We start from the raw sequence: 45,619 nt of genomic DNA, 5'->3' as shown, positions 1-45,619 counted from the left end.
CGTGCCGGTGCCGGTGCCGGTGTCCACGCGCATGCCCGTGCCCGTGCCCGTGGCCGTGCCCGGCCCCGTACCGGTGCCCATGTCCGTGCGCATGCCCGTGCCCGTGGCCGTGCCCGACCCCATGTCCGTGCGCATGCCCGTGCCCGAACTCGTGCCGGTTCCGGTCCCGGTGCGGTCCGACGTGTCCCCCGTCCCGCCCGTGTGCGGCACCGCACGGGTCGACGCCGCCGTTTGCCGGTGCGGCGTGGCCGGTTCCGGCGCAGGGCGTCCGATCGTGCCCAGTGCCAGCGTCGGCCAGCCGTGCAGCGTCGTGTCCGCCTCGGCCTCGGCGGCCCGCAGCGCCTGCTCGACGACCTCGGCCGTCGGGCGGTCGGCCGGTTCCTTGGCGAGCAGCGCCTCGATCAGCGGGCTCAGCGACCCGGCGTTGCGCGGCGCCTCGAGCGGGTCCATGGCGATCGCGTACGCCGTCTCGACAGCGGTGTCCTTCCGGAACGGGGGCCGTCCCTCGACCGCTTGATAGAGCGTCGCACCCAGCGCCCACAGGTCGGAGGCGGGCCCCGGGCGGCCACTCCTGACCCGCTCGGGCGCCAAGTAGTCGATGGAGCCCACCAGTTCACCCGTCTTGGTGAGCGTGGAGGTACCGCTGGCCACCGCGATGCCGAAGTCGGTGAGCACGACCCGGCCTTCCGCACCGAGCAGCACATTGCCCGGCTTGACGTCACGGTGCAGCACACCGGCGGAGTGTGCGGCACGCAGCGCGGCCACCATGCCGCGCCCGATACGGGCCGCCTCGCGCGGCGAGATCGAACTCTCCGTCCGCGCGGCTTCCTTGATGAGGTCGCCGAGCGTCGTCGAGGGGACGTACTCCATCACGATGCACGGCATCCCGGCGTCGTCCACGACGTCGTGCACCCCCACCACATTGGGGTGGTTGATGCGCGCCGCGGCCTGCGCCTCACGGGTGGTGCGCTCATAGCGCCTCGCCAGTTCGTCCGCATCGAGATGCGGCGCCACATGCAAACGCTTGACCGCGACCTGACGACCGAGGACCTCGTCCCGGGCCCGCCAGACGGTGCCCATGCCGCCCTGGCCTATCCGCTCAACCAGGCGATACCGCCCGACGACCAGTCGCCCCTCGTCCACCGCCGCCGCCTCCGTCACCGCACGCCCCTCCGGAAACCCGTACGTATTACAGGGCGCAACGATAGTCGCCCGCGCGAGTGGACAGACCTCTGGCCACCATTCGTCGGCCCGCGCGTTCCGGCCGGAGCCGAAGAGCCGGGGGTATATGAGACGGCACGAGGGGTTTCGGGACCCCCCTGGGGCATCTCAGGGCCGCCCTCGGCGGATCTCAGGGATCTGCCAGGGTTCTTACGGATGCCGGGACGCGTTCGCCCTTGTCACCATGGGTCCATGAACGATGCAGCCCACGTCGAGGAGTCGGCGCCCTCCGTCCCCTCCGGCCACACCCCGCCGCCCGCCCCGCTGCGCCGCAGCCGGCGGCACAGGGTCATCGGCGGGGTGTGCGGCGGGCTGGGCCGGCAGTGGGATCTCGACCCGGTGATCTTCCGGATCGTGCTCGCCGTGCTCTCCGTCGGCGGTGTCGGTCTCATCGCCTACGGCTTCGCCTGGCTGCTCATCCCGCTCGACGGCGAGGACGAGAACGAGGGCCGCAGGCTGCTCTCCGGCCGCGTCGAAGGCCCCGCGCTGACGGCCCTGCTCTTCGCGCTCGTCGGCTGCGGACTCTTCCTGACGACCCTCGCCAAGGGCAGCATGATGTCGTTCGCCATCATGCTGACGCTGGCGGCGGCCGGTTCCGCTCACTGGTCACGGCGGCGCCGGGAGGCAGCGGTCAAGGACCCTGGGTCGGTGGACGCCGCGACCGCCCAGGCCGTCGCCGACGCCCCGCCCGAGACCAAAGCACCCCCGGTGCCGGCCGGCCCCTCATGGTGGCGCAACCAGCGCTCCGGGGAGGGCGGTCCGGGCTATCTGTGGGGGCCCGACAACACCCCGCTCCCCCTCGACATCACCTACCGCTCCGAGCACGGCGCGGGCACGACGGCCGCCGCCCGGCCTCACCCCTGGCCCGGGGCGGGCGGCCCGCCCGGCCCGCCCCCGCCCTCACGCGGCGCACCTCCCGCCCCGCGCCGAAGTCGCCGCAGCGGCCGCCCGATCGGCGGGTGGACGTTCCTGCTCGCGCTGCTCGCCGGCGGCGCCACCGCCCTCGCCGTCTCCCGCCATGACGGCTTCGCGCCGTCCCTTCAGGCGGGGCTGGCGGGTGCACTGGTCGTCTTCGGCCTGGGGCTCGTGCTCAGCGCCTGGTTCGGGCGGACGGGCGGCGGGACGGTCTTCATGGTGGTGCTGACGGCCCTGCTGCTGGCGGCGGCGACGGCCCTGCCCGACAACATCACCACCGACTGGCAGAAGCACACCTGGGCTCCCACCAGCCTCGGCGCCGTCCGGCCGCATTACGAAATCGGGTCGGGGGAGGGGACGTTGGACCTCGGTGAGCTGCCCCTCAAGGGCGGCCGTACGGTCCACACCGGCGCCGAAGTGGGCTTCGGCCGCCTCCAGGTGACGCTGCCGCAGGGCGTCACCACCCGCCTCCATATCTCGCTCGGCCTCGGCGACATCCAGCTCCCCGGTGAATCGCCGCACGATGTCAACGTCTCGGCGGGTGGCAGGCAGCGGACCATCACCCTGCCCGCCGACGGCCTCAAGAAGGGCCAGAAGCCCCGCGGAACGCTGGACCTGGACCTCACCCTCGGAGCGGGTCAGGTCGCCATCGAGCGCTCGACGCCGGCCTCCGCCCCGTCGGATCCCAGCGTGTCGACTCCTACCCCGTCCGCCCCTGCCCCCTCGACCCCCACCCCGTCGCCGCCCGGAACCCCGGCCACCCCGACCCCTGAGGGAGCCCCCGAGTGAAGCGCCACCACTTCGAACCGGCCCGTCTGGTCTCGGGCCTCACCGCCCTCACCGTCGGCACGGGCTACGGCCTCGATGCCCTCGGCGTCTGGCAGGCCCCCGGCCTCCGGCTCTTCCTCGCCCTCCCCGCCGGCCTGTTGCTCTCCGGCGTCACCGCCGCCGCCTGGGCCACAACCCGCCGCCACCACACACCGCCCGCCGACGCGCCACCCCCGACGCATCCCTGACCGGCCCCGGCCGCACCCCGCGGCAGAAGAACCGACCAGCCACACACCCGGGGCAAGCCACCCGCAAGCCGCCCCGATCCGCTCCGAATCGCTCCGAACCGCCGCAAGCCGCCCCGAACCGAACGGCCGCGAGCCACACCAAGCCGCCCCGAACCGCCCCGAACCGAACGGCCGCCTGCCACACCAAGCCGCTCCGAACCGCCCCGATCCGCCCCGAGCCACCCGGAGCCGCCTGGGGGGGATCGGCCGCCACGGTCCACCGCGGCACCCCTCACCCACGACAGCACAAAGCCCGCAACGGCGGAGCCCGGCGCACTCGGCCACGGCCTCCGCCCCACGGCCTCCGCGCCCACGGCCTCCGCCCCGCGCTCTGCGGGCGCCCGGCCGGGCGCCCGCCGAACCCGCGCTTCTGAGGCGTGCCGTGATGTGTCCCGCCGGCCGCCCCGTTTGCGGGCGCGTCCAGGGCCGGTCAGGGCAGGGCCGGTCAAGGCCGGGCAGGGCCGGGCAAGGAGCCGGTCAGGACCGGTCAGGACCGGGCAGGACTGGTCTTCGACGCCCTAGCCGAACAGCTGCGTCCCGTGCCGCTTGCGGCGGTGTGCCAGGGCGGCATCCAGGGAGTACCTCGGGGTGCCGGCCAGGACGAGCGGGACCCAGGCCATCAGATAGGCGAGGTCATTGCCGTAGTAGTACGGCGTGGTCGCCCAGCTCACGGTGATCCACAGCATCAGCGAGATCAGCGCACCGCCCAGGGCCGCCAGCCGCCCCAGCAGGCCCACGAGTGTCCCGAGGCCCACCGCCAGTTCACCGGCCGCGATGGCATAGCCAAAGCCCGTCGGACTCTGCTGTGCGAGGTCCACGAGCTGGGGCAACGCCGCCGCGTCATGGACCTGCCGCAGCATCTCACCGAGCGACCCCGGACCACTGGCCGCCAGGAACGCCGGATTCGTCAGCTTGTCGATGCCCGCGTAGAGGAAGGTGGCCCCCAGAAAGAGCCGCAACGGGAGCAGTGCGTGGCGCGCCAGCTTCCCCCGCAACCCGGCGCCGGAGCCCTCAACGGCCACCCCTCCCAATTCGGCACCGATCGTGCGATTCGCGTGAACCATGACGTCCGCCTCTCCGTTGCCTCCGGGCGCAGACGATTGTGCCCCCGCCCGCGCCTCCTGAGGAGATACGTATGGACGTGCGGGAGAGGTTCAACGGAGCGACGCGCTTCGGGCGGCTGTGGCACACATAATCGTCACGCAATGGCGGCCGACGGCGCCGCGCCCCCCACAGCCCCCTTCAGCCCGCCCGCCACGGCCCTCGGCCCTCGGCCCACGGCCCAGGAGCTTGCGGCCCTCACCCCAGGCCCTCACCCCAGGGCCTCACGGCCCTCAGTCCAGGACGTCGATCGGGTAGCCGTTCGTCTCCACACCCGCCGCCGTGATCACCCGGACCGTCACCCGGCCCGGCTCGGCATCGACCGGCACGGGGACGGTCAGCACCCCGTCCGTCGGATTGGCGAAGCCCCCGGCCACCGGAACCAACGGGACGGGCACATGGACATCGCCGATCCGCACCACGGTCCGGGCCAGCCGGTCGGGCGTCCCCGCGCCCGGCGGGACAAAACCGGCACCGCGGATCTCGATGTCATCGCCGGTACGGACCGGCGCGGCAAGGTCGCCCAGCTCACGGGAGCGCACGACCGAGAGGATCACCGGGCGCCCGCCCGCCACCGCCTTCCCCCACAGATAAGCCGCTCCGCAGAGCGCGAGGAGGACCACCAACGCCCAGGGCAGCTGTGGCATGTGTTCCGGCCGCTCGGCCAGCCGCACCAGGGCGCACCCCAGCACGGCCACGTTCACCAGGACGTACTGCACATCCAGGAGACTCCCCCGCCCCGCGTCGTCCGTCAGCAGGTCGGCGGCCCGTGGCCGCTCCGCGGGAATCTTCTGCAGCCGCCCCGACCGCACCCGCGCGGCGACCAGCCCGTGCGTCAGCACGGCCACCCCGCACCCGACGGCGAGCATCGCCAACAGGGCGCCGGACCGTTCGAGTTCCAGGCCCTGGAGCAGACGGCTCCGCTCGTCCGGACCGGCGGTCGTCACCAGCTGCACGGCCGTCATCAGCACCGCGTACAGCACCGCGGACGCCCAGCCCGCCGCCACCGTCCGTGAGGTGGACAGCCGTCCGTCCTCGCCGATCAGCGGCGCCAGTGCCCCGCCGTGCGCGCGGTGCCACCAGGCCGCCGCCGTCAGCCCCAGCGCCAGGACGAGGGCCGCGACCAGCCCCGCCGTGCGGGCCGCCGTCCAGCCCGCGCCGAGGGCGGTCAGCGCCTGCCCGAGCAGCAGGGCGACCACCGCGCCCCAGACGACGAGCAGGGTGCGCCACCGTACGGACGTCAGCCAGGCGACCCCCTCGGCGGCGCCGCTCTTGGCCACCTCCCGTGCGGACAGCGTCAGTTCGTCGGAGACCCACTGCCGGGCCGCACCGGCGGAGCGGGCCAGCCCGGCCGGTACCCCGTGCCCGGCGGCGAAGTCCTCACGCAGCGCGAGGAACGCAGCGACCGCCTGCCGGTGCCCCGCACGGGCGCCGTGCGGGCACCGTCCGCATCGGCACTCGCCGCCGGTGGCGCGCTCCGCGCCGTCCCCCGGCTCGCCCGTTCCGGCCATCCTGCCCACCGCCTCAACCGACACGTCCGTTACCGCCCCGCCACCACTCGCCGCCAACTTGTCTTACACAAAGGCGAATTGTGCCCCAGATAGCCGGGGCGGACATCAAACGTCCAGCTGGTGGCGGGTGGCGGGCGCATCGGCGCGTTGACGTACCACAAGCGGGGGTCCCGTCCGTCGCACGCGCCCCGGTATATCCGTACCGGTGTACGCGGACATCCGCACATCCGACCGACAGCCGACCACTCAGCCCCGGGCCTTCCCCTATTCGGGCGAACCGGGGCACGGCGACGGCTGAGCGGTCCGTGCGCTGCGCAAGCTCTCGCCGTGTGCCAAATAGACGGACCTTACGGATCGCACAACCGCGATGACCTGGACAGACATCAGGAGGGCGCGAACGGACCGAACGAGCCGGGCGGACCGGGCAGTCCGAACGGACCGAACGGACCGAACGAGCCGCACGGACCGGGCAAGCCGAACGAACCGAACGGACCGAACGGACCGAAAACGCCGAACGGGCGGGAACCGGATGGCCGGCGGGGACCGGATGGCCGGCGGGCCCCGGCCGGACCGCAACGACCCACCGGACCCCTCCCCCTTCCCCCCCGACTCCGCACGCACCGGCACCTGGCCGCCCGGCCCCCGCGCCCCCTCGGTGGTTTCCGGCGTCCGGTGGCCGGGCTGCTGGCCGCCGGCGCGCTCCTCCTGCTGACCGGGGCCGCCGCGCTGCTCGCCACCGCGCCGTCGGCGACCGCCCACGACCGGCACCACCTCCCGGCCGCCGGCGACAACTGCGCCTACGCCGGGACCGCGCCGCCCGTGGACGTACCGACCGGCTTCCCCATGCCCCGCGGCTGGCATTTCCCCTGTACGGCGACCAAGCCCCCACCGCCTCCCACCCATGCGCCGGCGCCCCGCCCACGGAGCCCGAAGCCCGCACCACCACCACCGCCCGCCCCCAAGACCCGGCCGACACCACCGCCACCACCGCCACCCCCCGCCCCCCGCGCCCGCCCCGCGACGCCGCCAATCAAGCCCGCGCCCGAGCCCACACCCACACCCAAGCCCAAACCCAAGCCGCTTGTCCGCCGCCCGGTGTCACCTCCACCCGCCCTGCCCCACAGCTATGCGCCGGTGTCCCGCAAACCACGCGCCGGGCGCTCCGTGGTGACCACGACCTTGCTGATCACCACCCCGGCCGTGCTGGCCGGCGCCGCCCTCCGTCCCCGTTCGAGCTCCTCGTCCGGTTCCGCCGGGCGCCGTTCCTCGTAGGAGGTCTCCATGTCGCAATGGCTGGTACTGACCCTCGCCATGGTCGCTTCCTGTGGCGTCGTCCTGACCATCACCGTCCTCAAGGAACGCCGGGTCAGCGAGGGGTACGACCCGACCGAAACACCCGATGTGATCGAGTATCTGACGATGATGGTGGGGGTGGTCTACGCGATCGTGCTGGGCCTGGCCATCGCCGGTGTGTGGGAGGCCAGAAGCGCGGCCGAGGACACCGTACGGACCGAGGCACAGGCGCTGCACGAGGTCAGCGCGCGGGCACGGGCCTACCCCGCGCCGGTGCGGGACCGGATCCGCACGGACGTCGGCACCTATGTGTCGTACGTGGTGCACACGGAGTGGCCCGTGATGGCCGAGAAGGGAAAACTGACCGGGCAAGGCACCGAACTGCTGGCGAAGGTGCGGGCGGACGTCACCGACTACCACCCGCGCAACGACTACGAAGGGCAGTCCTACCAGCCGCTCGTCGACCAGGTCGCGGTGGCCGACGGGGCCCGCACCGCCCGTGCGGACGCGGCCGATTCGACGCTGCCGGGCGTGGTGTGGTTCGGGCTGATCGCCGGTGGTGCCATTTCGATCGGCGTGATGTTCACCCTGCAGATCCGGCGTTCGGGGCGGGAGTTGCTGATGGCCGGACTGTTCAGCGCGCTGATCGCGTTCCTGCTGTTCCTCGTCTGGGACTTCGACGCACCGTTCAGCCGCGGCATTGCCGCCACCGCCGCACCGTTCCTCGATCTGTTCCCGCATCCGTGAGACGGAGCGGGGCCCGGCGGAACGACAACCGTCCCGCCGGGCCCCGCCGGTACACCGGGAACCGGCTGCCCGAAGAAATACAGTTACCCGAAGAGATCCGGCTCGCTGCGCGCGATCTGCTGGTACAGCGGCTGGTAGTTGATCCAGGCCACCAGGTCGTTGCCCAGCTGTTCGCGGGTGCGGACCGCATGGTGGTGGTCGATCAGGACCGGCTTGCCGGCGGCCTTCGCGGTCAGCTGGACCTGGCAGGACCGCTCCATCGTGACGAACCACCACGCCGCCGCGTCCACCGAGTCGCCGACCGTCAACAGGCCGTGGTTTCGCAGGATCACGGCCTTGTGCGGCCCGAGGGCCGCCGCGATCCGCCGGCCTTCCTCCTCGTCCACCACCACACCTGTGTAGTCGTCGAAGAGCGCATGGTCCTCGTAGAACGCACAGACGTCCTGGGTGATCGGGTCCAGCAACTCCCCCAGCGAGGACAGCGCCCGGCCGTACGTGGAGTGGCTGTGGGCCGCCGCGACGACGTCGGGACGGGCCCGGTGGACCTGGGCATGAATGGCGAACGCCGCCTGGTTGACGTGGTGGCGGCCCTCGACGACCTTCCCCTCCGCGTTCACCAAGAGCAGGTCGCTGACCGTGATGTGCCGGAACGACATCCCGAAGGGATTGACCCAGAAGCAGTGGGGGAACTCCGGGTCGCGCGCGGTGATATGGCCCGCGACGCCCTCCTCGAAGCCCAGGCGCCCGAAGAGACGCAGGGCCGCGACCAGGCGTTCCTTGCGGTGGCACCGTGCATCCTCGACGGTCTGGTGCGTCGGCGGCATCGCGAACTGCAGCTGGTCGGTGGGTATCGGGGTCGGCTCGGGCATCGCGGCTCTCCTCCTGGCACGTACGGCACTTGATGCTCGATGCGGAAGCTACCTTCCACTACCGCAGGTAGCCAGGGGCACGACCGGCACGAATGCCCCGACCTGCACGATGAGGCCTCCAGGAGCGGCAGCAGAAGGGGCACCATGAGGGCCCCACGCGGCCGCCCGGACGGCCCGTCGCTGCTGGGTCCGGGCGACCCTCAACACCAGCACCAGCACCAGCACCAACGACAACGACAACGCCGCCGCCCGGCGGACCGGGCGGCGGCGTCATCAGGCGTCGGTGGAATCACCCCGGCCCGGCGGGCCGGATCACTCCGCCCCGGCCGGTGGGATCACTCCCACTCGATGGTGCCCGGCGGCTTGCTGGTGACATCGAGGACGACGCGGTTGACGTCGGCGACCTCGTTGGTGATGCGGGTGGAGATCCGCGCCAGCACGTCGTACGGCATCCGCGTCCAGTCCGCGGTCATCGCGTCCTCGGAGGAGACCGGGCGCAGCACGATCGGGTGGCCGTACGTCCGGCCGTCGCCCTGGACGCCGACCGAGCGGACATCGGCGAGCAGGACCACCGGGCACTGCCAGATCTCGCGGTCCAGACCGGCCGCGGTCAGCTCCTCGCGGGCGATGGCGTCGGCCTCGCGCAGCAGGTCCAGCCGCTCCTTGGTGACCTCGCCGACGATCCGGATGCCCAGGCCGGGGCCGGGGAACGGCTGGCGGTGGACGATCTCGTCCGGCAGGCCCAGCTCGGATCCGACCATCCGGACCTCGTCCTTGAACAGCTGCCGCAGCGGCTCGACGAGCTTGAACTCGATGTCGTCGGGGAGCCCGCCCACATTGTGGTGCGACTTGATGTTGGCGGTGCCCGTGCCGCCGCCGGACTCGACGATGTCCGGGTAGAGCGTGCCCTGGACCAGGAAGGCGACTTCCTCGCCCTCGGCGCCGGCCTCGGCAACCAGCTCGGCCTGGGCCTGCTCGAAGACGCGGATGAACTCGCGCCCGATGATCTTCCGCTTCTGCTCGGGGTCGCTGACCCCGGCCAGCGCGTTCAGGAAGCGCTCCTCGGCGTCGACGACCTTCAGCTGGACGCCGGTGGCGGCCACGAAGTCCTTCTCGACCTGCTCGGACTCGCCCTTGCGCATCAGGCCGTGGTCGACGTAGACGCAGGTCAGCTGGTCACCGATGGCCTTCTGGACGAGGGCGGCGGCCACCGCGGAGTCCACGCCGCCGGACAGCCCGCAAATCGCGCGCTTGGTGCCGACCTGGGCGCGGATCGCGGCGACCTGCTCCTCGACCACGCTGGTGGTGGTCCAGTTCGGCTCGATACCCGCACCGCGGTAGAGGAAGTGCTCCAGGACCTGCTGGCCGTGCGTGGAGTGCATGACCTCGGGGTGGTACTGGACGCCGTAGAGCTTCTTCTCGTCGTTCTCGAAGGCGGCGACCGGCACGACGTCCGTGGACGCGGTGACCGTGAAGCCCTCGGGAGCGGCGGAACAGGCGTCGCCGTGCGACATCCACACCGACTGCTCGGCGGGGGTGCCCTCGAAGAGGGTGGAGCCGGGGCGGGAGACGGTCAGAGGGGTACGGCCGTACTCACGGGCGCCGGTGTTGTCGACGGTGCCACCGAGGGTGATGGCCATGAGCTGGAATCCGTAGCACATGCCGAAGACCGGGATACCGGCCTCGAACAGTGAGCGGTCCAGGCTGGGGGCGTCTTCGGCGTAGACCGACGAGGGGCCGCCGGAGAGGATGATCGCCTTGGGGTTCTTGGCGAGCATCTCCGCCACCGGCATGGTGGACGGCACGATCTCGCTGTAGACCCGGGCCTCACGGACCCGTCGGGCGATGAGCTGGGCGTACTGTGCGCCGAAGTCGACTACGAGGACGACGTCCGGGGCAGCGGCAGGGGGCGCTGATGGCACTTCGGCGGCCTTCCGGCGGTGTGGAGCAGGGGTTGGACTTTCGATTCTAACGGGCTCATACTTGGCCCCATGTCCAAGCAGCTGACCTTCGTCTTTACCTATGGCACCGGCCCGACCGGCTGCCATGGTCGTGCTGCTTGATCCACTGACAAGCAACTTCCCAGGCGCCCCGGGCCGAAAAGGTCCGGGGCGCCTGCGTCTGTCAGGACCGGTCATCGGCTCCGGGGCCACTCACCCCAGGAGATACGGACATGAGCACCGAGACCACCACCGCCCCCGCCCCCTCGGCCGCCCCCGGCACCGGCGCCCGTACCCCCGAGGCGGCCGGGATCATCACGGACGCCCGGCAGCGGATCGACGATCTCGACGGCCGGATCATCGGCCTCGTACAGGAACGGATGGCCGTCTCGGCCGTCATCCAGCGCGAGCGCCTCACCTCCGGCGGGCGGAGGGTGAACCTCTCCCGCGAGATGGAGATCCTCGCCCACTACCGCGACCAGCTCGGCAAGCCGGGCACCGCGCTGGCGATGACCCTGCTGGAGCTGTCCCGCGGCCAGATCTGAGGCGGCAGGAGGCGGGGAGCCCGTCGGGCGGCGGTAGTGCGTCAGGCGGCAGCACGTCGGGCGGGCAGCACGTCGGGCAGGCCCGGGGCCACCGGGTGGCTGGATCTGGACGGTATGTGGTCGGTTTTGGGGCGGCTGGGGCGCGCGGCAAAGGCGCACGCGCCCCGGCGCAGCTGCCGGATCTGCGTTCGGTTGCCGACTCACCCGTACGGCGCGTGACCGGCCGCTGCGAGGCTTCGTTGTTCCCGGTGCCACGCCAGCCAGGCGCGGCCTGCAGGACTACGCGTAGACGCCGCCCCACGGGCGGAAACCCGGAGCGATGAGACGCCGGCCGCCAGCCGCGGTCCGCGTCGTGGGACCTCGTTCCGGTGCCGTGGCCGGTCAGCAGGGGACAGCAGCCCGGTCACATCCGATGGGGTGGTCGGTCCTGGGGACGCCCGGGACCGACCGCATCCGGTCGAAACGGTTGCGCCAGGTGAGGCGTATCCAGGACGATGCCTGACGAACGACCTACCGCATCCGGTACGGACTTCTGCACTGCCATGGGTCCGGCCCTCGCGGCATCCGCACCCTCACGCAGCACCCCAAAAGCCAGCGGCGCTCCCCCCCCCCAGCGCCGCCCGTCGGTGCCGGCGCTGCCCTGACGCCGGCACCGAAAGCAAAGGGCCCCGTGGCCGTCCGCACCCCCCTCGCGGACGGTATCCGGGGCCCTTCGCTGTGCAGGGAGTGCGCCCGGCACACGGCTGCCTCCGAACCTTCCCTGTGTGCGGCCTTTGCGGAGCCCGTGAGGCTGGTGTGACGGATGTGGCTGGCATCACGGCAGCATTTCCAGTTGAGTGGACACCCTTTTTTGGCCATGGCGGGTCATGTACCCGCAATCTTCCCCGGCACCGGCCGGCCCCGTAGGCCCCGTAGGCCCCGGCCGGCCTCCTAGGTGAGGGACTTCTTCGGCGGGACCGGCGGTACCGGCGGGACGGCCAGGAACGGCAGGTTCAGCGCGCCGAATGCCGTGCGGGGGACAGCGGGGCGGACCGGCTCGACGGGCGCCAGCCGCTGGTAGGCGCGGCCCTGGGCGGGGCGCGGGTCCGGCTCACCCTTGTTGGGCCACAGCGACATCGCGCGCTCGGCCTGTGCGGTGATGGTCAGGGACGGGTTGACGCCGAGGTTGGCGGAGACCGCGGCGCCGTCCACGACCGAGATCCCCGGGTAGCCGTGGAGGCGGTGGTACGGGTCGATGACACCGTGGTCGGCGTCCTCACCGATCGGGCAGCCGCCCAGGAAGTGCGCGGTCAGCGGTGTCCCCATCAGCTCGCCGACATTGCTGCCCGCGAAGCCGTTGATCTCCTGGGCGAGCAGGGTGGCGGCCGCGGTCGCCTCGGGGATCTGCTCGGGGTTCGGCGCGCCATGGCCCTGGCGGGCGGTGAGCAGGCCCTTCCCGATGCCGTCCGGCTTGCGGTAGGTCGTCAGGGAGTTGTCCAGCGACTGCATCACCAGGCCGATGATGGTGCGCTCGGACCAGCGGCGGTTGGAGAGCGAGCGCAGCAGCAGCACCGGGTGCCGTACGCACTTCGCGGCCCACCGGGCGGCGCGCGAGCCGCGGCCGGCCAGCGGCACCTGGAGGATGGACAGGGCGCCCATCGCGTTCGAGCCCTTGCCGTAACGGACCGGCTCGATATGGGTGTTGGCGTTGGGGTGGATGGACGAGGTGATCGCGACCCCGCGGGTGAAGTCGGCCTTGGTGCCGTGCCGTTTGCGGTAGCGGCGGTTGTCGGTCAGCGCGCCCACCAGCGCCTCGGAGTTCGTCCGGGTCAGCTCGCCGAGCCGGGCGGACAGGCCGGGGAGCAGCCCGCTGTCCTTCATCTTGTGCAGCAGGGTCTGGGTGCCGTACGTCCCGGCCGCGATGACGACCCGGCGGGCGGTGAAGGTACGGCCCCGGCCCCGGCGTTTGTCGTCGGTGGGCAGGGTGGCGACGGCGAAACCGCCGCGGGAGTCCTCGGTGACGGTGACGACCGAGGTCATGGGGTGGATGACAGCGCCGGCCTGCTCGGCGAGGTGGAGATAGTTCTCGTTGAGGGTGTTCTTGGCGCCGTGCCGGCACCCGGTCATGCACTCCCCGCACTCCGTGCACGCCTTACGGGCCGGGCCCTTGCCGCCGAAGTACGGATCGGGAACTTCCGTGCCCGGCGCGGTCTTCGACGTCCCGGTCTCCTCCCCGCTGACGGCGTCCCGGCCGTCCCCGAAGAAGACGCCCACCGGCGCGAGGTGGAAGGAGTCGCCGACGCCCATCTTCCCGGCGGCCTCCTTGAGGTGCACGTCGGAGGGCGTCATCGTCGGGTTGAGGCGCACCCCCAGCATGCGCCGGGCCTGGTCGTAGTACGGCGCCAGCTCCGCCTGCCAGTCGGTGATATGTCCCCACTGCTGGTCCTCGAAGAACTGTTTCGGGGGGACGTAGAGGGTGTTGGCGTAGTTGAGCGAACCCCCGCCGACTCCGGCGCCGGCGAGCACCATGACGTTGCCGAGCAGATGGACCCGCTGGATGCCGTAGCAGCCGAGCGCCGGGGCCCACAGATAGTTGCGGGTGTCCCAGGAGTTCTTCGGCAGTGTCTGACGGGTGAAGCGGCGGCCGGCTTCGAGGACGCCGACGCGGTAGCCCTTCTCGGTCAGCCGGAGCGCGGAGACCGAGCCGCCGAAGCCGGAGCCGACGACGAGCACGTCGTAGTCGTACCCGTCGGCGTGGGCGTCATGGGCGTCATGGGCGTCATGGGTGTCGTGGACGCCGTGAGTGTCGTGGACGCCGTGAGTGTCCTGGGCGTCATGGATGCCATGGGCGTCCCGGGCGTCCCGGCCGCCGCCGTTCGCGTCCTGATTCCGGGCAGAGTTCTCCTGGGGCACTGGCTCTCCCTGCTGAGGTGTTAGCGGAGTCGGAGCGCCTTCATCGCGCGCAGGCTGCGGGTCATGAACTGTGCGTACTTCTCGTCGGTCATCCCGAAGGACGGCGCGAGCGGCATCAGCCGCTGGTGGGCGACGGTCTGTGCCTCGGTGTACTTGAGGATGCCCTCGGAGCCGTGCCGGCGGCCCAGACCCGAGTCGCCCATGCCGCCCATCGGCGCCTGGACGCTGCCGTAGCCGGCCGCATAGGACTCGTTGACGTTGACCGTGCCCGTGCGCAGCCGGGCGGCGACCGCGCGGCCGCGGCGGCCGTCCTTGGTCCAGACGCTGGAATTCAGGCCGTACGGTGTGGCGTTGGCGAGCGCCACCGCCTCGTCCTCGTCGCTGAACCGGTAGATCGAGACGACCGGGCCGAAGGTCTCCTCACCGCAGACCGCCATGGGGGCCTGGACGCCGTCGAGGATGGTCGGCTCGTAGAACAGCGGGCCGATGTCGGGACGCGGGCGGCCGCCGGCGACCAGCTCGGCGCCCTTGGCGACGGCCTCCTCGACATGGCGGGTGACGGTCTCCAGCTGGCGTTCACCGACCAGTGAGCCCATGTCGGCGCCGTAGGCGAGGGCGTTGCCCAGCCGCATCGCCTTCGTACGGGCGGCGAAACGCTGGAGGAAGTCGTCGGCGATCGACTCGTGGACGTACAGCCGCTCGATGGAGATGCACAGCTGGCCGGCCGAGGAGAAGCAGCCGCGGACGGCGCCGGAAGCGGCCTTCTCCACATCGGCGTCCTGGAGCACCAGCATGGCGTTCTTGCCGCCGAGTTCGAGGGAGACGCCGACCAGCCGGGCGGCGGCACCCTGGGCGACCTCGCGGCCCGTACGGGTCGAGCCGGTGAAGGAGACGTAGTCGGCGTGCTCGACGACGGCGGGGCCGACGACCGGGCCCTCGCCGAGCACGACCTGCCAGACGTCCTCCGGCAACCCGGCCTCGATGAGCTGCTCACGGGCCCACAGCGCGGTCAGCGCGGTCTCCGTGTCGGGCTTCATGACGACGGCGTTGCCCGCGACGAAGGCCGGCAGGGCGTCGCCCACGGACAGCTCGAAGGGGTAGTTCCAGGGGGCGATCTGCCCGACGACGCCACGGGGCCGGCGGAGTTCGGTGACCTTGGTGAGGGTCGGTACGACGCCGGTGCGCGCCTTGGGCTTGAGGTAGGCATGGGCCTTGCGGCCGTAGTGGCGGGCGGTGAGGGTGACCGCCTGCACCTCCTCATGGGCGTGCAGCCGCGCCTTGCCGGTCTCCAGCTGGATCAGGTCGAGCACCTCGGCCTGGCGGCGCAGCACCAGGTCGTGGAAGCGGAGGAGGACCGCGGCGCGCTGCTTGACGGGGACCTTGGCCCAGCGTTCCTGGGCGGCGCGGGCCCGCTCGAAGGCGGTGGCCACGTCCTCGGGGGTGGACTCGGGAAGATCGGCCAGCTTCTCCCCGGTGAACGGGGTGTGGTTGGCGGTACGGCCTCCCCCACTCCCGGCTGCGCTCGAACGGGAGGTCCCCCCGGCGACCACGCAACGGGTGAGCCGGGCGACGACCTCGGGGGTGACCACGTCCGCTGCGGTACGGACGCCCGCCGGGACCGGAGCGACCGGGTTGCCGTCGGTGGGCGCCGCGGGGGCCTCGGCGGGAGCGGGGGCTGCGGGGGCCTCGGCGGGGGCCTCGTCGGCGGCGGAGGCGACTGTTCCGGTGTCCTGCGAGTCCGTCATGTCGGCGAGCGTATTCCTCCCCGGACGCTTTGTGTACCCGGGAGTAACGAGTTTTCACGCCGTACGCACAACCGTGCCAGTGTTCGCTGGCCGCAAGGGCGCTGGTCTGGGGCGACCGGGAGGCCCGGGGTCACGCCCCGGTCAGCCGGAAGGCGTCGAGCGCGGCGCCGAGGTGGCGTGCGGCCTCGGTGCGGGAGCCGGCCGGCGAGGAGATCCATACGTCGATCATCGTGCCGCCCTCGTCCCAGCTGAGGTCGCAGATGTACCGGGGGCCGCCGTCCCGCGCACCGCCGGTCTGCGCACCACCGGTCTGCGCACCACCGGTCTGCGCACCGCCGCCCTGCGTGCCACCGTCCTGCGCGCCGCCGCCCTGCGTGCCACCGTCCTGCGCGCCACCGTCCCGGATGAACTCCCAGCGCCCGGCGGGGAGTCCGTCGTGGGTGGTCTCGGTGACCCGCCCCTGACGGTAGCCGCGGTAGTGGGCGGGGCCCTGCGCATCCGCCGTACGCATCGCGCTCAGCGGCCCCTCCGGCACCCGCTTCTGCAGCTGGACACCGATCCGGAACCGCTCGCCCCGGGAGGAGTAGAAGACGCGGCGGCCGCTCTCGTGGGAGCGGGTGAAGCCGTCCGGTACGGCGAGCACAAAGCCGGCCGGGTCGTGGACGAGGCGATATCCGGCGGGGACTTTGGGGACTTTGGGTGCCTTGGGGGGCTTGGGGGCGGCACCGGGGGACGGCGACGACGGGAGCGCGGCGGTGGGCCGCGCCGGCCCGGCGTCCGAGGCCTGCTGGGACCGGCCGGGCCGGCTGTGCCTGCCGGAGCCGTCATCGGCCCCGCTCCGGTGCATCAGCAGGACGGCGAGGCCCGCGCCCGCGCCGCCGATCATCACCGCCGCGAGCGCGACCAGGAGGACGGTGCGGGTGCGGCCGGTGTGCGGGCGGGCGGCCGCGGCCAGCGCCCGGTCGTCGAGCGCGGCACGGAGCGGTGCGGCCGGGCCTCGGCCTTCCGGCCGTCTCCCCGGCCGCCCGGCCCGGCCTCCGGCGGACGCCCGGCCCGGCCGTGCCGGGGCCGCGGGCGGCGCACCTGTGGCCAAGGGGTCCTCGCTGGGCGGGTGGTCGCCGGGCGGATGATCGCCGGGTAAGCCGTCGCCGGGTCCGTCGTACAGGGGGGCGTGGACGTCGGGGCCGGGAGGGCGCGGAACCACCGGCTCGCCGGGGCGGGACCCACCCGGCCGGGCCGGGCGGCCCGGCCCCGGCGGGCCACCGGGCCCCGCCCCCGCCACCGCCTCCGCCTCCGCGGCGCGGCCCGCGACCCCACCACCTCCGTGACCGTGACCGTCTCCATGACCGCCTCCATGACCGCCTCCATGACCGCCTCCGTGACCGCCACGGTGACCACGGCCATGGCCACGGCCCGGCCCGTGCCCGCCGTGCCCGCCGTGCCCCCCGTGCCCGTCCGGCCCGCGCTCCGGGGCCCGGCCCGACCGCAGATAGCCGCGCAGCAGCCGCTCCGTCTCGCCGGCCCCCAGGCGCCGCCCCGTATCCCGCTCCAGCAGGCCATTCACCACGGCGTGCAACGGGCGGGCCGCCTCCGGGAGTTCGATCGCGTCGGACACGACGGCATCCAGCACACCGCCCAATGAGTCGCGGTGGAACGGCGATTCACCGCTGAGCGCCACGCACAGGAGCACCCCGAGCGACCAGAGGTCGGCCTCGGGGCCGGTGCCGCGGCCGGCCATCCGCTCCGGCGCGGTGTATTCGGGCGAGCCGACGAAGCCGCCGGCGTCGGTCAGCGTCGTGACGCCGGGGACCTGGGCGATACCGAAGTCGGTGAGCACGACCCGGCCGCTGCCCGGCTCCATCAGTACATTGGCGGGCTTGATGTCGCGGTGCAGCACCCCGAGGGCGTGCGCGGCCCGCAACGCGCCCAGCAGCGCGACGCCGATCCGGGCCGCCTCGCGCGGCGCGACCGGCCCGCCGCTTTGCAGCCGGTCGGCCAGCGACGGGCCCTCCACCAGCTCCATCACGATCCACGGCCGCCCGTCCTGCTCGACGACGTCATGAACGACGATCACATGGGGATGCGTGATCCGGGCGACCGTCCGTGCCTCCCGCATCGCCCGCTCGCGCTGCACCCGCGCGTCGGCCTCCGTCGCCCCCTCGTCCGAGTACAGCTCCTTCACCGCGACTTGACGCCTCAGCAGCTCATCGGTGGCGCGCCAGACGGTACCCATTCCGCCACGTCCCAGCCGCACGCCCAGGCGGTACCGGCCACCGATCAGTCGGCCCTCGCCCCCGGTGGTCCCCATGGCCCCATCTTGCCGCACCGGCCCTCCTCCGGAAGGGCGCGCCGCACGGACCGGCCATGGTCGCCCATCCCCTGACGCCGCCTCGGGCCGCTGTGATCCACTGCTCCCATGGAGGCAGTTGTCGCAAGCGTCGTGGCCGTCATAGGCACCCTGCTGGGTTCCGGCATCACCCACTTCTTCCAGAGCCGGGCGGCCGAGCGCAGCGAGCAGTTCGCCCGCGCGGAGCGGCTGCGGCAGGAGCGGATCGATGCGTACTGCGCGTACGCGGGGGCGCTGCTGGACTACCGGCGGGTCCTCGTCCACCGCTGGTTCGTCCGCAACGAGGAGGACCGCTGCGACGAGGACTCCCCGGAACTGCGCGAGGAGGTGTACAAGACCCGCTACACGGCCCAAGAGGCCATGTTCCGGGCCCAGATGGTGACCGACGATCCGGAGATACTCGACAGCAGCGAGCAGGTGATGGCGGCGACGACCGAGCTGCACTGGGCCCCCGACCGGGAGGCCCTCACCGCACTGCGGGCCACCACCCGCCAGGGCATACGGGACTTCATCGCGGCCACCGCCCGGCATGTGCGCTGATCACCGAACCGGGCCACGGGACGTACGGACCCCACGACACACGGGGTGGAACCTCCACCTGCTCTCCCGCCGTCCTTGACACAGTGAGGCTGTCGTACGGGAACGACCGGTACGGCGGCTGCGAGAGGCGGATCGGGGGTCGGTCATGGTGATGCAGGACGGCGGAACGGTGGATGTCCGTCCCGGCCCCCACCCGGGCCGGGCCGCCCCCGAGCACAGCGGCGCCTACCTCGCGACCGCCCTGTCCCTGGCCCTCTACTCCGGCGTCCTGGCCGCATGGACGGTCTATGGCATCGCCCAAGGGGACGGCAACGCCTGGGACTTCCTGGAGGGCCTGTTCAGCCCGGGCGCCTCTCCCGCGACCCAGATCCTCGGCCCCTACGAATGGGCCTTCACCGTCGCGTTCCTGGTGATCGCCGGGCTGGCTCTGGCGCAGCGGCGGGTGGCGCGCTCCGCGGCGCTGCTGTCCGGATTCGTACTCCTCGCCGTCTCCCTGCGGGAGGGCGTGGGATTCCTCGACACCGCCTACGTCGACCAGTACCGCCACGACCCGTTGGGCGGCTGGGTGCTCGCCACCCGCGGTCTGGGGCTGTTGGTGGCGCTGGTCGTACTCTTCGCGCTGTTCCCGGCCACCGAGCGCCGGCGCGGCGAACACCCGCCCGCGCGGGGGGCGGACGCCCCGGAAGCCTGGTGGCGCCGCTCGTCCCGGATCTGCGGGGTGCTGTTCGTGTTGATGGGCCTGGCACGCATCGGCTGGGCCGTCCGCGATCTGACGACCCCCGGGGTGAACGCGGGCCACTATCTGCGCGGCGTGGTCGACGGTGCGGTACGGGGCGCCCTCGACCTGGCGGCACCCGGCGAGTTCACCACCGTCGGATCGGTGCTCGTGCTCTTCGTCCTCGGCGTGCTGGCCTTCCGCGGCCGGCGGGAAGTGCGCGGCGCGCTGCTGGTGTTCGCGGCGCTGGAGCTGTACGTGACGGTGCGGACGGTCGTCTGGCTGACCGTGACGGACTTCTTCAACCGCTCCTTCGAGACCCCCGAGGGCGCCCTGTCGCTCGCCACGACGGCCTACGCCCTGGCGGCCATGACCTCGGTGGTCGTACTGGCCACCGGCGTCGGCTCCGGCCCGTACGGAGGGGCGCGGACGGAGGGGGTCCGGGCGGCGGCGGTGGGGCGGAACGGGGGGCTGTAGGGGCGGGGCCCGCCGCGCACGGGCGTAGCGTGGTCGCTACGTCCTTCCCGCGGGGGTGGCCATGGAGTTGTACGAGGAACCCGGCATCGGTGAGCGCATCGCCCGGCTGCGCGCACGGCGGAAGCTGACGCAGGAGGGCCTCGCCGAGCGGGCGGGTCTGTGCGTCGACATCGTCCGCAAACTCGAACAGGGCGTACGCCGGACGGCACGGCTGACGACGCTCAACGCGCTGGCCAGAGCCCTGGACGTGGAACCGTCCGCGCTCGTCGGGCAGCCTGCCACCTTCGAGGTGCGCAGTGAGGGCGAACAGCCCTCCGTCCTGGCGCTGCGCCAGGCCATCTCGCCGGTGTCCGACCTGCTGGGCGACGATCCGGACCCGGAGGATCCCCCCGGCATCGCGGCGTTGCAGGCCTCCCTGCGGTCGACGCAGCGCATTCGACGCGACGGCCGGATGGCGGAAATCGGGGCGCTGCTGCCGCAGTTGATCAGGGACGCCAAGGCAGCCGCCCGCGCCACCACCGGGACCGAGGCCGCCGCGGCCCACTCGGTGCTGGCCGAGGCCTATCAGGTCGCCGCGACCACGCTGACGGCGCTGGGCAAGGAGGACGCTGCCTTCACCGCCCTCGAACGGTCGATGGCGGCGGCGGTCAGGGGAGACGACCCTCACCTGGAGACCGTCGGCTTCTCCAGCCTTGCCTGGGTGCTCACCAAGCAGGGGCGGCTGGCCGACGCCGAACGGGTCGCGCTGCACGCCGCCGAACGCATCGAGCCCGGATTCCGTTCCCCGCCGGTCGAGCTGGCCCTGTGGGGCATCCTGCTGCTCCGCGCGGCAACGGCCGCGGTCCGTCTGGAGCGGCGCGACACCGTACGGGACCTGCTCGCCCTGGCGAGTGCGGCAGCGGCCGGGATCGGCACGGACCGCCTCGACTACGCGACGCCGTTCGGCCCGACCAACGTGGGCGTTGCCAAGGTCAACTTCCTGGTGGAGATGGAGGAGAGCGCCGAGGCGCTGCGCGCGTCGCGCACCGTGCCCGAGCTGCACGCGCTGCCGCCGACCTGGCGTGCGCGGTTCCACGTGGACCGTGCCCTGGCCTTCTCCGATCTGCACAAGGACGACGGCGCGCTCCAGGCCCTGCTGACCGCTGAGCGCACCGCACCGGAGTGGATGCGCTATCACTCCACGAGCCGCCGGCTGGTGGCCGACCTCCGCAACCGCGAGCGACGGCGCACCTCTCCGCTCACGGAACTCGCCGACCGGCTCGGCCTCGACGGGTAGGTAGGACGTGGCGTCCCAGCTCCCGCAGAAAGTGGCACGGCACGTCACTGTCCGGCCCGCGGGCCGCTGCCTAACGTGGCCGCACCGTCAGGAACGACGGACCCCGCCGCCACGCCGGGCGGCCGGGGCATGCCCACCCGACGAAAGCAGACCTACGTGACGCACGGACTCCCCGTCCGCTGCCGCCTTCGGCCCCAGGACCACAACGCACAACCGGAGGCCGCCCGATGAGCACGCCTCCCACGCCCCCCACGCCTCCCACGCCTCCCACCCCCCGCCTGCCCCCCTGGACCGGAACCGACGGCAAACCCTGTTACCTCCTCACGGACCGGGACGACGGCCCCGTCTCCAGGCGCGCCGACCGGATCGAGGCGATCCAACTCAGGATGGGAGCCGGACTCCTGGACCATGCACAGGCGCTGATCGACGACCCGGCCGTGGACGCGCGGCAGTTGCGGTTTTTGTCGGCTCAGCTCAGCGCCGCGCTGCGGGACGCCGTACGGGTCGCCCATAGCCGAAAGATGCGGCCAGGAAACGACGAAACCCCACTTGACCTGGGGTTTTGAGGAATCACCGGGGCGCTTTCCGGGCGTGCGGGGGAGATCCCCCTCCGGAACGCCCCCGCACGCGCGAAGCGGCCGCCGCGTGTGGGGGTCGCGGCGGCCGCCGATGTGAACTGCAACGCGTCCTGGGCTTGTGGCCTCTTCAGTGGTGCAGCATGTGAACAACTCTGCCCGCGGGAGCGTACCCGCGGCATCCTCCAGAGGTCGCGGGCTCACCCCCGCCGCTCGGCGGGGGTGCGGGCCCGCCGAGCGGCGGTCCCGTGTGACAGGGAAGCGGAACCGCGCAGCGCCGGGTGGTTCCGCCGACTGGGGTGGGTGCGAAGGAGAAAGGGGCGGCCGGTGATCCGTGTCGCTGTGGTGGACGACGAGCGGCTCGTCAGATCCGGACTGCGGATGATTCTGGGGACCGACCCGGACATCGAGATGGTCGCGGACTGCGGTGGCGCCGAGGCCGTGGAGACCGTACTGCGGTGCGCGGCCGACGTCGTGCTGCTGGACATCCGGATGCCGGACGTGGACGGGCTGACCGTCCTGCGCCGGCTGCGTGCCGCGCCGGTGCCGCCCGCGGTGGCGATGCTGACCACCTTCGACGCCCAGGAGTATCTGACGGCGGCGCTGCGCGAGGGCGCGGCCGGATTTCTGCTCAAGGACTCCGATCCGGAACAACTCGTACGGGCCGTACGGACGCTGGCGGCGGGTGGCAGTGTGCTCGACCCGGGCGTCACCCGGGCGGTGATCGGGGGCTATCTGACCGCCGAGGACCAGGCAGCCGCGAACCGGGCGGTGAGCGGGCTGACTCCGCGGGAGTCGGAGGTGCTCGCCCTGCTCGGGGAGGGACTGGGCAACGCCCAGATAGCCGACCGGATGGGGCTCGCCCCCAGTACGGTCAAGGACCATGTGCGCGCCCTGCTGGGCAAACTGGGCGGGATAAACCGCATCCAGGCGGCCATCGTCGCCGACCGCGCGGGTCTGGTGGCGGGCGGTCCCCGGGGGGCGTGGTGAGAGCCGGCGGCGGGCGCGGCAAAAGCGGCGGCCTGCGGACGCCCGGCCCCGGGGCGGCGGGACGCGGTGCCGGGGTGCGGCGGGCGGTGGGGCGCGGGGCGGTGGGGCGGCGGCTGCGCCGGGCTGCTCCGCCGGCGGTCCCGGTGCTGCTCGCGGTCGCCGACGCGATGCTGGTCAACGGTGTCGAGTTCGACCTGGAGCTGGGCGTCTCGGTGGTGGCCGCGGCGGCCCTGCTGATGCGTCGGCGCTTGCCGCTGCTGGTCTTCCTCGTCACCCTCCCCGGGCTCTACATCGGCTACATCTGGTTCGCGCCGATGATCGCGCTCTACACACTGGCCGCCCGCCGGCCCGGCCGGGCCCGGCTCGCGATCTGCGCGCTGCTGCTGATCGCCGCGCACTTCCTGCCGTATCCGATCTCCGACTTCGAACTCACCGCGTACCGCGAGAACACCCTGGTGCTGATCGACGCGAGCGTGACCTCGGCCGCGCCGATCGCCCTGGGCCTGCTGGTGCGCACCCGCCGGGAACTGGCGTCCCGCGTCGAGGATCTGACCCGCAGCCTGCGCCGCGAGGACCGGCTGCTCGCGGACCGGGTCAAGACCACCGAACGCGCCCGGCTCGCCCGTGAGATGCATGACGTGGTGGCCCACCAGGTCAGCCTGATCAGCCTGCAGGCGGGTGCCGTGCAGGTCAGCACGGAGGACGCGGAGGCGCGCGCGGGTGCCAGGACGATCCGCGAGCTGTCCGTACGGACGCTGGAGGAGCTGCGGCACATGGTGGGCGTGCTGCGGGCGGACGGCGGCGAGGCGGCGGAGGCGCGGGGCCTGGCGCCCCAGCCCGATCTGGAGGAACTGCCGCGGCTGATCGAGATGAGCGCGCTGGACGTGACGTACGAGGGCGGCGTGGTGGCCGGTGCCGGTGGCGGTGGCGGTGCCGGTGGCGCGAAGACGGTGGAGCGGGCGGCGTTCCGTACGGTCCAAGAGGCGCTCACCAACATCCGCAAGCACGCCCCCGGAGCGCGGGTGCGGGTGCGGGTGGATCCGGTGGACACGGTCCGGGGTGAGGGCGCGGACGGGGCGGAGGCGGCCGGCGAGGGCCGTACGGCGCACGGGCTGCGGGTGGAGATACGGAACGGGCCGCCGGACGCGACGGCGACGGTCCCCGCGCTTCCCGGGGGCGGACACGGTCTGGTGGGGCTGCGCGAGCGCGCCCAGAGCCTCGGCGGGACGCTGGAGGCGCGGCACACCTCCGACGGCGGCTTCGTCGTGCGGGCGGAATTCCCTTACGGAGCGGGGTAGATCGCTTCCGCGCGGGGAGGGAAGGTGAGCGGCATGGCTCGGGTGAGGAAGAAGGGGAAGAAGGGGCGCATCCCGGGAGGGACTTCCGGGGGACTTCCCGAGGGGACTTCCCGGGGGCGGGGCTTCCTGTCGGGGGCCGCGTCCCGGAGGTGCCCGGCGGAGACCGAGGTCTCAGGTGGAGACCGGGGGCGTCAGGCCGGGACCGGGGCCGGGGCCGGGGATGTCAGGCGGAGAGCGGTGCGGCGGCCTCGTCGACGGCGGTGCGCAGGTCCGGGTAGACCTCGAAGAGCCGGCGCACGCCCAGAGCGGCCAGCACGCGGTTGACGTGCGAGCCGTCCACGGCGCCCTGAGCGGGGAGGATCAGCCGCAGCCGCCCCTGACAGGAGCGCATCAGACGACGGGCGGCGATCAGCACGCCGACGCCGCTGGAATCGCAGAACCGCACCTCGGAGAGATCGAGCACCAGAGATCTCCGGCCGTCCGCCACCGCGTCGTGCACATGCTGGCGCACCGCGGGTGACGTGACCAGGTCCATTTCACCGGACACCTGGAGTACGGCCCACGGGCCCTTTTCGTCCTCTGCCACCTTCAACGACACGCGCTCGAAGCCTTTCGCTCGCTTTCGTACCGGATGAACACGGACCGCATCCGGAACTCATCCTCCCCCGCCTCGACTGCCCGGCCCCTCTCCCCTGAAACTCTTCCGAATCCTTGGCGCAACAGGCCGTCCGCCTAAGGCTATGCCCCTGCGACGCCCGTCCTTCGCCGACATTCGGTCACACACGGATAACACATCGCCCCATACGGACATGAACGATCCACATCGATCAGTCGTGATCGGGCATTATCACCACAAAGCGCGGGCATCCGTCGTCAGGGCTTTACCATCCCCGTACTTCTCAGGGCTCGGTTTGCCGCAAAGGAGCGTGCGTTGTCAGACCCGCGCATTACATTCGATGGCACGGTGGACGGCGGTGAGGGTGCACACGGATCCGAGCCGCGCGCGGGTGCAGGAGTGATGGCCGAGGTGTGAGCCCGGAGGCGACGGGCAGGGATGGGGATCCGATGGGACACGACGCCCCACCGCGGTGGGACAGACGGATGCAGCAGCGGCTCGCCCACGGCGAGGCGGCCGCGCTGGGCGAGCTCTATGACCGCTTCGCCTCTCTGGTGCACAGCCTCGCCTACCGCGTCCTGGACGACGAGGACGCCGCCGACCGCGTCACCCGCGAAGTGTTCGCCTACGTCTGGGAGCACCCGGATTCCTATGACCCCAAGCAGGGCCCGCTGCGCTCCTGGGTCGCCGGCGTCACCCGCCATCAGGCCGTCCATCGGCTGCGCCAGACCGAGGCCGCCTCGGCACGCGACTGCGGGCCCGACGCCCCCGCGCCCGCCGAAATGGAGCAGAAGATCCGCGAGGCCTCCACCGCCGCCCGCGCCGACTTCATCGTCACGTCCATGCCCGCACCCCTGCGGGCCGCCCTGGAGCTGGCCTACTTCCAGCGCCGGGACTACCGCCAGACCGCCGCCGACCTCGGTGTCACGGAGGACGAGGCCCGGCGTCGGCTCCGCCTGGGCCTGCAACTGCTGTCCACCGCCCACAACCACCAGGCCCTGCCGCCCGCCCACCGCGCCGCGTCCACCCCGCGCGCCGGATCCGCCTCACCCCATGCGCCGCAGACACCACACGCTCCCCGCGGACCACGCCCGCCGCACACCCGGCACACCGGCCCGGGTACCTCCGCACCACCCGGTCCGGGCCATGGACGGGCCCTGTGAACGGCCCGGACGAGTGGGACGGCCACGCGCTGCCGGACAGCCCCGGTGAACGGCCGCGGATACCCTCACCACGCACCGCCGCCGAGGACCACGGCCCGCTCCCGGACGCCCCGCCCGCAGTCGTCCCCGAGCCGGTGGACGACACCGGCGGCGGCCCCCGCGAACCGGAAGCCGGGCCCGTGAGCGGACTGCCCGCTCCCGCGCCCCTCCCCGTGACGCCGCCCGGCCCGCCGCACCGGGTCCTCAAGTCGCTGCTCGGCGCCTGGGCACTGTCGGCCTGCTCCGCCGAGGAGACGGCCGCCGTCGAGGCGCATCTGACCGACTGCGCCTCCTGCGCGGACGAAGCGCTGCGGCTGCGCGACGCCGTCGGACTGCTGCACCCCGCCGACAGCCTCGACCTCGATCCGCTGCTGCGCTCCCGTGTGCTGGAGGGCTGTCTCGGCCGCCGCCCGGCCCGTATCCCGGTGCCCGAGTGGGCGACGCCGTACGACGCGGAGACCGCCAAACTCGACGCGCTGCTGCGGGACATGGGCGAGGCGGAGTGGCGTGCTCCGGTGCGGCTGCGCTGGTTCGAGGGCGAGCGCCCGGTCGAGCGGGAAACCACCGTCGCCGGCGTCATAGGGCATCTGATGGCCGTGGACGGCCTGGTCGCGACGGCACTCGGGCTGCCCGACCCGCTCGGCACGGCCGCCCCGCCGGGCACCCCGGGCCCTCTCGTCCGTACGGAAACGTTCTGGCGGGCGCCGGACGAGGAGCGCAGCCCGCTCGCCCTCCATGCACCATGGCGCGACCAGAGCTATGCGCTGATACGGCAGGTGTCGTTCGCCGGCGACAAGGTCGCCGAACTCGCCGTGCCGTACGGGGCGTTCCGGCTCACGCTGCGCGACGCCTTCCTGGACCGCGCCTTCGAGTGCTGGGTGCATGCCGGCGATATCGCGGAGGCGGTGGACTATCCGTATGTGCCCCCGGCCGCCGCGCATCTCCACCGGATGGTCGACCTCGCCGCCCGGCTGCTGCCCAGCGCGCTGGCCGGCCGTCGGCGGGCCGGGCTCGCCGCGCCGCCGCAGCGGCTGGTCGAGGCGGGCGCCCCGGGCCGTACGCTCCATCTGGAGATCGAGGGCAACGGCGGCGGCCACTGGTACATAGCGCTGGACTCGCCGGCCGCCCTCGGCACCCCGGACCGCACGGTCGCGCATATCGCGCTGGACAGCGCCGAGTTCTGCCAGCTCGCCGCCGGCCACATCTCCCCCGAGGAGGCCGCCGCGGGCCAGCGCGGCGAACGCGACGCGATCCGCGATGTGCTCTTCGCGACCGCGTCGCTGTCCCGCCTCTGAGCCGGGGCCCGGCAGCGGATCAGGGCCGGACAGGCCCCCTCACCGGGCCCGACAGGCCCCCTCACCCGGCCGGTCCGGCCTTCCGTGCCGGCCGGGCGGGCCCTGACCGGCGCCTACCCGAAGACGACCGTCCGGCTGCCGTTGAGCAGCACCCGCCGCTCGCTGTGCCACTTCACCGCGCGTGCCAGCGCCTGGCACTCGACATCCCGGCCGATCGCCACGAGCTGGTCCGGTGTGACCTCATGACCGACGCGCTCGACCTCCTGCTCGATGATCGGCCCCTCGTCGAGGTCGGCGGTCACGTAGTGCGCGGTGGCACCGATCAGCTTCACACCGCGGGCGTGCGCCTGGTGGTACGGCTTGGCGCCCTTGAAGCTCGGGAGGAAGGAGTGGTGGATGTTGATGATCCGGCCGGACAGCGCCTTGCACAGATCGTCGGAGAGCACCTGCATATAGCGGGCGAGCACCACCAGCTCGACGTTCTCCGCCGCCACCAGCTCCAGCAGCTGCGCCTCGGCCTGGGCCTTGGAGTCGCGGGTGACCGGAATGTGATGGAAGGGGATGTCGTACGAGCCGACCAGCTCGGCGAAGTCCGTGTGGTTGGAGACCACGGCCGCGATCTCTACCGGCAGCGCGCCGATCCGGGAGCGGAAGAGCAGGTCATTGAGGCAGTGCCCGAACTTGGACACCATCAGGACGATCCGCATCTTCTCGTCGGCCCGGTGGATCTGCCAGTCCATGCCGAACGAGTCGCCCACCGCCGCGAAGCTGGCCCGCAGCTTGTCGACGCTCACCGAGGTGTCCGCACTGAAGTGGACCCGCATGAAGAACAGCCCGGTGTCGCGGTCGCCGAACTGCTGGCTGTCCTCGATGTTGCAGCCGGTGATGAAGAGGTAGCTGGAGACGGCGTGCACGATCCCCTGCTTGTCCGGGCAGGACAGGGTGAGGACGTACTGATCGTTCCGATCGTGCTGACCGGGCTGGGTGGGCTGCGACTCGCTCATGACCTCATAGGGTCGCACATCTGCCGGGCAGGTCAGGCCGGGGCGTCCGCCTGACCGGTCATGATGGCCAGCGCCTCCAGCGAGCGTGGCGCGGCATCGGGGTCCTCGCCGTCCGCGGTCGCCAGCTGCACATGGGCCTCACGGGCCGCATGGACGGCCTCCGGCCAGCCCTGGTGCGCCATGTACGCGGTCACCGGGGCGTCCGCGCCGACCTGGTGCATGATCCGCAGCACCCGGAGCACGGCGGCATCGACGAGCTGGGCCTCCTGGGAGTCCCGGAAGATCGTGCCGACGTACTTCTCGGCGGACCAGTTGTCCAGCCAGGTGTCCTCGACGAGCCGGTAGACGGCGTCGGTGACATCTCCGTACCCGGGCAGGCCGGTCAGCCAGGCCTCCTGCTGGAAGGCCGGGTCGGAGAGCATGTGCAGCGCGGAGCGCACATTGCTGCGCCAGCGCCACCACGGCATGTCGTTGAGTGGCATACCGCCCATGGTGGTCGAGCGGCGGCCGCGACGGGAAGACTTCTCCGAACCTTGCACAGCAATGGATCGTACGTTCTTCACCAACGATCTCAAGCGGCCCCCCGGAGTTCACCTCTACGTCACCGGCCATTGCCACGTCGTCACCAACCCGTTCCGGGCAGGCCGGAAGGCTGCTGTGCCATGACCGGACGGCGACGCTCCTTCCCCCGCCCCTTCTCCTCCGCCCCCGCGGTCGCGACCGTGTCGGCGGCGGTATGCACGGCGGCTCTCGCGTCACTGCTCTCGGGCTGCGGCTCCCTCGCCGGGGCCGCTGCGGGCTCCGGGGGGAAGGCGCCGGTCACGGTGATGACCTGGGCCCCCGAGGCGACCAATGCGACCAATATGCCGGGTATGCCGGCGATGGCGCAGGCCTACGCCCGCTGGGTCAACTCCCGAGGCGGCATCAAGGGCCATCAGCTGAAGGTGCTGACCTGCAACGAGCACAACGACTCGGTGACCGCGGCGCACTGCGCCCAGCGCGCGGTGGACGAGGGCGCGGTCGCCGTCGTCGGCTCGTACAGCCAGTTCGGCCGCTCGTTCATGTCGCCGCTGGAGGTCAAGGGCATCCCCTTCATCGGCGGCTACGGCGCCTCGGACGAGGAGTTCGAGAGCCCCCTTTCCTACCCCGTCAACGGCGGCCAGGCCTCCCTGCTCGCCGGGAACGGCCGCCAGCTGGCCCGCGACTGCAAGCGCGTCGCGCTGGTCCGCCCGGACACCATCCAGGGTGACCAGATGCCCTCGCTGCTCAACTCCGGCCTGGAGAGCGGCAGTCGGCACCCGGCCAAGGACATCAAGGCGCCCGAGGACGGTACCGACTACTCGTCCGAGGTGCACCGCGCGCTGGACGGCGTGGGCGCCGATCCGGCCCTCTACGGCACGGCGGCGGCCGGCGGAAAGGCGCCGGGCTCCTGTGTGACCGCCTCGCTCGGCGACCACACGGACACGTTCTTCGACTCGTTCCGGCGGCTGCAGGAGGAAAGCCCCAAGGTCCAGGTCGCCTCCGTCCTGGGCAGCGTCGGCCAGTCACTGCTGAACCGTACGGGCGGCACCTCCGGGCCGCTGGAGGACGCGGACATCACCGGCTGGTATCCGGTCGCCCATGATCCGCGCTGGAATCCGATGCGCGAGGTCATCAACGACTTCGCCTTCGGCGACAACCGCATCGACCCGGCCGACCAGGGCGTCCAGACGACCTGGATCGCCTACACCGTGCTGCGCGCCCTGATCGGGCAGCTCGACGACGCGGGGGTCGAGGACATCACCTCGCACGCCCTGCAGACGACCCTGGACCGCGGCGACCACGCCATCGACACCGGCGGACTGACCCCGAAGCTGCGCTGGCGGGACAGCGACATGCTGGCCGTCCAGGACTTCCCGCGCATCGTGAACGGGATGGTGACCTACCAGGTCGTACGGGACGGCGAGTTGGTCTCCGCCCAGGACGGCTTCGTGAACGTCGCCGAGACGCTGGAGCGGCGGCGTACGGACAGCTGAGCGGGCGGCCGGCCGGCCGGAGCCGGCGCACCCGGCAGGGCAGGCGGGGCGGGGCGGTGAGCCTGGTGGCGCCCGCCCCGGCCGCCGTTCAGAGCTGTTCGGGGCGGCGCTCCGTCAGCCCGTACTTCTGGGCGAGCGGGTTCCAGATCTGCGCCGCCTGCTGCTTGGCCGTGGTCGCCTGACCGCTGGCCGCATTGCCCTGGGCGGCCTGCCCGCTGAGCCGGGGCTTGCCCTTGTGGCAGCCCTTCTTATTGCCGACCTGGCCGGCCCAGGCCGCGTAGTGGTTGTCCGCGGCGGCCGAGGACTGCCAGGCCTTGCTCAGCGCGGCGGTCAGTGCGTCGTGGTTCGGGATCTTGTCGACGGGCAGCTGCTGGAGCCGCTTGACCAGGTCGTTGCGCTGGCCGGCGGCGGCCCGCAGGTCATTGGCCGCACCGCCGAGGTTGCTGCAGGACTTGATGCTGTTGACGGCGCCGATCACCGAGGAGCGGCTGTTGTTGCTGTCACCCAGCAGCGCGTCCAGGCCCTTGGCCTGGGCCACGGCCGGGTCGGCGGACGCCTTCGGCTGCCCGGAGTCCTTGGCAGCCTTCGTCGTGGCGGGTCCCGCGCCCTGCTTCTTCGCGCTGTCGTCGCTGCCTCCGCCGCTCAACGCCCAGCCGAGGCCGAGACCGGCACCCGCGAGCGCCACGATGACGATGCCGACGATCGCGGCCGGGGCGAGCCGGCGGCGGTGCCCGCCACCGTCGTCGCCGTACGAGGCCTGCCGGCCGTAACCGTCGCCGGGCGGGAACTGCTGGCCCTGGCCCTGCCCCGGGGCCTGCTGGCCGTAGGGCGGCCGTCCCTGGTCCTCGAAGCGGGGCAGCTGGGCGGTGGCGTCCGGGGCACCGGGCTGTCCGGGCACACCCGGCCCGTCGCGGAACAGGCCGTCGAACTCGGCGGGGGTGGGGCGGTCGCCGGGCGCGCCGGGACGGACGCCGTACGGCGCGCCGGGCGGCGGGGGCGGCGCACCGGCGCCGACCGGCGGGATGAGCTGGGTGGCCTCCGCGTCGCCCGCGCCCTGGGCTCCGGGCATCGGCTGCGACCGACCCTGGCCCTGGTCATGGCCCTGTCCCTGGGGTCTGTTCTGGTTCGGCTTGATCGCGCGCAGCATGGTCGTGGACTCGTCGGGCGTCTCGGGCCGTGCGGACGCCTCGGGCGGCAGCGGCGCGGCGCCGGGGCCGCCGGGCTGCGCGTCGAAGGGGGAGATCAGCGCGGTGGCCTCCGCATCGTTCGCGGCGGGCGGCAGCGGCGCACCGGTCTGCGGGGTCGCCCGCACCAGCTCTCCGGAGGGCCCCTGGGGCTGCTGCCCGTACGGCTGCTGCGGGGACTGCTGTCCGGTGCCGTACTGCCCGCCCTCGGGCGACAGCACGCCGGGCGCGCCCTGGCCGGGCGGTACCGCGTGCGGCATGAGCGCCGTCTCCTCGGCGGCCGATACGGCCGAACCGGCCGGCGGCAGCGGCGCGCCCGGCTGCTGGGGCGCCTGCGGCGGCATCGAGGGCGGCAGCGGCGGCACCGGCGGCGGCCCCTGGGGCGGAGCCGGGTAGCCCTGGCCGCCCTGCGGCTGCTGCGGCACGGGAGCCTGGGGAGTCTGGGGCGCCTGGTGGTCCTGTGCCTGGGCCGGGACATAACCCTGCTGCTGACCTTGGTCGCCACCCTGTTGCGGGCTCTGGCCGTAGCCCTGGTGCGGGCTCTGGCCGTACGTCTGCTGCTGACCCTGCCCGTACCCCTGCTGCGGGGCGGGCGGCTGCCCCTGGGCGGGCGCCTCGCCGTACGGCTGCGGGCCGGGGGCGGCCTGCTGCTGACCCGGCCCCCAGGGCTGGCCCCACGGCTGGCCGGCCGGCGGCGCGGCCTGCTGGTCGGGCACCCACGGCTCACCGTTGGCGGGCAGCACAATGCCCTCTCGCGCGGGACCGGCCGCAGAATTCTGCGGGTCGTGACCCTGTCCGCTCTGCGTCACCGTGACTCCTACCAACGTGCTGACCTACGGAATCGTCGGCTGCACGCTACCGGGTCGCAGCAACGTTCGACCACGTCGCCTGGTCACCACCCCTGCCCGCCCCCGGAACGCCGCGGGGCGGGCCCCGGTCACCGGCCCGCCCGGCGCCGTACGACAAACCCGGCGTCGTATGACAAAGCGGCCCCCGCCACCGCCTCGCCGCCGCCGCTCCCGTGGTGCGGCGCCTTCCCGCTCCCTGGCGCGCCCTTCAGACCGCCGCTCAGACCGCCCCTTCAGGCCGCTACTCAGGCCGCCGTGGCCCGCAGCTCCAGCCGGGCGCTGAATTCCCTGACGACCGGCTCGTCCCGGAAGGGCTCCAAGCGCAGCTGGAAGTCCTCCAGGTACTCCGCCCCCCGGTCCGAACGCAGCCCGCTCAGCAGCTCCACCGCCTGGGTGCCCGTATGACAGGCCTGCTCCACCTCCCGCTGCTGCGCCTGGGCGCCGGCCAGCAGCAGCAGACCGATGGCCCGGCGCCGCGCCCGGCCGGCCGGATGCCCGTCCAGTGCCTCCTGCGCACGCTGCGCGGCGGGCCCCGGCTGCCCCAGGTCCCGGTGGCAGTGGGCGAGTTCATCGGCCAGATAGGCCTGGTCGAAGTGGGAGATCCAGACCGGGTCGTCGCCCGCTTCGGCGGCCGCGTCGGCGCGCTCCATCGCCGCGGCCGCCCGGCCGGCCACCACCTGGAAGGCCCGGCCGTCGCCCATCAGGGCGTGGCCGCGGGCCTCCGCCGCGCAGAACATCGCCTCCGCCCGGGGGGTGACATGGCCGCGGGCGCCTTCCTGGGCGGCGCGGGCGAGCTGGGCGATCTCCCGGGGGTTGCCGAGCGAGGCGGCGAGATGGCTCATGCTCGCGGCCAGGACATAGCCGCCGTAGCCGCGGTCACCGGCCGCCTGGGCCAGCCGCAGCGCCTGGATGTAGTAGCGCTGGGCCAGGCCGGGCTGGCCGGTGTCGACGGCCATGTAGCCGCCCAGCTCCGTCAACCGCGCGACGGCGGCGAAGAGTTCGCGCCCGACGGACTCACGGTACGAACCCGCCAGCAGCCCCGACACCACGCTGTTGAGGTAGTGCACGACGACCGGCCTGACATGCCCGGCACCGAAGCGGTGGTCGAGTTCGCTGAGCGCCGTGGTCATGGCCCGGACCGCGTCGACGTCCGAGATCCCGACCCGGGCGCCGGCGTTCCGGGCGACCTGGCTGTCCGCGCCGGTGATCAGCCAGTCGCGGCTGGGCTCGACCAGCGCCGAGGCCGCGACCGTGGAGCCGCTGAGGAAGTCGCGTCGCCCGACATCGCTGCGCCACAGCTCACAGACCTGCTCGATCGCCCCGAGGACGGTCGGCGAGAACTGCAGCCCCACCCCGGACGCGAGGTTCTTGCCGTCGGCCATCCCGATCTCGTCGATGGTGACCGTGCGCCCCAGCTTGCGCCCCAGCGCCTCCGCGATGACGGCCGGAGCCCGGCCCCGCGGCTGCTGTCCGCGCAGCCATCTGGCCACGGAGGTCTTGTCGTAGCGGAGGTCGAGACCGTGTTCCGCCCCGCACATGTTGACGCGGCGGGCGAGCCCCGCGTTGGAACAGGCGGCTTCCTGGATCAGCGCCTGCAGCCGTTCGTTGGGCTGCCGTGCGACGAGTGGCCTGGCGGCCATGCTTGTACCCCCTGTGTACTGCTGCGCGTTCACCGGCGAACGCCGTTCCTCGTGATCGATTCCCCGTGAATATGCCGGATATCCGAGAGATCCTGGATATGCGCGATAGGAGAGATCGGAGTGATACGCACTTTGCAGCGGATGCTCACTTGTGAGCGTTTTGGGCCCTGTCCGGAGCATCCCCGGTGCGAAGCGCTCGTTCACGAGTAGGAAGGGTGCGCGGTGCCGTGCACAGACCGCGGCGCCGCCGTGCCGGGTCCCCCCGGGTGCACTTCGGGCTGCCGCCGGGCGGCCTCTCCGCCCGTCACGCAGGTGGCTACCCGCTCCCCGGACCCCGTCCGCATACGCGCCCCCACCGGTGCACCCATGCGCCCCACGTGCGAGAACGATGCGCCGGGGGGTCACCCATTCGGCCGTAACCCTTGGTGACACCGGGAGTTGTCCTCTGCGTGGAAGACACCATCAAAGTCACAGGAGCCCCGCAGATCCCCAAGCAGCGCGGCGAGCAACTGCTCGACACTGCGGTGCGTTACGCCGAAGAACGGCATTGGGACGTGTTCCCCGGCGCATGGCTGGAGCACGACGGCGAGACGCCGCGCTGCTCGTGCCGCGCCGGCGACTGCGCAGCGCCGGGCGCGCACCCCACCGCGCCCGGCTGGGCCGGACAGGCCAGCGGCAGCGCGACCGCCGTCCGCCGTATGTGGAGCAAGCAGCCGCGGGCCTCGATCCTTTTGCCGACGGGCCGGACGTTCGAGGCGCTGGATGTCCCGGAGACCGCGGGCTGCCTGGCGCTGGCCCGTATGGAGCGGATGGCGCTGCCGCTCGGCCCGGTGACCCGCACCCCCGACCGCCGGATGCTCTTCCTCGTCCTTCCCGGTGCCTCGGCGAAGGTCCCGGCGCTGGTACGGAATCTGGGCTGGTCGCCGGCCGCCCTCGATCTGGTCTGCCGCGGCGAGGGCGAGTACATCGCCGCCCCGCCGACCCGGGTGGGGACGCACGGCTCGGTGCAGTGGGCACGCCGCCCCACCGCCACCAACCGCTGGCTGCCGGACGCCGAGGAGCTGATCAGCCCGCTCGCGTACGCCTGCGCACGGGACGCGGCCGCGGTCCGGGGGCGCTGACCCGGACCGGTCCAATCCCCTTGTCCCGGGGGCGTCCACCACCCCGGCGCCGTCCGTCCCTGCCCTTATCGTGGAATGCCGGACGGGGGTCAGGACGGCCCCTGCGGGGACGTCGAAGGGCAGGACCGGTGGCGAACGAACCGGAATACAACAATCAGCGGGCCGAGCCGGCACCGCCGCAGCACACCACGGCCGCTCCTCCGGGCGGGCCGGCCACGGCCCCCGGGGGCGCCGCTGCCGGCCCGCCCGCCGTACGCATCCAGGGCCTGTGGAAAAAGTTCGGCGAGCAGATCGCCGTGAACGGCATCGATCTGACGCTGCCCGCCGGCCGCTTCATCGGACTGGTCGGCCCCAACGGCGCCGGCAAGACCACCACCCTGTCCATGGTGACGGGCCTGCTGCGGCCGGACGCCGGGCTGGTCGAGATCGGCGGGCACGACGTCTGGCGGGACCCGGTCTCCGTCAAGTCCCGCATCGGGGTGCTCCCCGAGGGGCTGCGGCTCTTCGAGCGGCTCTCGGGCCGTGAACTCCTCGGCTACATAGGCCGGTTGCGTGGCCTGCCGGGCGACGAGGTCGACAAGCGGGCCGGCCAGCTGCTGGACGTGCTCGATCTGTCGGGCACGCAGAACAAGTTGGTGGTCGACTACTCCACCGGTATGCGCAAGAAGATCGGGCTGGCCGCGGCGCTGCTGCACAACCCCGAGATCCTCTTCCTCGACGAGCCCTTCGAAGGCGTCGACCCGGTGTCGGCGCAGACCATCCGCGGCGTACTGGAGCGCTACACCGCCTCCGGGGCGACCGTGATCTTCTCCAGCCATGTGATGGAGCTGGTCGAGTCGCTGTGCGACTGGGTCGCGGTGATCGCCGCCGGGCGGATCCGTGCGGACGGTCCGCTCGCGGAGGTACGCGGCGCGGCGCCCTCCCTCCAGGACGCGTTCCTCGAACTCGTCGGCGCGCGGGGCCGCGGCGCGGGGCAGAACCTGGACTGGCTGGGCGGTGGCGGCGCCCGATGAGTACCGAATCCGCCACGGCGGCCGCCCGCCCGGCCACCGCACCGTCCCTGACCGGCGTCTTCGTTCAGCTGAAGCTGTCGCTGCTGCGCAACGGGCTGCGCCAGTCCACCGGGCGCACACTGGCGTACCTCGCGTCCGTCATCGTCGGTCTGCTGTTCACCGCCGGGGTCGTGATGGGGCTGATCGCGCTGCGCGGCACCTCGCACGCCGGTGCGCTGGTCGTGCTGCTCACCGCAATCCTCACCCTGGGCTGGGCGGTGATGCCGCTGTTCTTCCCCACGGGCGACGAGACGCTCGATCCGACCCGGCTGGTCATGCTGCCGCTGCGGCCGCGGGCCCTGATCGTCTCGCTGCTGGCGGCCTCGCTCGTCGGCATCGGCCCGGTCGTCACCCTCGCACTGGTGACCGGCGCGGTGATCGCGGTCGCGGACGGGGCGGCCGCGGCGGCCGTGGGCGTGGTGGCCGTCGTCCTGGTGGGGCTGGTGTGCGTGGCGCTGGCGCGCGCGGTGGCCACCGCCTCGGTACGGCTGCTGACCAGCCGCCGCGGCCGTGATCTCGCCGTGCTGAGCGGCCTGTTCATCGCCCTCGGGTCACAGGGCGTCAATATCGCCGCCCAGAAGCTGGGCCGGCCGGACGGCCTGTCCGCCCTGGAGCCGCTGGGCAAGGTGCTGCGCTGGGTGCCGCCGGCCTCGGCGGTCGGCGCCGTCGAGGACGCCGGGCACGGGGCGTACGGACGCGCACTGGCCGGACTGGCCCTGACGGCGCTGGCGTTGGTCCTGCTGCTGTGGTGGTGGCAGCGCACCCTGACCACCCTGATGACGTCGCCGGACTCCTCCACCCTCCAGGCGGTGGAGAAGGACAGCGCGCGCCGGGCCGGCGGCGGGCAGCGGGGGCTCGCACGGCTGCTGCCGGACGGGCGGAGCGGCGCGGTCATGCTCCGTACGCTGCGCTACGCCTGGCGCGACCCCAAGTCGAAGATGGCGTGGGCGACCGCGCTCGGCGTCGGCCTGCTGGTACCGCTCGTCCCGGCCATCCAGGGCAACGGCAGCATCTATATGTCGTTCTCGGCGTCCGCGCTGCTCGGCGGGCAGATGTACAACCAGTTCGGGCAGGACACCTCGGCGTTCTGGATGGTCGCCTCGACGATCTCCACTCCGCGGGACGCCTATCAGGAACTGCGGGCCCGCGCGTGTGCACTGACGATGGTGGCGGTCCCGTACGTCACTCTGGTCGTCGTCGGCGCCGCGGCCCTCATCGGGCCGTGGTCGGACTTCGTCGAGGTGTACGGGCTCTCGCTGGCCCTCCTGGGTGCGCTGGTGGCGACCGGGGCACTGTCGTCGGCGGTCCTCCCGTACTCGGTCCCCTCGGAGGGGAACAAGAACGTCGTGCCGGGACAGGGCGGGATCGCCTGGTTCAGCCTCTTCGGCGGGATGCTGACGGGCGCGGTGCTGGCCTCGCCGCTGCTGGGCCTGACGATCTGGCTGCATGTCGCGGGTCTGCACCAGCTGTTGTGGGTGCTGCTGCCCGTCGGTGCGGTCTACGGCGCGGGAATCGCGGAGCTGGGACTGCGGGTGGCGGCGCCCCGGGTGGTGAGGCGGCTGCCGGAGATCCTGGTGGCGGTCAGCAAGAGCTGAGGGGCCCGGTGGGCCGGGGCTGCCCCGGGGCCGGTCGCTCTGCCCCGGGGCACGACACCCGCGCAGCGGCCTCTCGGCCGGGTCAGTTGGATCGGTTGGGTCAGTTGGGTCAGTTGGGTCAGTTGGGTCAGTTGGGCACCGTGGCGGTGCGGAGGAAGGGTTCGATGGCGGCGCACCAGGCGTCGGGCTGTTCCCACGGGAGCAGATGTCCGGCGTCGGGGATTTCGGCGTAGGCGCCGCGCGGGAGCACCCGGACCATCTCCTGGGCCTCGGCGCGGCCCAGTTCGGCATCGAGGCCGCGGACGACAAGGGCCGGGCACGACACCTGCGCGAGCTCTTCCCAATGGGCGTCGTGCACCCAGGTCTCGCGGGCGGTGAGCATCTGCCGGCGGGAGAAGACGGGACGCCAGCCGTCGGCACGCTCGGCCATCACCTCGGCGAAGAACTCACCGCGGGTGGGTCTGGGCCGCTCCAGGGTCGGGTCGTCCTCGCCGAACCACTTGCGGACATCCGCGAGGGTGGCGAACGGCAGCGGCCAGGACCGGAACCATTCGGTCCATTCCTGCTGCGAGGCCGCCCCGAGCGCCGAGGCCCGCATATCGCAGATGACCAGCGCACTGACCAGGTCCGGTCTGCGGGCCGCTAACTGCCACGCCGTCAGGGCGCCCATGGCATGTCCGACAAGGGCGACCGGGGCGAGGCCGAGCTGCTCGATGGCGGCGATGGCGTCATCGACATACGCCGCACGGTCGTACGGCCCCGCCGTGGGCTTCTCGCTGCGGCCGTGGCCCCGCTGGTCCAGCGCGACGGGGCGGTGGCGTGCGCTCAGGCGGCGCGCGGTGGCCGCCCAGTGCGAGGCGCGGCCCATCAGGCCATGGAGCAGCAGTACGCCCGGCCGCTGCTCGCTCTCCTCCAGCCCGCCGCCGACCTTGGGCGGGTCGGTGAATTCCCAGGCGGCAAGGCGTACGCCGCCGACGCCGGTTACCTCGATGCGCTGCACCATGTGCCCTGGCACCCCCAATCGTCCCTTGAGCAGCTCCACACTATCGAACCCCTATTCGAACGCGCCGTTCCGGCGCGCAATACCCCTCGTTCGAGTGACCTCACTCAAGGATTGGCCGCGCCCGCCACGGGGAGACATCTGCCGGGAGGCGGGCCCTACCGGGAAGGGGGCCCGTGGGGGAAGACCCTGGGAGCTCGGGGCTCCGGGTCTTGGGTGGGGGACATGGGGAGGCAGGGCCCCGGCTGCTCGCAGCGCCGGGGCCCTGGCTGTCTCCGCAGTGCACTGTCTCCGTAGTGCGTGGATGCATCCGCGCCCCCTCCCCGGCCAGGACAGGCCCCTGCATGGCCATGCGTCAGCGTGACACGAGACCAGCCGTATCGCACGGATTCGCACAAGTCCGTTCAACGCGCAAGAACTTGCCGAGCCCGCTGAGGGGCGCGTCGGCGCAGCTCAGCGGGCTCGCGGGAGAGGTCCGGCCGAAAGTGCGAAAAAGAAAGAGGCTGAAACTGATTTCAGCGCTTGGCGACAAACACATGGGAGGCGATCTCGGAGTCCAGCTCGGCGGCCTCGCCGCTGCTGCCGACCAGCACCCCGGCCGGCGACTCCGTCACGCTCACCACCGCGCCCGGCTGCACACCGGCCCGCCGGAGGGTGTACATCAGCTGGGCGTCCGCCTGGATCGGCTCACCGATCCGGCGCACCACGGCGGTCTTGCCGTCGGCCCCGGCGTCCAGATCCATCAGGCTCACCATGCCGGCGTCCAGGAACGGGTCGACCTCGGACTTCTCGCCCAGCTCCGCCAGCCCCGGGATGGGGTTGCCGTACGGCGATTCCGTGGGATGCCGCAGCAGCTCCACGACGCGGCGCTCGACCGCCTCGCTCATCACATGCTCCCAGCGGCAGGCTTCGGCGTGCACCTGCTCCCATTCGAGCCCGATGACGTCGACGAGCAGGCACTCGGCGAGGCGGTGCTTGCGCATCACCCGCGTCGCCAGCCGCCGGCCCTCCTCCGTCAGCTCCAGATGCCGGTCACCCGCGACCGTCAGAAGCCCGTCTCGTTCCATGCGTGCCACCGTCTGGCTCACCGTCGGGCCGCTCTGTTCGAGCCGCTCCGCGATGCGGGCGCGCATGGGCACCACACCCTCCTCTTCCAGCTCGAGGATGGTGCGGAGATACATCTCCGTGGTGTCGATCAGTCCGGACATGCGTGCCCCTCGATGTGTGGTGCGGTGGCCCTGAACCCAATTCTGACGCATCCCACTGACAACGGTGCCGCCTCGTCCACGCACCGGGCCTTTTCGCAGCCGTATTGACAGGGCACTGGTCCAGACCGCAACGTGATCCGCGCCACTGATCGAATACGCCGAGATTCCGACGAGAGGGGCCCGCGGCAATGGCTGAGAGCGACCGGAGCGACCGGCTGGCCGGGAAGTACTTCGACGCCGCGATCGACCTGCTGCGACAGGTCCGGGACGCAGAGGGCGACCGGATCACCGCGGCCGGGCAGCTGATCGCGGACACCGTGGCGGCGGGCGGCCGGGTCTTCTCCTTCGGCGCCGGGCACTCCTCACTGCCCGCGCAGGACACGGTCTACCGGGCGGGCGGTCTGGCGATCATGAATCTGCTGTCCGTCCCGGGTGTCGTCGGCGTGGACGTACGGCCCGCGACGCTCGGCAGTGCGCTGGAGCGGGTGGACGGGCTGGCCGCGGCCGTCCTGGACACCAGTCCGCTGGAGGCGGGCGATGTGCTGGTGATCATCTCGCTCTCCGGGCGCAACCCGCTGCCCGTCGAGATGGCGATGAACGCCCGCGCCCTCGGCATCAAGGTCATCGGCGTGACATCGGTGGCGTACGCGGACGCCACCAAGCCCCGGCATGCCTCTGGCGGCTTCCTCAAGGACCACTGCGACCTGGTGCTGGACAGCCGGATCACGGTCGGCGACGCGGAACTGACGCTGCCGGGCATCGACGCGCCGTTCGCCCCCGCCTCCACCGTCGTCACCAGCACGATCATGCAGGCCATGGTGGCGACGGCCGCGGGCACCCTCGCCGAGCGCGGCATCGACCCACCGCTGCTGCGCTCCGGGAACGTCGACGGCGGGCACGACTGGAACGCCCGGGTGATGAGCGAGTACGCGGACCGGATCTTCTACCGGCAGTGAGGGGGCGGATCGCCGACAAGCGCGGGCGGCTCGTCCGGTAACGGCGAGGGGCGGCGCGCCTGCCGACGGCGCGTGGGCGGCCCGCCTCAGAGCGACGCCGCGCCCGCGAGGTCCAGGGCAGCGGCGATCCGGGCCGCGACCTCCTCCGCGTAGTCCGCGTCCGCACGGTCGAAGGGACGGCGCGCGGGCGCCCGCAGAAACGTCGCAACGCCGAGCGTGCGGCCGCGGCTGCGCAGGACCACACACAGGCCGTGCACGGTGCCGTCCGGCCAGTTACGGGCGGCCGCCCAGCCCTCGGGCGAGGCGGGACCGGCACTGGTACGCACCGAACCGCGCCGCTCGTACGCCTGGAGCGCCGGATGACCCGGCACGTACGGCGTGGGGAAACCGGCCCCCGACAGCGTCTCCGAGGGCCCGGGTAAACCGGCCGGCGAGGCCAGCGTCCGCACCAGCCGCGGCGGGCCCCGCCGGGCGCGCCGGCCGGTATCCGCGCCGGCACCCCGGACGGCCCCCCGGCTGCCGTCCGGCCCCCCGGCACCGCCCGCCGGGCCGGCCCCTTCGGACAGCTGGGAAACCAGGGATGCCTGGGATGCCTGAGATGCCTGAGATGCCTGCGACACCTCGGAGTTCCCGGAATTCCCGGAATTCCCGGAGTTCTCCGCGTTCTCGGAGCTTTCGGGGTCCTCGGACACGCCGGACACACCGCCCGCAGCGCCCTCCCTCTCCGTGTCATACGCCCCGGAAGCCCCGGACGCCCCGGCCGCTGCGCCCCCCGCGCCATCCGCGTCATCCGCATCATCCGCGCCATACCCGTCGTCGGCGTCATACGCATCGCCCTCGGCGACCATCCCGTACGGCTCCGGTGCGGGCGTGATGGCGAGGTCGACCAGGCCGTGGTCGGCGAAGCCCGCCAGGGCGAAGTCGAGGTGGACCGCGGCGGCCTCGGCGGGGTCCGGGCACTCCGCGGCCGCCCGGCCGGCACGGTGGAGCTGATGGGCGCGGAAGCGCAGCAGGGAGCCCTCCTGTTCGGCGCGCTTGGTGTTCGTGATGTCCTGGAACAGCCAGGCCACGCCCAGCGGCACCGGCTCTTCCGCCAGTGGGGAGGCCAGCCGGACGAAGCCGCTGCGCCAGCACCGGCGCGGCAGTTCGGCCTCCTCGGAGCGCAGCGTCACCCACAGCTCGGCGACGGCCGGCGGCGCGCCCTCGGCGAGAACGTGCTGCAGGGCGCACTCCAGTTCCTCGACGCCCTGCGCCAGCAGCTCGCCCAGAGGGCGCCCCAGCAGGGCGGTGCGTCCCACGCCCAGGGCGCGGGCGGCGTGCGCATTGACGACGGCGGGCCGCAGATCGGCGTCGATCAGCACCACGCCCCATGACGCGTCCTCGAACAGCGCCTCGCTGAGCGCGACGGACCGCTCCAGGTCCATCTGGGTGTGCACCTCGCTGAAGGCGCAGTACACCCCCGCGACCCGGCCGCCGGGGCCGCGGACCGCGGACGCCTGGGTGCGGACGAGCACCCGGTGGCCGTCCTTGGTCAGCAGGGCGAACTCGTGCACCTGGCGGCCCGGGGAGCGCATGGCGGCAGCGAGCGCGGCCTCGATCCCGTCGGCGTCCTCCTTGCGGACCGCCCAGCCGGCCAGGCCCGTACGGCCGACGGCCTCGGTGGTGGTCCAGCCCAGGATGCGTTCGGCCTCGTGGTTCCAGTGGGTGACCGTGCCGTCCGCGGCGAAGGCGACCAGGGCGGCGTCCATGCCGTCCAGGAGCGCGGCGAGCAGACCGGAGTCGTCGGACTCGTCGGCGGGGCAGCGCGCCGCCGAGGCAGAAGAAGCTGACGAAGCAGTCACTGGCACCCCTTACGAACGCGGCCGCACGTGCTCCACCTGGGAACATTCAACTGGAACGTGACACAGCACACAGCCGAATCGCGGAAATCGTTGCGAACGGGAAATTCCCTTGTGTGCGGCCGGACGGCTTCCTACTGTGTGGAGCACACGAGAAGGGAGGTGGTTCGGCAGATGATTTCGCACCGGACGCGTGAGGTGGCTGCGGGCTAGCGGCCCGTCGCTTCACCCGAAGTGCAGCGCCGGACCAGCGCATACTGCAGATGCGCAGCCGGCCAATCCCAAGCAGTCACCCGACCCGCGGACTGCCGGTTCGTCCGACCGGCCCTTTGCGCCACCGAGCGCGGAGGAACCAGCCCGCGGGTCGTCTGCGTTCTCCCGCCCGTGCCTGAGTGCTCCGCCCGTGCCTGAGTGCTCCGCCCGTGCCTGAAGTGGTCCGCCCGTGCCTGATGTGGTCTGCGCCCGAAGGCGACGGGCCCGCCGTCAGGGCGCCAGGCGCTCCACCCGCCAGGACCCGTCCTCGCGCACATACCGCAGCCGGTCGTGCAGCCGGTTGAGCCGGCCCTGCCAGAATTCGACGGTCTCGGCGGCGATCCGGTAGCCGCCCCAGTGCGGCGGCGCCGGCACCTGCTCGCCCTCCGGGTAGCGGGCCGCCAATTCCTCGTAGGCCTGCTCCAGTTCGTCGCGCGAGGCGACCGGCGCGGACTGGTCACTGGCCCAGGCGCCCAGCTGGGAGCCGTGCGGGCGGGTGCGGAAGTACGCGGCGGTCTCGTCCCGGCCGATGCGTTCCGCGGTGCCGGTCACCACGACCTGACGGGCGAGCGGGTGCCAGGGGAACAGCAGCGACACGGCCGGATTCCCGGCCAGTTCGCGGCCCTTCCGGCTGTTGTAGTTGGTGAAGAACACAAAGCCGCGGTCGTCGAATGCCTTGAGGAGTACGGTCCGTGAGCTCGGCCGGCCGGCGGCGTCCACCGTCGAGACGACCATCGCATTGGGCTCGTGCAGACCGGCCACGGTCGCGTCCTTGAACCAGCGCGCGAACTGGTCGTAAGGGCTGGCGGCGAGATCGGACTCGGCGAGTCCCTCGGCGCGGTAGTGCGCACGCATGGAGGAGGGATCGGGGGTCTCGGCATGAGGCGCGTCGGCAGGGTGCACGGCCTCATCTTGCAGCATCGGGTCCTACGCGGTCAGCCGGGAGGGGCGGAAGTTTGCCCCTCGTCAACCAGCCGTAACCCTCCCGTCGGCAGATCGGCCATTGTGCCGAGTCTCACGCCTCCGTGCAGGTGAGAGACCCGCCAGAATGAGGGGGCGGACCACTGTGGCCCCCGGACGGGGAGAGCTATCGTGTCCGTCCGGCCTGAAGGACGCACCACACCGACCTGCCCGCCCGCGGTCCGGCCCACTGCGGGCAAGACCGTCGCGTGACCCACGCCCTGGCGGGGCATCACCAGCGTGACCGGTACGGACCGCGAGCTGCCCGGCGCAGCCGCGTAACCGCACCGGCACCGCAGTGCACCGCACCGCACCGCACCGCACCGCACACCAGAGACTCGACCGCACGGCAGCCGGTCATGGACCGTTTGCCGTCCCATCTTGAGGAGCTGCCTGATGTCCGACTTCGTACCCGGACTCGAGGGAATCATCGCGTTCGAGACGGAGATCGCCGAACCGGATAAGGAGGGCAGCTCGCTCCGCTATCGCGGGGTCGACATCGAAGACCTCGTCGGGAAAGTGTCCTTCGGAAATGTCTGGGGGCTGCTGGTCGACGGGGCGTTCCACCCGGGTCTGCCGCCCGCCGAGCCGTTCCCGATTCCCGTGCACTCCGGCGATATCCGGGTCGATGTGCAGTCGGCGCTCGCCATGCTCGCGCCCGTTTGGGGCCTGAAGCCGCTGCTGGACATCGACGAGCCGACGGCCCGTGACAACCTCGCCCGCGCCGCGGTCATGGCCCTGTCGTACGTGGCCCAGTCGGCGCGCGGGCCGGGCCTGCCGATGGTGCCGCAGAAGGAGATCGACACGGCGGAGACCGTCGTGGAGCGCTTCATGAAGCGCTGGCGCGGGGAGCCCGACCCTCGGCACGTCAAGGCCGTCGACGCCTACTGGACCTCGGCCGCCGAGCACGGCATGAACCCTTCGACCTTCACCGCCCGGTCCATCGCGTCCACGGGCGCGGATGTGGCGGCCGCGCTGTCCGGCGCGGTCGGCGCGATGTCCGGTCCGCTGCACGGCGGCGCGCCCTCCCGCGTCCTCGGCATGATCGAGGAGATCGAGCGGACCGGTGACGCCTCCGCGTACGTCCGGCGGGCGCTGGACAAGGGCGACCGGCTGATGGGCTTCGGTCACCGCGTCTACCGCGCCGAGGACCCACGGGCGCGGGTGCTGCGGCGGACCGCCAAGGAGCTGGGCGCCCCACGCTTCGAGGTCGCCGAGGCCCTGGAGAAGGCCGCGCTGGAGGAGCTGCGCAGCCGCCGCCCGGACCGGGTGCTGGCCACCAACGTCGAGTTCTGGGCGGCCATCGTCCTGGACTTCGCCGAGGTCCCGGCGCACATGTTCACCTCGATGTTCACCTGTGCCCGTACGGCCGGCTGGAGCGCCCACATCCTGGAGCAGAAGCGGACGGGCCGACTGGTGCGACCGTCGGCCCGGTATGTGGGGCCCGCCGCGCGCAGCCCGCGGGAGATCGCCGGGTACGAGGGCATCCTCTGACGCCCTCAGCTTTTGGCCCCCGTCACCTCCCGTGGGTGGGTGGGAAAAGCTGGGTGGGGGCGGGCCATTGTTGGTCGTGGGGCCGCTCTGGGCCGTTTCGGGGGGACGTACGTCGTCGGGGTGGCCTACATCGGTTCGGGGTGACCCGCGCTTTCGCGTGTGATCCACGAGGCGCACCGGACCGGCCAGATGTACCCCCACCTGGCCTTCCCCACCCCCCAACGGGAGGGGACGGGTCTCCGCGGGTGGGTGTCCGGACGTAAAGCGAAGCAGTCCGGACACTGTCT

34 protein-coding genes and 2 pseudogenes are annotated in these 45,619 nt (G+C 72.6%); 19 read left to right on the top strand and 17 right to left on the bottom strand.

The window, feature by feature from the left end; genetic code table 11:
* Positions 1-1,080 (bottom strand): serine/threonine-protein kinase (locus ACWGJY_RS14970; RefSeq protein WP_453261271.1); only part of this gene is annotated, 1,080 nt, incomplete at its 3' end.
* 333 nt (positions 1,081-1,413) lie between these two features.
* On the opposite strand from ACWGJY_RS14970, the gene ACWGJY_RS14965 reads away from it, so the two are divergent.
* Together ACWGJY_RS14965 and ACWGJY_RS14960 are read left to right on the top strand one after the other, a co-directional pair.
* Positions 1,414-2,925, top strand: a complete 1,512-nt coding sequence (locus tag ACWGJY_RS14965; protein WP_453261214.1) for a PspC domain-containing protein — start codon at positions 1,414-1,416, stop codon at positions 2,923-2,925.
* Positions 2,922-3,152 carry a hypothetical protein gene (locus ACWGJY_RS14960; RefSeq protein ID WP_453261213.1) on the top strand — a complete coding sequence of 77 codons (231 nt, stop codon included), beginning with the start codon at positions 2,922-2,924 and terminating at the stop codon, positions 3,150-3,152. The genes ACWGJY_RS14965 and ACWGJY_RS14960 overlap by 4 nt, the downstream gene beginning before the upstream one ends.
* A 557-nt stretch (positions 3,153-3,709) precedes the next feature.
* Here ACWGJY_RS14960 and ACWGJY_RS14955 read toward each other — a convergent pair.
* Positions 3,710-4,255 (bottom strand): DoxX family protein, encoded by a 546-nt coding sequence (locus ACWGJY_RS14955; RefSeq protein ID WP_453261212.1) that lies wholly within the window; start codon positions 4,253-4,255, stop codon positions 3,710-3,712.
* Between the two features lie 270 nt (positions 4,256-4,525).
* A complete protein-coding gene (locus tag ACWGJY_RS14950) occupies positions 4,526-5,803 on the bottom strand; it encodes a hypothetical protein (protein ID WP_453261211.1) in 1,278 nt (425 codons plus the stop codon).
* 672 nt (positions 5,804-6,475) lie between these two features.
* On the opposite strand from ACWGJY_RS14950, the gene ACWGJY_RS14945 reads away from it, so the two are divergent.
* Together ACWGJY_RS14945 and ACWGJY_RS14940 are read left to right on the top strand one after the other, a co-directional pair.
* Positions 6,476-7,075, top strand: a complete 600-nt coding sequence (locus ACWGJY_RS14945) for a hypothetical protein (protein WP_453261210.1) — start codon at positions 6,476-6,478, stop codon at positions 7,073-7,075.
* A 9-nt stretch (positions 7,076-7,084) separates the two neighbouring features.
* Entirely contained in the window at positions 7,085-7,843 is a 759-nt protein-coding gene (locus ACWGJY_RS14940) for a bestrophin-like domain (protein ID WP_453261209.1), read from the top strand.
* 83 nt (positions 7,844-7,926) lie between these two features.
* Here ACWGJY_RS14940 and ACWGJY_RS14935 read toward each other — a convergent pair.
* Both ACWGJY_RS14935 and guaA read right to left on the bottom strand, forming a co-directional pair.
* A pseudogene (locus tag ACWGJY_RS14935) lies at positions 7,927-8,718 on the bottom strand (class II aldolase/adducin family protein); the annotation flags it as partial.
* Positions 8,719-9,047: 329 nt separating this feature from the next.
* Positions 9,048-10,634: a glutamine-hydrolyzing GMP synthase gene (gene guaA / locus ACWGJY_RS14930; protein WP_453261208.1), complete on the bottom strand. Its 1,587-nt coding sequence runs from the start codon at positions 10,632-10,634 to the stop codon at positions 9,048-9,050.
* Positions 10,635-10,885: 251 nt separating this feature from the next.
* Between guaA and ACWGJY_RS14925 the strand changes: the two genes are divergently transcribed.
* Complete coding sequence (locus ACWGJY_RS14925; RefSeq protein ID WP_453261207.1) at positions 10,886-11,197, top strand: chorismate mutase; 312 nt, start codon at positions 10,886-10,888, stop codon at positions 11,195-11,197.
* A gap of 930 nt (positions 11,198-12,127) precedes the next feature.
* On the opposite strand, the gene ACWGJY_RS14920 is transcribed toward ACWGJY_RS14925, so the two are convergent.
* The 3 genes from ACWGJY_RS14920 to ACWGJY_RS14910 all read right to left on the bottom strand — a co-directional run bounded on the left by ACWGJY_RS14920 (position 12,128) and on the right by ACWGJY_RS14910 (position 18,142).
* Positions 12,128-13,909 (bottom strand): GMC oxidoreductase, encoded by a 1,782-nt coding sequence (locus ACWGJY_RS14920; protein ID WP_453261270.1) that lies wholly within the window; start codon positions 13,907-13,909, stop codon positions 12,128-12,130.
* 200 nt (positions 13,910-14,109) lie between these two features.
* Entirely contained in the window at positions 14,110-15,834 is a 1,725-nt protein-coding gene (locus ACWGJY_RS14915; protein ID WP_453261206.1) for a succinic semialdehyde dehydrogenase, read from the bottom strand.
* Positions 15,835-15,964: 130 nt separating this feature from the next.
* On the bottom strand, positions 15,965-18,142 hold the full coding sequence (locus ACWGJY_RS14910) for a serine/threonine-protein kinase (protein ID WP_453261205.1): 2,178 nt from the start codon (positions 18,140-18,142) through the stop codon (positions 15,965-15,967).
* A 108-nt stretch (positions 18,143-18,250) separates the two neighbouring features.
* On the opposite strand from ACWGJY_RS14910, the gene ACWGJY_RS14905 reads away from it, so the two are divergent.
* From ACWGJY_RS14905 to ACWGJY_RS14880, 6 genes are all read left to right on the top strand, one after another.
* Positions 18,251-18,721: a hypothetical protein gene (locus ACWGJY_RS14905; RefSeq protein WP_453261204.1), complete on the top strand. Its 471-nt coding sequence runs from the start codon at positions 18,251-18,253 to the stop codon at positions 18,719-18,721.
* 145 nt (positions 18,722-18,866) lie between these two features.
* A complete protein-coding gene (locus ACWGJY_RS14900; protein WP_453261203.1) occupies positions 18,867-19,913 on the top strand; it encodes a hypothetical protein in 1,047 nt (348 codons plus the stop codon).
* A 61-nt stretch (positions 19,914-19,974) separates the two neighbouring features.
* Positions 19,975-21,189: a helix-turn-helix domain-containing protein gene (locus tag ACWGJY_RS14895; RefSeq protein WP_453261202.1), complete on the top strand. Its 1,215-nt coding sequence runs from the start codon at positions 19,975-19,977 to the stop codon at positions 21,187-21,189.
* A 227-nt stretch (positions 21,190-21,416) separates the two neighbouring features.
* Positions 21,417-21,755 carry a hypothetical protein gene (locus ACWGJY_RS14890; protein ID WP_453261201.1) on the top strand — a complete coding sequence of 113 codons (339 nt, stop codon included), beginning with the start codon at positions 21,417-21,419 and terminating at the stop codon, positions 21,753-21,755.
* A 336-nt stretch (positions 21,756-22,091) separates the two neighbouring features.
* Positions 22,092-22,754, top strand: a complete 663-nt coding sequence (locus ACWGJY_RS14885) for a response regulator (RefSeq protein WP_453261200.1) — start codon at positions 22,092-22,094, stop codon at positions 22,752-22,754.
* 167 nt (positions 22,755-22,921) lie between these two features.
* Positions 22,922-24,052: a sensor histidine kinase gene (locus tag ACWGJY_RS14880; protein ID WP_453261269.1), complete on the top strand. Its 1,131-nt coding sequence runs from the start codon at positions 22,922-22,924 to the stop codon at positions 24,050-24,052.
* A gap of 223 nt (positions 24,053-24,275) precedes the next feature.
* Here ACWGJY_RS14880 and ACWGJY_RS14875 read toward each other — a convergent pair whose 3' ends face one another.
* The gene (locus ACWGJY_RS14875; protein WP_030087372.1) at positions 24,276-24,650 is read right to left on the bottom strand and encodes an STAS domain-containing protein; all 375 of its coding nucleotides are present in this window, start codon (positions 24,648-24,650) and stop codon (positions 24,276-24,278) included.
* 467 nt (positions 24,651-25,117) lie between these two features.
* Here ACWGJY_RS14875 and ACWGJY_RS14870 point away from each other — a divergent pair.
* Both ACWGJY_RS14870 and ACWGJY_RS14865 read left to right on the top strand, forming a co-directional pair.
* Positions 25,118-25,690: pseudogene (locus tag ACWGJY_RS14870) on the top strand (sigma-70 family RNA polymerase sigma factor); the annotation flags it as partial.
* Positions 25,691-25,827: 137 nt separating this feature from the next.
* Complete coding sequence (locus tag ACWGJY_RS14865; RefSeq protein ID WP_453261199.1) at positions 25,828-27,165, top strand: zf-HC2 domain-containing protein; 1,338 nt, start codon at positions 25,828-25,830, stop codon at positions 27,163-27,165.
* Positions 27,166-27,278: 113 nt separating this feature from the next.
* Here the strand turns inward: ACWGJY_RS14865 and purU are convergent, their stop codons facing one another.
* A complete protein-coding gene (gene purU, locus ACWGJY_RS14860) occupies positions 27,279-28,169 on the bottom strand; it encodes a formyltetrahydrofolate deformylase (protein ID WP_453261198.1) in 891 nt (296 codons plus the stop codon).
* 32 nt (positions 28,170-28,201) lie between these two features.
* Positions 28,202-28,714, bottom strand: a complete 513-nt coding sequence (locus ACWGJY_RS14855) for an SCO4402 family protein (protein WP_453261268.1) — start codon at positions 28,712-28,714, stop codon at positions 28,202-28,204.
* A 117-nt stretch (positions 28,715-28,831) separates the two neighbouring features.
* On the opposite strand from ACWGJY_RS14855, the gene ACWGJY_RS14850 reads away from it, so the two are divergent.
* Positions 28,832-30,184, top strand: a complete 1,353-nt coding sequence (locus tag ACWGJY_RS14850; RefSeq protein WP_453261197.1) for an ABC transporter substrate-binding protein — start codon at positions 28,832-28,834, stop codon at positions 30,182-30,184.
* Between the two features lie 88 nt (positions 30,185-30,272).
* On the opposite strand, the gene ACWGJY_RS14845 is transcribed toward ACWGJY_RS14850, so the two are convergent.
* Together ACWGJY_RS14845 and ACWGJY_RS14840 are read right to left on the bottom strand one after the other, a co-directional pair.
* A complete protein-coding gene (locus tag ACWGJY_RS14845; RefSeq protein ID WP_453261196.1) occupies positions 30,273-32,177 on the bottom strand; it encodes a hypothetical protein in 1,905 nt (634 codons plus the stop codon).
* Between the two features lie 284 nt (positions 32,178-32,461).
* The gene (locus tag ACWGJY_RS14840; protein WP_453261195.1) at positions 32,462-33,856 is read right to left on the bottom strand and encodes a transcriptional regulator; all 1,395 of its coding nucleotides are present in this window, start codon (positions 33,854-33,856) and stop codon (positions 32,462-32,464) included.
* A gap of 449 nt (positions 33,857-34,305) precedes the next feature.
* Here ACWGJY_RS14840 and ACWGJY_RS14835 point away from each other — a divergent pair, with 449 nt between their 5' ends.
* The 3 genes from ACWGJY_RS14835 (at position 34,306) to ACWGJY_RS14825 (ending at position 37,624) form a co-directional block, all read left to right on the top strand.
* A complete protein-coding gene (locus ACWGJY_RS14835; protein WP_453261194.1) occupies positions 34,306-34,977 on the top strand; it encodes a bifunctional DNA primase/polymerase in 672 nt (223 codons plus the stop codon).
* A gap of 128 nt (positions 34,978-35,105) precedes the next feature.
* Positions 35,106-35,990: an ABC transporter ATP-binding protein gene (locus tag ACWGJY_RS14830; protein ID WP_453261193.1), complete on the top strand. Its 885-nt coding sequence runs from the start codon at positions 35,106-35,108 to the stop codon at positions 35,988-35,990.
* A complete protein-coding gene (locus tag ACWGJY_RS14825) occupies positions 35,987-37,624 on the top strand; it encodes a transporter (protein WP_453261192.1) in 1,638 nt (545 codons plus the stop codon). The genes ACWGJY_RS14830 and ACWGJY_RS14825 overlap by 4 nt, the downstream gene beginning before the upstream one ends.
* A gap of 127 nt (positions 37,625-37,751) precedes the next feature.
* On the opposite strand, the gene ACWGJY_RS14820 is transcribed toward ACWGJY_RS14825, so the two are convergent.
* Together ACWGJY_RS14820 and ACWGJY_RS14815 are read right to left on the bottom strand one after the other, a co-directional pair.
* A complete protein-coding gene (locus ACWGJY_RS14820) occupies positions 37,752-38,627 on the bottom strand; it encodes an alpha/beta fold hydrolase (protein WP_453261191.1) in 876 nt (291 codons plus the stop codon).
* Positions 38,628-39,139: 512 nt separating this feature from the next.
* Entirely contained in the window at positions 39,140-39,832 is a 693-nt protein-coding gene (locus ACWGJY_RS14815) for a metal-dependent transcriptional regulator (RefSeq protein WP_453261190.1), read from the bottom strand.
* Positions 39,833-40,020: 188 nt separating this feature from the next.
* Between ACWGJY_RS14815 and ACWGJY_RS14810 the strand changes: the two genes are divergently transcribed.
* On the top strand, positions 40,021-40,788 hold the full coding sequence (locus ACWGJY_RS14810) for an SIS domain-containing protein (RefSeq protein WP_453261189.1): 768 nt from the start codon (positions 40,021-40,023) through the stop codon (positions 40,786-40,788).
* Positions 40,789-40,874: 86 nt separating this feature from the next.
* On the opposite strand, the gene ACWGJY_RS14805 is transcribed toward ACWGJY_RS14810, so the two are convergent.
* Both ACWGJY_RS14805 and pdxH read right to left on the bottom strand, forming a co-directional pair.
* Positions 40,875-42,629 (bottom strand): PAS domain-containing protein, encoded by a 1,755-nt coding sequence (locus tag ACWGJY_RS14805; protein ID WP_453261188.1) that lies wholly within the window; start codon positions 42,627-42,629, stop codon positions 40,875-40,877.
* 480 nt (positions 42,630-43,109) lie between these two features.
* Complete coding sequence (gene pdxH / locus ACWGJY_RS14800; protein ID WP_453261267.1) at positions 43,110-43,733, bottom strand: pyridoxamine 5'-phosphate oxidase; 624 nt, start codon at positions 43,731-43,733, stop codon at positions 43,110-43,112.
* 501 nt (positions 43,734-44,234) lie between these two features.
* Between pdxH and ACWGJY_RS14795 the strand changes: the two genes are divergently transcribed.
* A complete protein-coding gene (locus ACWGJY_RS14795) occupies positions 44,235-45,332 on the top strand; it encodes a citrate synthase 2 (protein ID WP_453261187.1) in 1,098 nt (365 codons plus the stop codon).
* Positions 45,333-45,619: the final 287 nt, after the last annotated feature.

The sequence above is a fragment of the Streptomyces sp. NPDC054765 genome (genome assembly GCF_053612065.1).
The sequence above is the reverse complement of the archived record's forward strand: the minus strand, read 5'-3'. Positions and strand labels throughout refer to the sequence as shown.

Bases quoted from the DNA above. Each gene is read 5' to 3' on its own strand.
- ACWGJY_RS14965 (WP_453261214.1), top strand. From the start codon at position 1,414: ATGAACGATGCAGCCCACGTCGAGGAGTCGGCGCCCTCCGTCCCCTCC.
- ACWGJY_RS14955 (WP_453261212.1), bottom strand. From the start codon at position 4,255: ATGGTTCACGCGAATCGCACGATCGGTGCCGAATTGGGAGGGGTGGCC.
- ACWGJY_RS14950 (WP_453261211.1), bottom strand. From the start codon at position 5,803: ATGGCCGGAACGGGCGAGCCGGGGGACGGCGCGGAGCGCGCCACCGGC.
- ACWGJY_RS14940 (WP_453261209.1), top strand. From the start codon at position 7,085: ATGTCGCAATGGCTGGTACTGACCCTCGCCATGGTCGCTTCCTGTGGC.
- ACWGJY_RS14925 (WP_453261207.1), top strand. From the start codon at position 10,886: ATGAGCACCGAGACCACCACCGCCCCCGCCCCCTCGGCCGCCCCCGGC.
- ACWGJY_RS14915 (WP_453261206.1), bottom strand. From the start codon at position 15,834: ATGACGGACTCGCAGGACACCGGAACAGTCGCCTCCGCCGCCGACGAG.
- ACWGJY_RS14910 (WP_453261205.1), bottom strand. From the start codon at position 18,142: ATGGGGACCACCGGGGGCGAGGGCCGACTGATCGGTGGCCGGTACCGC.
- ACWGJY_RS14905 (WP_453261204.1), top strand. From the start codon at position 18,251: ATGGAGGCAGTTGTCGCAAGCGTCGTGGCCGTCATAGGCACCCTGCTG.
- ACWGJY_RS14900 (WP_453261203.1), top strand. From the start codon at position 18,867: ATGGTGATGCAGGACGGCGGAACGGTGGATGTCCGTCCCGGCCCCCAC.
- ACWGJY_RS14895 (WP_453261202.1), top strand. From the start codon at position 19,975: ATGGAGTTGTACGAGGAACCCGGCATCGGTGAGCGCATCGCCCGGCTG.
- ACWGJY_RS14890 (WP_453261201.1), top strand. From the start codon at position 21,417: ATGAGCACGCCTCCCACGCCCCCCACGCCTCCCACGCCTCCCACCCCC.
- ACWGJY_RS14880 (WP_453261269.1), top strand. From the start codon at position 22,922: ATGCTGGTCAACGGTGTCGAGTTCGACCTGGAGCTGGGCGTCTCGGTG.
- purU (WP_453261198.1), bottom strand. From the start codon at position 28,169: ATGAGCGAGTCGCAGCCCACCCAGCCCGGTCAGCACGATCGGAACGAT.
- ACWGJY_RS14850 (WP_453261197.1), top strand. From the start codon at position 28,832: ATGACCGGACGGCGACGCTCCTTCCCCCGCCCCTTCTCCTCCGCCCCC.
- ACWGJY_RS14840 (WP_453261195.1), bottom strand. From the start codon at position 33,856: ATGGCCGCCAGGCCACTCGTCGCACGGCAGCCCAACGAACGGCTGCAG.
- ACWGJY_RS14825 (WP_453261192.1), top strand. From the start codon at position 35,987: ATGAGTACCGAATCCGCCACGGCGGCCGCCCGCCCGGCCACCGCACCG.
- ACWGJY_RS14820 (WP_453261191.1), bottom strand. From the start codon at position 38,627: ATGGTGCAGCGCATCGAGGTAACCGGCGTCGGCGGCGTACGCCTTGCC.
- ACWGJY_RS14815 (WP_453261190.1), bottom strand. From the start codon at position 39,832: ATGTCCGGACTGATCGACACCACGGAGATGTATCTCCGCACCATCCTC.
- ACWGJY_RS14810 (WP_453261189.1), top strand. From the start codon at position 40,021: ATGGCTGAGAGCGACCGGAGCGACCGGCTGGCCGGGAAGTACTTCGAC.
- pdxH (WP_453261267.1), bottom strand. From the start codon at position 43,733: ATGCGTGCGCACTACCGCGCCGAGGGACTCGCCGAGTCCGATCTCGCC.
- ACWGJY_RS14795 (WP_453261187.1), top strand. From the start codon at position 44,235: ATGTCCGACTTCGTACCCGGACTCGAGGGAATCATCGCGTTCGAGACG.